Here is a 57,671-nt window from a genome sequence, read left to right as displayed (position 1 = left end):
AATTACGATAATGCTTTTTCAATCCCTCTTCAGAAAACAGGAAGCTGAGTCAGCTTCCTGTTTTTCGTGTTTGTTCTCTTATGTAATTATGGTAAAATACGGCTAAGGATATTTGAAAGGATGAGATCAATGAATCATACAGCAGACAATTGTATTTTTTGTAAAATCATTGACGGGCAAATCCCTTGCTCAAAAGTATACGAAGATGAACATGTGCTTGCATTTTTAGATATTAGTCAAGTAACAAAAGGACATACTCTTGTTATTCCGAAAGTTCACAAACAAGACATTTTTGCGTTAACGCCAGAAATCGCATCACACATTTTTTCTGTCGTTCCAAAAATCGCAAATGCGATTAAAGCAGAGTTTAATCCAGTTGGCTTTAACCTACTTAACAATAACGGTGAAAAAGCTGGACAAACTGTGTTCCACTTCCACCTTCATTTAATTCCACGCTACGGTGAAAAAGATGGTTTCGGTGCTGTTTGGAAATCACACCAAAATGAATACACTATGGAAAATTTACAAAACATCGCAAGTACAATTGCAAATAGTGTGAAATAATGACACTATAAGAAGGCGTAATACATAACAAGCCACTTCCCTGAAGTCATCAAATTCCGCATGGCTTGTTTCTTCACTTAAAATGCTCAGGGATGATTGTTTGTGCATAGCACATATAAGAAAGATATGCATATTGTTTTACATCATGAATACGAACAAAAAATAAGGAGGTCTCCTTTTATGTCAAAAGCTAAATCCTTTATTACAGGTGTTATTTGCGGGGGAGCAGTTGCTGGACTAGCCGTTCTTTTCTCAACTCCTTCTTCTGGTAAAGACATGCGCGGCAAGTTAAAAGAAAAAGGAAATGATATTAAAAAGACTTTAGCTGATATTACAGCTGATACGAAATTATTAAAGCGTCAAATTGTTGAAACTGCTTCAGAAGGTAAAGAAGTGTTTCAAGAACTAAAAGATGACATGCAAGACACGCTTTCTAACTGGAAACAAGATATTTCTCAAAACAAGCGCCATATTGAGAAAGAAATTTTGGACATCCAAAAGTCAATTGAGAAACTGCAAGAAGCTGTTCCAGAAAAAGCGTAAACAAATTCCTGCTTAGTTTTTTGCATATAACAAATATTTTTTATATAAATTGACCTTGACACGGCATATCGTATAGATATGCCGTGTTTTTATGCATTTACAATATATGTTATCAATTAACATGTAAGGACAACGCATGTATTCACGACTCATAAAACGCTTCCATAGTTATGCATGATTTGTATAGAATGTCATTTTGTTAAAAAATTTTCACAATTCTTACAAAAAGACTTTATTAATTTTTATTTTACTGGCATAATAGATAGTAATGAAAAAGAATGTTAAAGTGGGTGAGTAAATGAAAAGTGGAGAAAAAGATTACTCGGTAAAAGAAGCGATGATTTTCAGCCAACGCATTGCTCAATTATCGAAAGCGTTATGGAAATGTGTAGAGAAAGATTGGCAGCAGTGGATTAAACCTTACGATTTAAATATTAATGAACATCATATTTTAACAATCGCTTATCATTTAAAAGGGGCTTCTATTTCTGAGATTGCTAAGTTTGGAGTTATGCACGTATCAACAGCGTTTAACTTCTCGAAAAAGCTGGAAGAACGCGGCTATCTTGTATTCTCAAAAAAGGAAGATGATAAACGAAATACGTACATTGAAATTACAGACAAAGGGGAAGAATTACTACTTCGCTTAATGGAGGAGTATGATCCTGAAAATAATTCAGTGTTTAATGGGGCTCTTGCACTTCGTAATTTTTATGGGAAGTTCCCAGAAAATATCGAACTGATTGCAATCCTGCGTAATATTTACGGACAAGACTTTATCGATATTTTTGAGAAATCATTAGAAGATATTGAAGAGAACTTTACAGAATCCGATCAAAAGTTAGTTAAGAAATAATCTATTTATTTTTTCGCAATCATGCTTAAGAATTCATTCATAAGCGGCTTAAATAAACCTTGTTTTGCTAGCGCTTCCGCAGTTTCGTGTACTTCGAGCTGATGTGGAAGCGCTTTTTCAAATTGATCTAACAGCGCATCGAACAAAAGAAGCCCTTCTGCTTTCTCCACTACATATCGCTCGTTCAGTTTTTCACAAAGATTTAGTATACGTTCAATATCTTTTTTACGAGCTTTTTTCTTTATGATCAAAGAATAAAATGGACACTTCTCTTCATCAATCATTTTAAATAGTAGGTCTACGTAGTATTCAGCTTGTTCTAATCTTCTAACAACGTCCATTTTCTCCCTCACTTTCTAACACAAAGTCTTCTATTTCTGAATTTTGTAACACGAACAAAATATCGTGTGATACAATATATGTATATGTATTTTAGCCAAAAGGAGGTCTCGCCTCATGACACTTATAACAGTTGTTTTTGTCGCATTCGCACTTCTTGTTATATTTTACACGAATTTCATGACACATACACTGTGTGAACGAAAACAAATAGCTGCGAGCCGCCAGCCCGGTGTCTTTCGGGTTATTAATGTATGTATAACAATTTTATTAATTTCTAGTTATATAGAAATTATATTTCATGGAAAGTGAGGAAGGAAAGCCCCTTCCTCACTTTTTTCCTCTATAAGCAAATTATACCTACAATAACCAATAAAATAAACAGTACAAGTAATAAAATAAGTTGAGAATTCATCCCCATCCCCTCCTCTATTCTGTATATGCGGCATACGCCCAATATGGCACACTTTCAAAATCTGACACGTACTGGTTAATTTTTCTTTATCAATATGAAAACGCGTCGAAATATGATATATTAAATTTTGTACATATTGCTTATACTATAAAACAAAACATTCATCAAAACTTTATCCTCAGCCACGGTAAGCCCTGTTAAGCGCGCTTTACCAATATAAAAAGCAAAAGTATCAGTGAGACTTAATCGGGCTCTTATGAATTTAAAATTCATCGGTGTAGGATAAATTAAAAATACATAATAGTAGGAGTGTTTATCGAATGAAGAAAGCTATGCTTGCCTTAGCCGCAACAAGTGTAATCGCATTATCAGCATGTGGAACATCATCATCAGACAAAATCGTTACATCTAAAGCTGGTGACATTACAAAAGAAGAGTTCTATGAACAAATGAAAAATTCACCAACTGGTAAACAAACACTAAATAACATGGTTATGGAAAAAGTACTTATTAAAAACTACAAAGTAGATGAAAAAGAAGTAGACAAAAAGTTTGATGAAACGAAAAAACAAGTTGGTGATCAATTCGATACACTATTAAAACAACAAGGCATGAAAGAAGAAACATTTAAAAATACTATCCGTGCCTCATTAGCTCAAGAAAAAGCGATTGAACAAGCAATTACCGATAAAGATGTAAAAGCAAAATTCGAGGATTATAAAAAAGAAATTAAAGCAAGTCATATCCTTGTAAAAGATGAAGAAACTGCTAAAAAAGTGAAAGATGAACTTGCTCAAGGTAAATCTTTCGAAGAATTAGCAAAACAATACTCTGAAGATACAGGTTCAAAAGAAAAAGGTGGCGACTTAGGATTCTTCGGACCAGGGAAAATGGTAAAAGAATTTGAAGAAGCAGCTCAAAAGTTGAAAAAAGGTGAAGTAAGCGAACCTGTAAAAACACAATTTGGTTACCATATTATTAAAGTAACTGATAATCACGCAGATGCAACTTTCGATAAAGCAAAAGCTGATATTAAAAAATCACTAGCTCAAGAAAAAGTACAAGATGGACAATTCATGAACGACCTTATGATGAAAGAAATCAAAAAAGCTGACGTAAAAGTTGACGATAAAGATTTAAAAGATCTTTTCAAAGAGCCAAAAGCTGACGATAAAAAAGACGAAAAGAAATAATGAAAAGCTCGGGCTAAGCCCGAGCTTTTTTATATCCCCTCTTCCAGGGGGAAATTGTATACAGATTGGGTAAATGAAATTACATGATTGACTCTTCGATTCTATAGAAAGGATAATGTCTTTTTCATTTTATGGATAGTGTAAAATCTTAGTTAGTTTTACCCTATCTTCGTTACCGAAAGTTTATTTTGTCATTCGTTTAACTAAAACCATCTTTTATGCATTTCACTTAAAAACATTTCTGTGATTCTAAATCCTGAACTTTCCCCTATAATAGAGTCAATCCCACAATGCGGACAAACTGCTGTGTTATCATCATCCCACCACTCTGTAATTTTTTCTGGATGGAAAATTTCTAAACAATAGAAACAACCACATATAACATCCTTTTCTAAGTGCTTTCTATTACGAGAACAAAAACGATGTGCTTCCTCAAAATATTTTTCCATCAGTATCCCCCTATTCCTGATTGTTTCTATACTTTACTTAGATCATCCTCGATAAAATCGCAACTCTTTCTTACAGAAAAACAAAAAATCCCTTGATTCACAACGCGTGGAACCAAGGGTTTATCTCATCATTATTGATTAAATTAAGAAACTATGTTAAATTAGTACAGAAACACGTTTCCTAAAATACACAGAACGTATTTATCCGTATCTTAATTGTACAACAAAACCTTTCTTCAGTCAACCTCTATTTTTCACTTTTAAAGGAGTGCTTACGTATGAACAAAAAACTTGATCTAGAGCAAAAACGATTGGATACCGTAATCGAAACGATTACGCAGCAAATTGATAAGCTGGAAAACGAAACTGGCAGACGCCGGGCAGAAGTAATCAACATCCGTAAACACTTCTGGGATGACGTTAAAGTGAATACAGATACTTTTGATGATTACCTTGAAACAGTTATCAACTTAAGACAACAAGCTCAGTCACTAGCTGTTACACAAATCACCCATAAACACACCTTTAATCGACTTGCCGCGCTGCGACGTATGCAAAAAGCACCTTACTTCGGACGCATCGATTTTACTGAAGAAGGCGAACCTGCCGCAGAACAAATCTATATCGGTGTTTCTACCCTTACTGATGCAAGCGGAGAAAACTTTCTTATTTATGACTGGCGCGCCCCAATTTCAAGTGTTTATTACGACTATCCACCAGGACCGGCTGAATACAACACACCAGGCGGCGTAATTCGCGGTAATGTGGAGAAAAAATTACAATACATTATTCAAAATGGCGAGATTGATTCCATGTTCGATACGAGCCTCACAATCGGTGATGAAATTCTGCAACAAGCGCTCGGAAAAGGTACAAACAAACATATGCAGAGCATTGTCGCTACGATTCAGCGTGAGCAAAATGAAATTATCCGTCACGATGAAGGCCGACTCCTTATCGTTCAAGGAGCTGCTGGTAGTGGTAAAACATCAGCTGCCCTACAGCGAATCGCCTACTTACTATATAAATATCGCGAATGGCTAAAAGCGGATCAAATTATTCTCTTTTCCCCTAACTCTATGTTCAATAGCTACGTATCTAACGTACTACCTGAACTCGGTGAAGAAAATATGCAGCAAGTAACATTCCAAGAATATTTAAACCATAGACTAAGTAAGTCATTTGATGTGGAAGATCCTTACGAACAATTAGAATATATGCTAACTGAAACAAATAGCGCAAATTACAAAATTAGAAATACGAGCATCCGATTTAAAGCATCCACTCAATTTTTCGAAATGATTAGAGCGTACAGACAATCTCTTGAAACTTCAGGCATGCTATTTAGAGGAATGAAATTTAGAGGGAAACTAATCGCCTCAGCTAAAGAAATTACAGAGCAATTTTACAATACTGACTCCTCCCTCCGCTTCCATAGTCGAATTGAGAAGTTAACGGATTGGCTAAATAAACAAATAGATGCACTTGAAAAAGCAGAACTGAAAAAGCCTTGGGTAGAAGAAGAAATTGAATTACTTAGTAAAGATGAATATCAAAAGGCTTATAAATACTTGCAGAAAAAAGGCGAGTTTGACGACAACTCTTTTAATGACTATGAGAAAGAAACGAAAGTCCTGGGACGTATGATTGTCCGCAAAAAATTGAAGCCGCTTCGTAAAGGCGTTCAAACACTGCGCTTCATCAATTTCACAGGAATCTATAAACAACTCTTCACAGACGCATCATGGGTTACTGGAGAAAAACCAAAAGAATGGGATGACATTTGCTCTCTAACGGTGAACATGCTTGATGAAGGAAAGCTATATTACGAGGATGCGACTCCATTTTTACTTTTAAAAGAATTAATTGAAGGCTTCCAAACGAACAGATCGATTAAACACGTACTCGTAGATGAAGCGCAAGATTATTCTCCGTTTCAGTTCGAGTTCTTAAAACGTCTCTTCCCTGCTGCAAGAATGACGGTACTCGGAGACTTTAACCAAGCGATATTTGCCCATGCAAGTGAAACAGTTAATTTCAATACACTTACTAACTTATACGGACCAGATGAAACGAACGGTATTAACTTAACTCGTAGCTATCGCTCAACAAAACCGATTATTGAATTTACACGAAATCTCGTACCAGAAGGAAAAGACATTCACGCCTTTGAACGTGACGGCGAGAAACCTATAGTGACGAAAGTAGCTGATTACAGCGAACTTCATGAGCATATTACTGCTAAAGTTGCTGAACTACAAAAACAAAATCACAACACGATCGCAATTATATGTAAATCCGCAACTGAAAGCGCCGCTGCATACGAAGCACTCCGTCATATCGAGAATATTAAACTCGTGAAGAGTAACTCAGCCGAGTATGAGCAAGGTATTGTCGTGATCCCTGCTTATTTAGCGAAGGGTATTGAATTTGACGCTGTTATTATTTATGATGCTTCTGAAGATGTATACAATGATGAGAGCGTACGTAGATTGTTCTACACCGCTTGTACGCGTGCGATGCATGAGTTACAACTTTATAGCGTCGGCGAAATTAGTCCTTTTATACTTGGGGCTGATTCAGAGAGTTTTGAGCTTATTACAACACCTTGATATGAATCAAGGTGTTTCTTTTTTATGCAGGATTTACACCTTAAAAATAGAATATATCAGTTTAGAAAAAGTTAAGGAGTGAAAAAATGAACCATTATTTTATCGCTATTTATGACGGTGAATTTCCTACCGAAAAATTACATACCATTGTACAATCTAATCCCACTTTGATCGACCTAAACATCCGCACCATTTCAATCCCATCACCAAGACCTTTCACCATACTAGTTGGCGAAGAACACGATGCACTCACAACTGGACTTACAGACAAATACCACTTATTAACGAAAGAGTTGCAAGCGCTTGAGCAGCAAGAGAAATACTATTACGTATACGATTATAAAATTAGAAAAACCATCGAGAATCCCAACCAAAAATGCTTTCCATTAGCGAAAATCAATATAAGTGTTACGAAATTCCATCAGATGATTCAAAAAGTAAAAGACTTAAAACGACCTGTATTTGCAGGTTATAACATCATTTCTCATGATGCAGACATACTTACCGTTGATGTACTGCTATCTTCACCATTATTAGATCCGAACACTTCCGAAAAAGATGCGGAAGAATACGCTTATTTAAAGCAATTAGCTGAATCAATTTCTCATTCTAAATTATGTACTTCTATTAAAGGAAGTTCACTTATTTAAATAGAAAAAGAGGGTTATTTATCATAACCCTCTTCCTACTATCTATTTACGTTTTTGAAACAAAACGATTAAGACTGGTAATATTGTTAAAGCACAGAATAAAGAAAGTGTCGTATCAATAACAGTTGTAATACCAAATTCACGTAAAACCGGGAAGTTAACAAAAATTAACGTTGAAAACCCAACAATTACTGTTAATCCTGAAGCGGTAATGGCTTGCCCTACTTTTGAAAGAGAAACACGAATTGCTTCTTGAGGAGACAGTCCCTTTTCCTCTTCTTCACGGAATCTTTCCATAATAAGAATCGTAAACTCTGTTCCAATACCAAGTACAAGGCAGCTAAGCGCCGTCGTTAGCGGATTATACGAAATATCAAGAAGTTTTAACGCACCCGGAGAGAACCCTAGTACTAAAACAATTGGTATTAATGGATATAACGCATGTTTTACGCGGCGATACACAAGGAATAAAGATAGGAAAATAATGAGCAGCCCTGCGCCAATCATTAGTCCACTATTCGCACCGATGTTATCAATACCATACAGCATCATAACTTGCGCGCCCGCTGGCTTGATTTTCACACCATCTATCGGCTTCATGTCCTTTGATATGTTATGCATTAATTTTAATTGATCAGCAGAAGAAAGATCTGGATTCACTTGGAACTTAACTGTGGCGTACTTTTTGTTCTTACTTATAACAGTTTCTTTCAGAGAATTTGGTACGTTTTTAAGTTCATTTTCTACTTGCGAAGCGGATTCTGATAGTATATCTTTCCCATTGATTTGTAGAATAACGCTAGGCAGTGATATAACATCACTCACATCTTTATATTTGTTTTCTACCTTTTCACTTTCGCGTTTCATCCAAGACATCACTTTCGGTTCCGTGACGTCCTCTGCTTCTACTAAGTACGTAATATACGTTGTAGAGCCAACTATCTTTTGTAATTGTTTCGTATTTTTTAATGTCTCCATATTTTGCGGAATCATTTTTGTTAAGTCTGTTTCAGTCGGGATAGACTTCTCTGCCATAAATCCAAGACCAGATAAAATAACAGAAACGATTAAAATAGGAATTGCGAGTTTCATAGCTAGATTAGCATATTGATTTAAGAAGCGTGATAGCATTGTGTTTTTATCTGCATCACTTTTTAGTTTAGGCGCTTCCTTTTTACGATCTAATAAGTAGAATGTTGAGAACATCAATAATAATTCAACAACGTAACAGAATAAAACACCAATCGCTAATGTTAAACCAAATTGCTGCATCATCGGCGCTTTCGATAAATACATTGTCAGGAAGCTTAAACTCATAATCACAACTGCAATCCCTACGCCAGGTCCAATGTGACGAACGGCATTTCGTGTTGCGCGTTTCGCATCAAATCCACTCGTTTTAAATTCCTCTTCATATCTGTTATGAAATTGAACACCAAAGTCAGTGCCAAGGCCTATAATGATTGGTAATGTCGCCATAGTTGCGAGCGTAATCGGGATTCCAGCCCCCCCCATGAAACCAAATGTCCATATTAATCCGATTAGCACAAAAGCTAATGAAATAACGCGACGTCTTACAGGGAATACGAAGAATAGTACGACAATCATTAATATAACCGCTAAACCGAGCATAATTCCTAATGTCGTTATAACCTCTTCTTGTATATCACCTAAAATAGCAGGCATTCCAGCCATTTTCACTGTTACACCCTGACTGAAATTCGTATTTTCAATAAGTTCGTTTAGCTCTTTATTTATCCGTACATACGTCGTCATTTCTGTATTATTCGATGTGTGCAGCTGAATCACAACGTGTTTTCCATTCTCAGGAATGAGTTGTTTCAGTTGGTCTGGCACTTTCCCTTTATTAGAAAAGACGATTTCATGAAGTAAATCATTATTCATATTTTGAACGTTTGGTAGAGCTTTCATCATATCTCGTTGCACGTTATCTTTTTGTTGCTCTGTTAACATGCTTTGCGTATACTTTGTGATTTCATCGTTTTGCTTTTCTGTTAAAACCGATTGTGTTATTTTCTCTTGCTCATCAACCGTAGGTTCATGGCCGAGCGCGATTAATTGTTTTTGTATTTCTTGCATTTGTTCAGCTGTAAGTTGTTGCTGAATAAATACTCTCATTTTTTCACGTTGCTCATCCGTTAAGCTATTTTTTACACTACTATTCATTTCGTTCATTTTTTCGCTTGAAATAGAATTTTTCAAAGCTGTTTCTAGTTTCGGATTTGTTGCTCCTGTATCAAATGCCGAAAAAGAAGGAGACGGAGCAGCTAACATTTCATTTAATAAACCTACATAATGCGTCGATCCTGTAATATCTTTTATACCTTCTGCTTTTGTAGTGAACTCTACAATCGCTTTGTTTGTTTCTTGCGAAAGCAATTTATTACTATCTCCACTAAGTAATACGTATATACCATCTCCACCAAAATGTTTTTGGTACGTTTCCGTATCTTTATAAACATCAGATGTATTACTTAGAAATACATCATTCCCCATCTTCATCTCAAGTTTTGTTATACCAAATGCGAAAAATATCGTTAAACATAATATAAGTGCAATATTCATCTTTGCGTACTTGATGATGAAACGTCCAATTGTATCAAAAACCTTATTCATATTTTTCTTTCCTCCTCTGCTATGCTCAATAATTTATCATAGGCTTTGGAGGAAAACGATGAATAAAAATGAATATACGTCTCAAAATGAGACATATGTCTTATTTTGGTTCATTTATTAGAAAACTATTAACGATCTGGATGAGTTCTTCTTTTGAATATGGATATTCATTATTTACCCATTTTTTTACGATTTCACAAAATCCGCTACAATAAAAATCACATAGCACATTTGGATAATCTGAATTTCGGATTTGCTTTGAAAGGGGGTCGTTATATCGCATTGCATTTTCACATAAAACCTCTGCGCCAAATTGGATCAATTTATCATATAATTCACGGCTACTATTTTTAGTCGTAACGTTAAAAAACAACGTACGATTCACATCTATGTAGTCAATTACTGCTTCAAAAAATGTACGTTCTAAATTTAAATCTTGCTTAGCTTGTTCAAATAACTCTATGACGACAGCATTTACCGTGGCACTAAAGAGCTCATACTTATCTACGTAATAACGATAAAACGTACTTCTATGTATCATTGCTTTTTCGCAAATATGATTAATCGTAATCGCTGAGAATGGTTTTTCTCTTAATAGTTCCATGAAAGTGTTCGTTATTAAAATTTGTGTGCGTAAACGAGTGAGGTTACTCAATTTATTTGTCCTCCCTATAAATTTTTCTGTTCTTTTAGTATGCCGTAGTTGATTATAATAGTGAATTCTTTTTACATATAACAAAAACACCTTGATCATCATCAAGGTGTCCTCTTCATTCTAAATGACATATCTTTACGCCTATATACACTTAACACGATTCCCATTAAAAGTGCATGAAATACAGTTGGTGTTAATCCATAACTAATAAAAGGTAATGATATAGAAGCACGCGGTAATAATCCTAAAATCATGCCAACGTTACAAATAAAATGGATTACAAAAAGAGTCACTCCGCCAACGAGCAGCAATTTACCATAACCGTCATTTATTTTATAAGCTATGTTCATTATTCTTACTGCAAAAAGAGAAAGAATAATGACAAGAACTAGCGCAAGCACATATCCATAATAGTAAGTCAAACTTGCAAATACAAAATCAGTATGCGCAGCAGGGATAGACTTTATATTTCCATATGTACCAAACCAACCTGCCGACGACATCGCCTCTTTTAAACGTAAATACCATAGATCATGCTCTGGGTTTAAAAACCCTAAAACTCTAGCTATCCGGTATTCTTTTACAGCAGGCCAGGAAAATAAATCCCTAATAATGAAGAGAAAAATTGGTAAAATAGTAATGAGCCATGCTGTTTTCTTTCCTAGCTTACTCCACCAAAGCATAACGAATACCATCGTAATATAAATATAAATCGGCACCATAATTGATGTAGTTAAAAATAGATATAAAGAAAATACGTACAGCATGAAAAGATGTATAAACTTTAATCTACTGTTATTAAAAAATGAAGCCCAGGCTAGAAAAAAGAATGGTATTGTCATTAAACAGTCAATTTTGATGGGACCAATTTTTATTAACGCTTCCCCATTCACAGAAATAGTCGGAAAACATTTTATAGCTAACAAGATAAGTACACCAATTGTATAAAACAGCCACCCGAGTCTCTCTAACTTCCGATAATCAAATAGCATCATCCCAATCGCTGTTGTAACACCAAGAATTACAAATATCACCTTATTCATTAATAAGTCAGCATGTCCAAGAGCTAAAACTGGCAAAAATCCTAGCCCCATCGCAGCCACTAATAAACCAATTAAGAACCAATCAACCTTTGGCTTATGTAGTTTATTAAGTTCCTGGCCAAGCTTGATTGGACTTCCCATTTGTTCAACGGCCTTATCTTCCGCAACTTCCTCACTTAACCCTTTTTCTACCCACATATTCTTGGCCTGTTTCAAGTGAAAGTCTAGTTCTGTTGCCACCAAGTCCTTCGCTTCTTTTGATTTTATATGGTTCGTAACTTCTTTTAAAAAATGCTCCCCTTTTTTATTCAATTTTTTCTCACTCCTGTACTAATCCTTTTAATATAAATCGCGCCTTCATAGCATTTTTCTCTACCTTTCGCAACATCTTGTTTCCTTTATCATTTAATTGATAATATTTAGCTCCTGCGTGATCCCAGCTAGATTGGATAAAGCGGTTCTGTTCTAAACGATGTAATAAAGTGTATAGAGACCCTTCATCACCTTCGAATTTTTGAATCCCTCTCCCTCTTAGCAACTGCATCAATTCATAACCTGTTTTTTCATTCATAAGAAGTTGTAACACCGCTAAAAGGATATCTTCTTCCTTTTCGGATGATTGCTTGATTTTTTCGCGCACCCGCTTTCGATGTTGATTAGAAAAACTCAAATGTTTAAACGTTGTGTTCTCCATTGATTTTCGCAAGCCTTTTAATCGATCTTCCATTTGATTATTCCTCCAATCCTTCCTTCAAAAGCTCCTTCGCTTTTTTCAATCTCGTTTTTATCGTGTTTTCTTTCACGTCTATTACCGTAGCAATCTCTTTAATTGATAACTCTTCATAATAAAATAGATAAATGACTTCTCGATATTTTATCGGTAAACTCATTACTGCCAAAGCCAACCTACTATCCTCCGCATTTTGAATGACAGTTTGTTCGACACTATCATTTTGAACCCCAATATACACAGATTCATCCTCTGTAACGATTACCTTTTTGTTATACCAACTTTTTATATAGTCCTTACAATGATTAATCGCAATTCTCCATAGCCATGTTTTTAAGTTTGAATTCCCTTTATATGTATGAAGAGATTTATAGCATTTCACAAATATATCTTGCGTTAAATCCTCCGCAATTTCTTTATTATTCACATACGAATACACAAGCTGTAAGACTTCTTGTCCATACTTGTTCATTATTTCGTCGATAAGGTCCTCCTTATCTTCTATTTCAAACGCTTCTATCGTTAATTCATCCACCACATCATTTCCTCCTTCCCATATATTAGACGACGCACTGTATGGAAAAGTTTTATAAATACATAAAAAAATATGGATGGTAATGTCCATACCGTTTTTTTATGTATATTTATTTGCTTCTTGTCCCTTGATACTTATGCTCTGCTTAAAGATAGGAATTTTTATCCATATGTCTTGTTCCCTATTTTAAAACATAATACAATGGAAATGTAACTTAATAAGCTATAACTAGTAGGTGTGGTAATCATCTCTTCCATTTTGAAAAAAGGGGGGAGGTGATAAAATGATCGCGATGTTTGTAATTAAATTAGTGTACGGTATCCTAACCGCAACTGGCGTTATCATCGGTAGAAGATACGTCGGTCCGTGGCTAATTTCTGTATACAAAAAAGCGAGAACCACCCTACTTCGTGGAAAAGGTAAGGGCGGTTCTCGGCTAAAACGTTAATGTAATTGTCTTATAACCGCACCTACTACCACCACAATAGCAAGTTAGGTTACACAAGGCAGAAGTTTCTCAGGCTTCTGTCTTTTTTATTTTATGCAAAATTCATACTATATACTCTATCATCATTGTAACACATTTTATTTATTTTTAGTCAAGAGAAAAACCACCTAAAGGCTCTCCTTCAGGTGGTTCTCTATTTTATGCTAACGCAGCTGCTTGCTCTTGTTGATCTAGACTTTTTCTAGTTCAGCTGTGCCGCTCTCATCATTTATAGCACCAATAAAGACGGATTATGGACCCGCTTCATAACAGTAGGATTAAACAAGGAACAACACCTATTACGAATATAAAAAATCCTCTCACTACATAGTACCTATGTTTTCAGCGATACTCTATTACCATCAAATTAAATTTGTATAATTTAAACTACAGAATAGCGAGCTAATTTTCAAATATCTTCTTTCGCATAACCCTAAATTTATTATCCAGTTGCATTATGCTTATAAATAAAAGATATCCTACCGACGCACCGAGCATATTTATAGCAATCCGCCACACATCAAAAACATCAGACAAAGTTAGTAAATGTAATATCTCCCAAACAAGAAAGGTTATAACATACCACTTACGAGCTTTCTTATAGTTAGTCACTTTATTAATCAGCACTGGAACGAAAAATCCGAATGGAACTACTAATATTATATGTTGTAAAACGCTTAACCAATAAGTTGAGTTTCCCCAAGGACCTGGATGTGCAATAAAATCTTTAACTTGCCAAAGTGTTATTCCAAAAAGTTGTAATAACGTTTCTAAATCAGATATATGTAAAAATTGCTGCCAAAATTCAATGGGATGATAGACAGTCCCACCACCTGTCAAACTGCGAACAGAGTCAAATGTAGAAGTTGAAATAAACGTTCCTAAAAAGACAATAAAACAAATGATTATATAAGGAATACATAAAATTTTTGATAATACCTTTAATGGCCTAGGAACTTCGTATACCGATTTATTAATCTCTACGCCAATAACTTTTGATTCTCCAAAACTTTGAATCGCTTTATAAATCGCTTCTTTTTCATTCATACCTTGCTCCATATATTCTTCTTTCAAGCTGTTCAAGTGATCATACATTTCTAGAAATAACTCATCCTGTTCAATATCACTAAGTTCTGAATAGGCTAAAATAGACTTAATATACTCATCAAATTCACTCATAAATAACTCCTTTCTGACAAGCTTGAATTAATGCTGTTACACTCTCCCAAGAGTTCACTTTCTTCTGCAATTCTTTTTTCCCTTTATCTGTAATAGTATAGAATTTCCTTTTCATCCCATTCTCAGATTCATTCCAATAAGATTCAAGAAACTCCTTTTTCTCTAATCGCTTTAAAGCAGGATACAAAGTTCCCTGTCCCATACTATACAAATCTTCACTTGCATCCTTTAAACTTTGAGCTATTTCGTAGCCGTATGTATCACGTTTTGCAATGATAGAAAGTAATAAAATATCTATACTTCCCTTCAAGATTTCTTTGTCCAACAATACCACCACCTTATATACATAGTATAACAACATATGTCGTTATACAACATAGTTAGAAAAATAACCCATAAAAAAACCACCTAAAGGCTCCCCTTCAGGTGGTTCTCTACTTTATGCTAACGCAGCTGCCTGTTCTTGTTGATCTACAGGAATTACAGCGTCTGTTAGTGCTTTTTCTAGTTCAGCTGTATATTTCATTTGTTCTTCTTTGCTCCAGCCTAGTTTCGCAGCCATGTAGTTGATTACTGCTTCTTTCCACTCGTATACCCAGTGGATGTTGAAGAATACAGCGCCTCTGCGGCGTACGAAGAAGTCAACTGGTTTTGCTGTCATTTCGTAATCCATTGCGTATACAAGTGGGATTAGAACTTCAAGCGGCATGTTGTATTCTTTCGCTTCTTCTTTATGTTTTTTCGCTAAGTCGAACAGTACATCAACGTTAGAGCCGTAGAATTTCGCGAACTCTTCTGCTTGTACTTTCGTTAAACCAGATTTCGTACCTTCGTCTGCTTTTTTCGCAACAAATGCTGGGAATCCGTGTGAACCATCTACATGTCCACCAGAGATTGGCATATGTTTCGTATCGCTCTTCGGATATGCGCTATGACCTTCTTTTTGTAGTAAGTTCGTTACGTAATCTACTACCATTTCAGCCATTTTACGGTATCCTGTTAATTTACCACCTGCGATTGTAATTAAACCAGATTCAGAAGTCCAAATTTCATCTTTACGAGAAATTTCAGATGCATTCTTACCTTCTTCATAAATTAACGGACGTACACCAGCCCAGCTTGATTCAATGTCTTTCTCTGTAATTTTCACGCTTGGGAACATGTAGTTAATCGCATTAATGATGTATGTGCGATCTTCTGTTGTCATTTGTGGTACAGCTGCGTCTTTATCATAGAACGTATCTGTTGTACCTACGTATGTTTTTCCTCCGCGAGGAATCGCGAACACCATACGTTTATCTGGTGTATCGAAGTAAATTGCTTGCCCGAGTGGGAAACGTTTTTGATCAATTACTAAGTGAACACCTTTTGATAACTGAAGTACTTTTCCTTTTTTCGAGTTATCTTTTTCACGAAGTGTATCTACCCAAGGACCAGCTGCGTTTACAATTTTCTTACCGTAAACTTCATATACTTCACCGTCTAGTAAATCGATTACACGTACACCGCATACTTTTCCATCTTTATATAAGAAACTGTCTACTTTTGCGTAGTTAACAGCTTTCGCACCATGCTCAATTGCTTCTTTCATTACTTCAATTGTAAGACGCGCATCGTCTGTACGATATTCTACGTAGTAACCGCCGCCTTTTAATCCTTCTTTTTTTACAAGAGGCTCTTTGTTTAGCGTTTCTTCACGGTTAAACATCTTTCTGCGCTCGCTTCGTTTTACACCTGCTAAGAAGTCGTATACACGAAGACCAATTGATGTACTAAATGATCCGAACGTACCGCCTGTATGGAACGGAAGTAACATCCACTCTGGTGTTGTTACATGGGGACCGTTCTCATATACGATCGCACGCTCTTTACCCACCTCTGCTACCATTTTCACTTCAAGTTGTTTTAAATAACGTAGACCACCGTGTACAAGCTTCGTTGAACGACTTGATGTACCTGCTGCAAAGTCCTGCATTTCAAACACAATTGTTGATAACCCGCGTGTTGCTCCATCTAATGCAATACCAGAACCAGTAATACCTCCACCAATTACGATCACATCTAACTCTTGTTTATTTACTCCGTTTAATACGTCTTTACGTTGTTTACTTGAAAATTTCATGGTAATTCCTCCCTTTGATAACGAAAAAAGAGACCACAAACTCCGCTATAGATTTCGCCTCTATAGCGCGTTGTGGTCTCTCCAAATCTCCTACCGAATTATTAACTTGTCACCATTATAACACTGTTTATGATTATTTGAAAGCTTTTGTTGCTTCAATTGCTTTTTTCCATCCAGCATATAGCTCTTCGCTTGTTTCCGCTTCCATCGTTGGTTCAAAGCGTTTGTCCATATGCCACTGTGATTTAATTTCATCTTGGTTTTTCCAATATCCAACCGCAAGACCCGCTAAGTATGCTGCACCTAAAGCTGTCGTTTCGTTGATCACCGGACGCTCTACAGGAACATCTAAAATATCACTTTGGAACTTCATTAAGAAGTTATTTTTAACCGCTCCGCCATCAACGCGTAATGTTTTCAGTTCAATACCTGAATCTGCTTCCATTGCGCATAATACATCTTTCGTTTGGTAAGCTAAAGATTCTAGCGTTGCACGAATGAAATGCTCTTTCGTCGTACCACGTGTTACACCAAACATAGCGCCGCGTACTTCACTATCCCAGTAAGGTGTTCCTAGTCCAACGAATGCTGGTACAACGTATACACCGTCAGTTGATTCAACGCGAGAAGCATATACTTCACTCTCACTTGCATCTTTAAACATGCGCATTCCGTCACGTAACCACTGAATTGCAGAACCTGCTACGAAAATACTTCCTTCTAATGCGTAGTTCACTTTACCATCTATTCCCCATGCAATTGTTGTTAATAGACCGTGCTCAGAAGCTACTGCTTTTTCACCTGTGTTCATTAACATAAAGCAACCAGTTCCGTAAGTGTTCTTCGCCATACCTTCACCGAAACAAGCTTGTCCAAATAAAGCTGCTTGTTGGTCACCAGCTACCCCTGCAATCGGTACATTTTGACCGAAGAAGTGGTAATCAATTGTTTCTCCATATATTTCAGATGATGGACGTACTTCTGGAAGCATACTCTTTGGTACTGTTAACATGTCTAGAAGCTCATCATCCCACTGTAAGTCGTGAATGTTAAACATTAACGTACGTGATGCGTTTGAGTAATCTGTTACGTGTGCTTTACCACCAGATAGTTTCCATACAAGCCATGAATCAATTGTTCCGAATAATAGATCGCCGTTTTCTGCTTTCTCTCTTGCACCTTCAACGTTATCTAAAATCCACTTTACTTTCGTTCCAGAGAAGTATGCATCAATTAAAAGACCTGTTTTTTCGCGAACCATTTCGCTATAACCTTTTTCTTTTAACTCATCACAAATTTCAGCTGTTTGGCGAGATTGCCATACGATTGCGTTGTAAATTGGTTTACTAGTTGTTTTATCCCATACAACCGTTGTTTCACGTTGGTTCGTAATACCGATACCAGCGATTTGTTCTGGTTTTACATCTGCTTCGCTTAAGCAAGTTGCGATAACTGCTAAAATAGATCCCCAAATTTCTTGTGCATTATGCTCTACCCAGCCCGGCTTTGGAAAATGTTGTGTAAACTCTTTTTGAGCTGAATGAACAATTTCACCTTTTTTATTGAATAAAATTGCACGTGAGCTTGTTGTTCCTTGGTCTAATGAAAGAATATATTTTTTCATATCGATTTCCCCCTTATGCTACTTTTCTACTATTTGTATTGCTTCCGCTTTTTTTACTTGTCATATAAGAGATTGCTAGTACAATCACAGTTGCGATAATCACATAAATAAGTGCTGAATTTTGTTTTCCTTCAAATACAACTTGATGGAATAAACCTGCAAGTGATCCACCTAAAATTGGACCAACTACTGGAATCCATGCATACTTCCAGTTTGAACCGCCTTTTCCTGCAATCGGAAGGAAGAAGTGTGCGATACGCGGGCCTAAATCACGTGCTGGGTTGATCGCGTATCCTGTCGTTCCACCTAATGATAAACCAATACTTACAATTAAGAAACCTACGATAAATGGATTTAATCCATCTGCAAATTTATTTGCACCAATTGCTAATATACCAAATACTAAAACGAATGTTCCAATCATTTCACTTAAAAGGTTTGCAAATGTGTTCGGAATTGCTGGACCTGTTGCAAATACGCCTAACTTTGTTCCTGGATCTTCTGTTTCTTTCCAGTGTGGTAAGTAATGTAAATATACGATAACTGCCCCGATAATTGCCCCAATCATTTGTGCTACGATATAACCTGGTACGTCACTCCATGGGAACGCTCCCTTAAATGCTAGTCCTATCGTTAAAGCTGGATTCAAATGTGCCCCACTAATTGATCCAACCGCATACGCTGCAACCGCTACTGCTAAGCCCCAGCCCATTGTAATAACAATCCAACCTGAATCTTTCGCAAACGATTTCTTTAAACTTACACCAGCACAAACGCCGCCACCAAGTACGATTAACAACGCAGTCCCTATTAACTCTCCTAAAAATGCTGACATAGTATCCCTCCACAATCAATTTAAACGCTTCCAAATGTGATAGAGGTAAAATGAATGGCCATTCGTTTTTGTCAAAAGAAAAAGACCCACAGCTTTGCACGCTTCTACATAAATTTATATAGAAACAATGAAATGTGGATCTCTTCTTTTCTCCGTCACGTTTATTAACTTGTCTATAATGTTAACCTCTTATGAAAGCGGTGTCAACAGAATTTTTTCACATTTTCGTCACTTTTTTTGGTAATGTTTCCATAGTTCGCGTTTTGACGTCGTAATCGCTGTCGCACCAGCGTTTAAAGCTCTTTCCACATCTTCTACAGTACGAATAAAACCACCTGCTAAAATCGGTACACCAGTACGCTCTTTCACTTCAGCGATAATATCCGTCATTGCTCCTGGAAGCACCTCAATATAATCCGGTTTTGTCTTATCTAAAAGATTGCAGCTCTTCTCCATCGCACTCGAATCGATTAAAAAGATGCGTTGTATTGCCACAACACCTTTTTGCTTCGCCTTCATAATAACGCTCGCCTTTGTCGAAAGTAACCCGTACGGTCTAAACTCCTGACATAAATATTCCGTCGCATGCCCATCACTCTGCAAGCCATGAATTAAATCCACATGTAAAAACACCTTTTTACAATATTGCTTCGCAAGTGATATAACACTCTTCAATTGGCCGACATGAATATCTAAAATAACGATATATTCATACGAACTATGTAATAGCTTTTCCAAATCTTTAATTTGCCTCACTGCCGGCAAAATTTTCTGTTCATGAAATTCCATTCTAAATGTCCCCTTCTTTATGTCATCCTATCCTTTATAGTACACAATTTAAGTGAAAAGAACAGCCAGTGTTGGGGATTTCTTTCAAACCTTTCCTCTATTTATATATTTTCTTCAACTTATCGGAACCTATACCACCTATAATCATGAATACAAGGGGCAAAAGATTCATTACATATGGCGCATCTGCTACAATTGTAATACTTGCTCCAGCAAACTTATTTAGCATCCATACAACGATTTTTGCAATAAACAAAAATACTCCTATCATAAATAGACTATCAAAAAACACCTTCCATTTTGGATACGCCAATTGCTTACTATCTTCAATTATTTTCTGCGTCAATTCTTCATCACTCCTTAGCAGTTCATTAATTGTAATACCGAACAGATCACTTAAATGAATAATAATTTCAATGCTCGGATAGTTCTTTCCCGTCTCCCATTTCGAAACAGATTGCCTGCTCACATGAAGTTTTTCAGCCAAATCATTTTGCGACCAATTTCTTTTTTCCCTTTCTTCTTTTAAACGCTCACTAAAAATCATACTGTGTTTATCACCTCTCTATGCCCATTATGTTCAAATAAATGATGAAGAGTAAAGCGAGTTATTGTTGCATTTCCTACACAACTTATACGTTACAGCTTATAATGGCGCTCTTTTATATGTATCTTCCCTATACTATGCTCCAATAATAATTTCCCGAACAATAATACAAAGAACGGATACTAATAAAGACTAGATTAGGCATAAAAAATACGCCATCCCTTCTTATCAGTCTCCAGAAAGAATAACGCAAATTTTCATTTTTACTCATCATTTTTCGGACTATATGAAAACCCCGGGTATTTCACAACAGGCCACTTCTCCTTACGCAGAGAATCCATTACTTGCGGGCCAACATGTATATTACTCTCCACTATTTCTTTAGGAGTCAGTGCCATCCATTGATTTAACGATACATCTTCAAAACGATTGCTTCTGAACATCTCTAAAAACCATAATGTTTCGGTACCTGTATTTTGAATATAATGCCCCGTCGCAAACGGTACATATCCGACATCGCCAGCTCTATAATCAAATGTACGAGCGGTACCATTTCCAAGAAACACAGTCATTCTCGCTTCCCCTGTCAAATAATATTGCCATTCATCATTATTCGGGTGCCAATGAAGTTCTCTCATTCCACCAGGCTCAACCTCAACGAGCGCTGCTGCGATCGTTTTTGAAATAGGGAAATTTGTAGAATCTACAATTCGAACGCTACCACCAGGAGTCTTAATTGGCTTTTGTTTTAACAGTTCATGTTTAAATGTTAAAGGAACTTCCCCTTTCGGTGATTGAACTTCCTGACTTTCAAGCGAACCTGGCACCTCTCCTTGATAAATATAAACTTGACCTGAAGGGATAGAATGAAAAGCACTCTCAGGTACTCCAAAATTAGCCGACAACACTTCTTTTGGCGTATGCGCAAACCAATCAGAAATAGCTAAAGTAGATAAATCAGAAAAATGTCCATCATCGAAAACAAGTAGAAATTCACAATGTTCCAATCCTTGAATGGAATGCGGAATACCAGGCGGAAAATACCAAAGATCACCTGGTCCAACATCAGCAATAAAATTCCGTCCATTTTGATCAACAGCCGTTATGCGTGCCCGTCCTAAAAGCATATACGCCCATTCCGCTTCTTTATGCCAATGAAGTTCTCGTATTCCACCGGCCGTTAAGCTCATATTTACCCCAGCAATCGTCGTCGAAACTGGTAGTTCCCGAGCAGTAATCTCCCGAGACCATCCGCCGTGTTTCAAAATCATAGAAGTGTCCGAGAATGAAAATTTCAAGTTAGGAACTAATCCTGCATCCGTTATAGGCGGAACAAGCATATTCGGATTTTGAATATCTCGCATAACATTACGAGGTCCAGAATCAATTGCACCTGCTCCGTCGCTGCGGATTGGTTGTGGCACATTCCCTCCCGCTTCATTAACAGTACGTTTCTTCATGATTACACCCCTTTTTCATCCGGTTATTAGGTGAAAATCCTCCACCATAGTGTATGAATTGGGCTTTAGATGGTTACAGTTACTTTGGAGTTACATCAACTGCCTATCATTATCGTTTTGTTCATTTCTCAACTTATACTAGCATGGACAGCGTCTGGAAAGATAATGAAGAAATTAAATTAAAACTAATAAAAAACCCTGTAAAATTTATTACAGAGTTTTTCACCAATTATTTATTGTTTTACATATCGAATACGAATATTATCGTCCATATGATAAATTTGTAATGTGTTTCCATCATAGTTTTGCAATTTATACATGATACTATCATTTGTTAACTTTACTTCTTGACCGTCTTTAACTGCTTTTGTTACTTTTAAAGATAACTGGAATGATGGGACATCCACCGTATATGTTCCTGTTAAATAGTTATCTTTATTCGGATAAGAACCATTCGCATAAGACTCAAATGTTTTATCACCTTTTAGTACTAGCGTAGTTTTTACGCCACTGCCGTAATCAATACCCCAATTACCAATAATCTCAGTACCATCTTTAATGTTCTTCTGCATGTTGCTATAACTAATTCCTAACTCTTCACTTGTACCAACTGTATCTACAAATACCCCAGTTTTTGCTTGACTTTTATCTGTTTGAGCCTGACTGCCAGTAGTTGGGTTTGCCTGTGTAGAACTACTTGTTGTACTAGTAGATTTTTCCGTGGTTGTATCACCTTTTACTTCAGCCCTTAACTTATCAAATGTAGGTTTCCAAATACGTTTTGCTTCCTCTAATTTTATATTTGCTTTATTTAAGATTTCCTTATCAGTCTCTAAGCTAAAACCTTTATCGTTGAATAACTTCTCTATTTCACCGAATGTTTCTCTTAGTTTACCTGCAGCTCTTTCAATCTCTTTTTGGTCTTCTTTATGTTTTGGCGGTGCAGAAATCTTCTCTATCTTATCAAATACTTTATAGATGTCTTTAACACTATCTAATACCTCAGCTTTTGATTTACTTCCGTTTCTCAAATCCTTTACAGATGCATCATAGTAATCAAATCGTCTTAACATATCCTGTTCAATGTCTAATAAATATTGTGCATAATCTTCATCTAAAACTCGAACCTTTTGAACATCTTTACTTTCTTCTTTCGAATTAGTTGATTTTTCTTTTGTTCCAGAAGACTTAGCTTTACTTGTTTCTTCTGTCTTTGCTTCTTTACTTGCCGAATCTTTTACTGTAACACAACCACTTAATAATAATGTAACTGGAACTACAGCAGCCATTAGTTTCTTCACTTTCATACCTCATACTCCTTAAAGTAATTTACTCTTAGTTTGTTTTGCTACCGATACTCTTCGCTGCTTCTTCAAACAGTTTTGAACCTTCTTGTGCTTTACTTAATGATTGATGCATTTTACTCTCGTCTTCTTGGTCTAATGCATCAAAGAGAAGTTGGAAACAATCCGCATACAGTTCCATCGATTGCTTTATCTTCACTTGTTCTCCCTGTAATTCAGGAGGTGCTTGTAGATTCTTCAGTTTCGTTGTGGTTGCCTTTGCTCCACCTAAACTCAGTTGTACTTCACTTTTCTTTTGTTTGTATGATTTTACGTCTGAATCTGCTATTCCTTCAATTAATTTCATTGTATTTTCAATTTGAGTAGCACTATTTATGATATCTGCCTTGTACCTTTCAACATCTGAACCAGTTACCTTACCAGTTGAAGAAGTTGAATTATTTGAAGAAGAACTTGGTTGACTACTTGATGAGCTACTATTTGTACCTTCACCTTTCGCTACAGATAAGCTATCCTCTTTCTTGCTATCAGTTGACTTACTCTCTTTTTCAGAAGTCTTATTCTCTTTCTCTACCTTTTGCGTCTCTTCTTTCTTTGTTTCAGCTTTCTTACCATCCGTTTCAATTGTAATACAACCACTCAATAACATAACTGGTAACGCTAAACTTACTAATTTCTTTGCTTTCATGATTACTAATACCCCTTTATTTGTAAAATGTAGTACAAACAAGTTAATATACTTAACTAATAAATTTCCCCCGAATAATTCATTAAAATCTATCGCCCATATATTACCTGTATATTCATAATCTTTCCATATATATATACCATTTTACAAAGAATTACATATTTGGTCAAAGGGATTTATGTAGTCCTTAAAAGGAAATTTACTAAACGAAAAGAAAAAGACTACCACCTAGATGTAAAATCCTACTAGGTGGTAGCCTTTCAAAATTTTTATTAAAGCAATACCGAATCTTTATCACTATCCTGATTACGTTTCTCGCGCTCTTCTTCTAAGCGCTTCATATACACTTCGCCTTCTTTTTCGATAAACTCATTATCCATATCTTGCTCTTTTTTCGAAGTATATAAAACCATGTAGCCACTTAGTACAATCCCGACAATTACAAGATACACCCACCATGGTAAAGTTTCCAAATCACTTCATTCCTTTCCTTAGACAAGCCTTATTAGTTTCACTTTATGAGGAAAGAAGTGGATTTATGCTTAAAATTTTTATTGTGGATGCTTCGCGAAAAATGCTTGTACATATTCCATAAACTCAATTGGTTCCTGACGAAACGGTGCGTGGTATCCTTTTTCAATAATATGAAACGTACTATTCGCAAATAGCCCATGATACAGTTCACCATTTTTCCAAGAAACACTCTTATCATGTCGTCCCCATATAATTAAAGTCGGTACCTTAATTTTATCAGCTTCCATCGCAATGCGGCGCTCTCTCATTTTCGTAAGCTGATCATAATGCTCTTTATCATCACGACTATTTTTCACTTCATTTTTATTATACTTCGCAATCTCAGTTACAGTTTGTAAGTCCGTCGATAGCGGTGGTACTTCATAACTTTCTTTTTGCTGGAAAGACTCTATCCCTGTAGCATCCGCCAAGATGAGATGCGTCACTGCGTCTGGATATAAATACGCTAAATTGAGGGACATCTCTCCGCCCATTGAATGGCCGAGCACCGCAAACTGATCGTATCCGAGCTTCTTCATTAACTTATAATATAAATTCACTTGCGCAGGAAACGAATACTGAAAATCAACTGGCTTAGAAGAACGCCCAAACCCTAAAATATCAACCGCAATAATCGTATGGTCTCGCACTAGTTCCGGATAAATATCACTAAACCCATCAGAAGAACCACCAAACCCATGCAACATAAGTAAAGGAGGTTTTCCCTCACCAATTTGTTTAAAATAAATCGTCTGTCCATCAATCTGCGCGATACTCTCTTTCGTATTCAGCTTCATCATAACAGTATCTTTCACTTCTCCAACCTTCGCAATCGGCTTCTCAACGAAGTTACAAACAATTAACAAAACGAGCACAATACCGCTAATCATATAAAACTTAAACCTTTTCAAAGTTCCCGTCTCCTTTCTCTTGTTGCTATTTAAAAGTTTTTACATTTTTTGGTTATTTTATAATTAATTTTAATTGTAACTACAACAGTTACAATTATATCAAAAAAATATTACTTACTGCTATTAATGATGGTTATTTTGTAACTATTATAGTTACATATTTTAAGTAAGTCAATTGTTTTACAACTAAAAAGAAAAAAGAGACCTCATTGTGAGATCCCTTTTTCTCTTTTAGCCACCATAATCACCATGTTCAGCTTTCATTAGTGTTGGACTTTTTTGATGATCTGTTGAACTATACACCCCTAAAGTCAGTGTAAATACTGTTACAATCCCTAATAATTTAATTACCACTTTTTTCATTTTAAAGCCCCCTTATCAAAAAGTTTTTCTCTTGCTTTTTTACTAAAATAAAAATACTTACTTGCCTCTTCCCAAAGGTTTTCTTCATAAAATTTTACTGCTAACTTTTCCTGATACTCCTGAGTATAATCATATAACTCTTCTCTTTCAAAATACGTAATTCCTCTAAGAATAATGTCCTCTAATTCTTCCGCTTTTACACCTTGATTTAATGCATTTAAAATTTCATAATGGTGTTGATATCCTTCAATTTTCGAATCTCTACAAATCTTCAATCCTTTTTCTATAAGCTTATTTGCAATCTCATGCTCTTTTAACTTGTAATGCTCTTTTGCTTTTACATAAAGAGCTTTATAATGTTGGGGAGATTTTTCTACTACTTCAGTAAGATAACGAATTGCCAATGCAGATAAATTTTGCGTAGAATACATCCATCCTAAATTATGACGAACCATAATAATAAATTTTTCTTCACCAATTTTTTGGAATTGATCCATAGCAGCTGTGAAATGCTCTTCAGCTAATTCCCATTCCTTTAAGTTCATACAGGCTAAGCCTAAAATATTATCACAAAAAGCTACATTTAATTCATATCCATCATGATTTAAATACATATCCTTTACCTTCGTTGCATGTTTAATAGATACCAAAGCTTGTTGTGTATCATAATGAAATGTAGCTAACTTATAATAAAATTCAGCCTTTTCTAATTGATCAGGAACATACTTCAAAAAACTTTCAGCCTTTTCGTAATGTTCTTTAGCGAGATGAAAATTTCCTAACTCACTAGCATGTATTGCTTTAAAAAAGTGATAATAATAAGTTAAAAAATTATCTGTTGGTTGATCAAACGAATCTATCTTGTTAAAACTCTCTTGAGATAAGCCTAGATTATCTATTAAATAGTTATATCGAAATTCTAGCAAATAATAATAAAGTAATAGATTTTGGTCCTGCAAACCTTCTCCAGTCTCTTTTTTTAGTTTAGTAAATTTAAAATCAATTTCTTGTTTTAGACGTTCTGCATTACTTATACGTCTAGATCTAATCTCTAGATACCATTCATTCAATAGCTGCGTCAGTTTTTCGTTTGTAGTAGATGTAATCATGAAACCCCTCCTAATCATTTGTTATGTACTCTTCTACAAATAATAACAGAAAATTCAAATATCTATTCCGATCATCCTACAAATAAATATTTCTCAATAATTAACTGACAATTCATTAATTATTTTATGAAGATTATCCACTTTGATAATTACCCAAATAAAAAAGCAAGCAATTCCAGCACTCCGCTAAAACTACTTGCTCTCCTACTTATTATCTCTATTTTTACTCTTTAATAAATTCCTTCGTACTTCTCACTGTATCAATTGGACGAACTAATTTTTCAATTTCTTCACGTTTTGGCTCTAGGAATGGAGGTAAAGATAATTTTTCGCCAAGCGTTTCGTATGGCTCATCTCCCATAAATCCTGGGCCATCTGTTGCGAATTCAAATAAAATTTGTGGTGCAACTCTTGCATATAATGATTCGAAGAAGTGACGGTTTACATATCCAGATGAAGGAAGTCCTACGCTACTGATTCTCTTAATCCATTCTTCTAATACAGCGCGATCTTCTACGCGGAATGCCGCATGATGCACTGTACCAAAACCTTGTTGTGCTTCAGGAAGAACTGTATTATGTTCTACAATAACAGATGCACCGTTTCCGCCTTTGTTCACTTCAAATAAATAGAATTCCCCTTCTTGCGCAACCTCTTTAAATAATAGAACTTTTTCTAACACTTCTTTGAAGAAGCTAAAGTTTGCAATACGGATAAATACAGGTCCTAAACCAGTGATTGCATATTCTAATGGTACTGGCCCGTTTTGCCACGGTGTACCTGATTCGATTCCTTTATCAAGTTCATCTGAGATTAATTGATATTGTTGGTCATCAAAGTCAACGAAAGAAAGAGTTTTCTTACCAAATTGCTCTTTAATTCCTGTATGTTCTACTTCAAGACGGTCAAAGCGTTTCACCCAATACTCTAATGCTGCATCAGTCGGAACACGGAATGAAGTTTTTGAAATTTCATTTGTACCGTGTACTCCTTTCGGAACACCTGGGAAATCAAAGAATGTCATATCTGTTCCTGCACTCCCTTTATCATCTGCAAAGAATAAATGATACGTTTGAATATCATCTTGGTTTACTGTTTTCTTAACTAAACGCATTCCTAAAACGTGAGTGAAAAACTCATAGTTCTTTTCTGCACTACTTGTAATCGCTGTAACGTGGTGAATTCCTTTTAATTGGTTCATTTTATATTCCTCCAATGTTTTTTAATTTATATTTTCTCTCCTATTACTTCTCTTCAATAGGTGCTAAATTCGCTTCAATCTCTGCACGCTGATCTTCTAAGAACGGTGGTAAATCAAGTTTTTCTCCTAAATGTTCCACATCTCCATCAACTGTAAATCCTGGTCCATCTGTCGCAATTTCAAAAAGGATTCCGTTTGATTCACGGAAATATAAGCTTTTAAAGTAGAAACGGTCGATGATTCCTGAAGACTGGAAGCCTCTTTGTTTCACCTGTTCTTCCCAATAGGCAAGCTCTGCATCGTTTTTCACGCGAATTGCTAAATGGTGAATGCTCCCTCGGCCCGGCTTTTCAGTAGGTCCATCTAAATATTTCACAACGATTTCTCCAAAAGCCTCTCCTTTAATGGATTGAAAAATTGCTTCCTCTTCGCTGCGGCTAACCTCTGTATAACCAAACATCTCTGTAAGTGTACTCGCCATTTTATCAAGTCTACGAACTGTCATTTCCACAGAACCCATTCCTTGAATTTGATGCTTTGCAGGAACTTCTGATTTCTCCCAAGTTTCCCAGTGCTCCACTTTTTCTCCTTTTGAAACGAGTAGTACTAAGCGAAGACCTTCAGCATCCTCAAATTGCAAAGCAGGACGATTTGCATATGTTGTCATTTCACTATGTTTCACATCAAATTCCTCAAATCGCGCTTTCCAGTAATGCAAACTTTCCTCTGAAGGAACAAGTAATCCAATTCGAGTAATCGCATTCGTACCGCGATATGTTCTTCCTACTAATGGAATTTCAAAAAATGATAATTCCGTACCTGGACTTCCTGTTTTATCTCCATAAAATAAGTGGTACATTGACGGATCATCTTGGTTTACTGTCATTTTCACACGACGTAAGCCAAGCACGTTTTTATAAAAGTGATTATTTTCATTTGCATTTTTCGTAACCATTGAAATGTGATGATGCCCTTTAATTTCATACATTGGTTATTCCTCCGTTTCGTTTTACTAGTCAAGTGACAACTAAAAAAATAACATTTCCCACAACTAATATGGTTTTTAGCTTTTCAATTTATTCTTAATTATGTTTTTGTAAATTCATCTTAGTTTTTACTGTAGAAGTTACTTTGTTTTTTAATCGAAAACAACTGAGTGTATGTTTTTCATATGACTCAATCGCTTTCGGTACTATCACTTTACACCTCAAGTGATTGAAAAGCAAGTGAAAAGTCTCGAATTCAAGATTTTTTTGTTAAATAACATTTAGGGTGTAAAATCATTAATTTCTGGATAGCGTCACATCACTATCAAGCTAAAGACTCAAAGCTCTCCATGCACATCAAGCTAACAAGAATACACTACCCCAAAACGATAAAAATGAACTTCGTTGCTATAAAAGACAACTTTTTTGTTCCGAGGGAATTATAGAATTTTATATCTTTACAATTATTTATGGGGAGTTAATTCATTTTTTTCAAGAATAAGTAATTTCTTAAATAGAAGTTCACGTACCTCTTCCTTATGATAATTAATTTTTGTTGATTGATAAGAAATTTAATGAATGATTATTCGAATATGCTTTCGTAAATGTTAAATGTAGTTTTTGGATAATGTTTGGTCAAGTTGATACTAATACCCTCGATAAACGAAAGAAAATTAAGAGTGTTCCGAGAAAAAGTAATTAAAAAACGCTCTTAATTTATTTAATTGAGTTATCATTTTATTCAAAAATCTGATTATTTATATAATTGACATTCTATTAAAACGCTCATTTACAGAAGAACATTATTCAAGTGAAGCCCTCTATAATTCAATTACAACTCCTTGAAAGTTTATGATACTATCCTGATCACACTTTTTATATTTAATGTTTTAAGGAAAAAAGCTATACTATAAGCGAAACTAAAAATCAGAAAGGAAATACCAGAACATGGAAAATTATATGCTATTTATCCTTACAGCACTCCTTATTATAATGATGCCTGGTCCCGGTTTTGCTTTAGTTACAAAAAACACTATCTCTCATGGTAGAAATGGTGGGATAAAGACCGTCTTAGGAACGGTATCTGGAATGATGATTCATACAATAATGGCTACACTAGGGCTCTCTGCTATCTTAATGAAATTTGCTATGCTATTTACATTAATAAAATATGCTGGGGCATTTTATTTAATTTATTTAGCTGTAAAGTCAATTAAAAGTGCCTTTTCTAAAAAAGAAGATATGTCAGGTTCAGTGGAAATAAACTCTAAGGATATTGGAACGGTTAAAAGTTTTAGACAAGGATTTACCACGGCAATCTTAAACCCAAAAACGGCTGTATTTTTCCTTAGTTTTCTACCCCAATTTATTGTGAGTAATCAAAGTCATTTCTTCCAATTTCTTTTGTTGGGATTCACATTTACGACTTTGACAGCAATATGGTATTTACTTTATATCTCTCTAATACGTCAATTAAGAACTTTTTTAAGAAAAGAAAAGGTGAACCGTACAATAGAGGGTATTACTGGCACAGTATTATTAGTATTTGGAGTTAGGCTATTTTTCCAAAAATAAATATGTAATAGAGAGAGTTTAAAACTTTCTGTTTTTCCAATAAATGAATCAATATAAAAAGTATGGCTTTCAAACAGTAAAAAAGTGAACAAACGGGTGTGTTTGTGGAATAAGCTTCAATAAAATAACCAAACTTTTTATAAAGAAGTGAATCGATTATATTAAAATTGATATAAAGGCGTTATCCTTTCCTATGATTTCTCAGAAAGAATAACGCCTTGCTCTTTTTAGAGGGTATTTTGTCTAGTTAGCTTGATAGCGATGTGGTTCTATCCCTTATAAAGTGAAACTTTAATCAGTGGGGGTTTTGTTCATCCCCCACTGATTATTAGTTGAACCAATCGGGCTTTTACGGACAGTTGATCCCCCACCTAACTTCTTTGCTTCCGCTGAATTTTGAGGTCGGGGTCTTACTGCCCGTTAATGCGGGATAAATGTTACAAAAACATTTATAATAGCTCTAACTTGCACAATGCTTCCCGTTAATATAATACGCTGATTCTGTGAAAACCGTAAATACAACCTCTACTTCTGGAAGTCCAAAATCCATTACATATGTAGTAATGGCCTTGGCAAATCGATTACGAATTTCCTGTCCACGCTCGAACCATTTCACTTCAATAAGAGGAAACGCTTCTATTTCTTCTCCATTGAATACAAACGTAGAACTTGGTAGTTCCAACGTAAAATTATCCGTACCACACTCACAAATCTCTGCGAGCTCTTCTACTAATGGCTTGCTTATGTGTTTTAATTGTTCAGTAGTAATTCCACGAAACACAATATGCGGCATGTAAATCCCTCCTTTAGATAGTTTTATATTTGCCCACATCATAGCACAATTCTCCCACCTTTTAACAAAAATAGATGCTAAACAAGTTTCAACTCTTATTTTTAGGCCTGTTATACAGGCTGAAGCGATTCTAAGTATCTGCCATATTAAAGTTGATATGCTCCCATTCTAGTGGTGAGATATGTTTTAATCGTTCTTCGTTAACCCCATGCGTACTTCTTAACTATTTCATTTAATTTTTAATAAAGAAAACAGCCTCACTAAGCTTTTAAAACTTAATGAGGCCACTTTATTCACACTTTTAATTATGGAACGTCGGTTTATAGAACGAACGATTATCAAGAGCAAAGACACGCTCTGTGTATTCGCCTGGTTTTGTGCGTCCTAATGCGCGGTCCATCATGTTCATTTTTGCATCTAAGTTATCGATGTAGTGCAGAATTTCTGCTTCTTTTACTAATGGTGGTTTTGGGCTACCCCATTCTGCTTTTCCGTGGTGCGAAAGGACGATGTGTTGAAGAATTAATACTTCTTCTGCATCGATTTGCAATTCGTCTGCTGCTTTACCGATTTCGTTTACCATGATAGAAATGTGGCCTAGTAAGTTTCCTTCTAACGTATACGTTGTAGAAATTGGACCAGATAGTTCAATTACTTTACCAAGGTCATGTAAAATAACGCCTGCATATAGTAAGTCTTTATCTAATGATGGGTATAGATTTGAAATAGCTTTCGCTAAATCTAGCATCGATACGACGTGATAAGCTAGTCCAGATACGAACTCGTGATGGTTCTTTGTCGCTGCTGGATATTCTAAAAATTCGTTTTGATGCTTATTTAACAAATGTCTTGTTAGACGTTGAATGTTCGGATTTCTCATTTCAAATATGTATTGTGTAATTTTCTCAACCATATCTTCTTTTTTCACTGGTGCTTTTTCTACGAAATCCGAGATATCTGTTACTTCATTTTCATTCGCAACACGGATTTGTTTCACACGTAATTGAATACGTCCTTTGTAGTTTAAAATATCACCAGCTACTTTAACGATTGTTTCTGCTACATATTGTTTCTCAACTTCTGGTGATACGTCCCATAGCTTCGCTTCAATATCTCCACTTGGATCTTGTAAGATTACTGTTAAAAATGGCTTTCCATTACTTGCTAGACCTTTTGTCGCTGTTTTAATTAACAAGAAAACATCGACTTGTTCACCAACTTCATATTCTGCAATTTTCTTTTTCATTCGAATTCCTCCACCAAATCAGTTACTTTTAGTATAGCATATCACAACTCATTTTCTTTACGCTTATGTGTTAATTTTACAATCTGTTTTTCTGTAAAATACGCGAGTAAATGCGCATGACATGTAAAGAAGATGACTTGTCTATCTTTTGCGATTTCCTTTATTAGTTCAATCGTTCGGTCCGTTCTTACCGCATCAAAGTGCACGAAACTATCATCAATAATAAATGGGTAATCATGTTCAAATGTTTTCGCAAGTGCAAATCTCAGCGATAAATATAACTGCTCCGCTGTCGCTTGGCTTAGTTCATGACTGTAAAAACGTATACCGTCGTTACGTTCAACAACGAACGGCTCCGCCTCTGACGGTGAAAAGATTTTACTATAGCGTCCGCCCGTTAAATAGACGAAATACTCTTCTGATTTTTGTAAAATACGAGGCAGATGCACTTCATGATAATATTGCTTCGTTTTCGTTAACACCGTTTTTGCGGCCGCATAAGCAGCCCACTTCTTTACTTGTTCACGTACTTGCGCTTTTTTCATTTCCCACTCATGCATTAAATCGCCGTACGTACTACCTTCTTCTAAATTCACAATTTCCATACGATGTTTCGCAATGCGCTCTGTCAGTTCTTTCTCTTGCGCCAGACAGTTTTGCACGACTGTAATTTCTCTCTTTAATTTCTCTTCATAACCGTCAGCTTCGTAATGTTCAGCTAATGATAAACTCTTTAAACGCTGTTCTAACAGATCAATTTGCGGTAATAAACGCACTACTTGTTTCTCAGCATCTTCACGTTTTTCCGCCAGTTTACCCGCTTCTAAAAACATCTCTTCATCTGTAGTCTCTGCAATATTCCATAATGCATTTCGTTCTACTAACAGTTGTTTCAATTGTTCTTGCATAAACTCATATTCTTCTTGCCATTCCGCCAGTTTTTCTTTTAACTGCTTACAAGTTTGGCGCTTCTCTTTCTCATTTTGCATACGACTTTGTGCCCCGTGTAGCTTACTATACTCCGCACTACCAATAACAGCTTCTAGTTTCTGTTCAAAATGCGAAATCATTTCATATAATGAAGATTTTCGCGTACCTTGCTTATCTAATTCACGATATAATTGCTGCATTTTTTCAATACGCTCAAACGCTGGCAATATGTGTGCATACGTATAAAATTCTGGGAACATATAGCGCGTTTTATATGCATCTACTTGTTCTCCCGCCTGGAACGTTTCTCTCTCCCATTCCTCATACGATGAAACGACTTTATCATAAGCTCGCTCCATTTGCTGCAATTTATAAGACTCACGCTCAAATAGCTTCCGAACCTCTTCATCTTTTTCTAACTGATAGCGCACAGACAGCGCTTCTTCACTTTGTCTCCCGCCAGCACTTTGCTGAAGAGTAAGAAGCTCTTCTTGTAATCCACTTGACGGATCTTTATATAAAACAAGGGCAAGAACAATCCCTACAAAAACAATAACACTAATAAATAAGAGCGGGCGGTTATCAATAAATAAACTCGTGAATAAAACAAGCGTGTTAATAAGAAGTAACAGAAGACAAACTCTTTGCCACTGCTTTTTCTTTTGCATAGCTGCTCCTGCTTTTTCCTCATACTTGCGCTTCATTCTCTCTGCGCCCATACCGATAAACGCCGCATCTTGGAACGATTTCTCTTTCTCAACTAACGTATTTCGCTCTTCATCCACTAACATTTGTTTCTGAATCTGTCTTATATTTTCTTCTTGTTCTTCTAATTGCTCTTGCGCTACTTTAAAACGATCATCAAGCTGTGCTTTTTTCGTTTCTAATTCGCGCGCCTTTTGCACTGTTTGCGTAATCAGCTCTTTCGTTGCCAAACTCATATCAAACGAAAGGACTGTTTCTTTTTCAAAAGTAGCACCGATTTGTTGCTCTAGCTCTGCGATTTCTTCTTTTATATTCGCAATACTTCCTGTCATATCACGCATTTCTTGGCGTGCATTTTCATACGACAAATGCTGCATACGAAGTTCTTCTACATAACTTTCTTTTTGTAAAAACTCTTCATCTATTTGAATCGAGTCAATTTCCGATTGCACCGTCTCTATTTTCTTATGGAGCGAATCAACTTGTAACCTAAGCGGCTCCATCTTCGCCTTAATTGCTTCATAGCGCGCCGTTCCTTTTACAGGAAACTGCCCTTTTTCATTTTCTAACACTTTCTCATGCGCACGCTTTTCAATAACGAGTGGCTCAAGCGCTGCTAATATTTCATAATCTTGCTTTCGCTTTTCTGCATTCTCTTTTTCCACGCGAACAGAAGCAAGCTTCTCTTCACTTTCTTTTAACTGCTCCACTTGTTTTTCATACGTGCCAATTTTTCCTTGCCACTCTTTCATCTTCTCTTCAAGCTTCTTCATCTCTTGCAGTGACACGTTAATTTCCGGTTTACGCCCACTCGGTTTAAAGCGTTGATCCATTTCTTTTTCTAGCTTTTTATCTAACTGTAATAGCGCATCGCTTCCGACTGCACTTGCCGAAAATAAATAATTGCCAATATCCGCTTCGCCGAGCTGATGAATATTTTGAAGACCATGCATATCAAATGAAAAGACCGATTCAAATAAACTTTCATTCACCCCGCTTAATATATCGTTTAAAATCTCCTCGCCGCCCGTTTTCCCGTCTTCAAAATAAACGGTTACCTCGCCAGCTGCCGTCTTTGGCAATCGTTCAATTTTCAAACGGCCGTACTGCTCTGTTTGCACAGTCAGCGCACCGCCATACTTCCCGCCTTCTTTCGGCTCATAACGGCGCTGTCCTCTCGTCGGAAAACCGAACAAAATACTTTTCATAAACGAGCGAATTGTCGATTTCCCCGCTTCGTTTTCACCGTATAGTACCGTCAGCAAGGAAAGATCCATTTCCACATTTTCTAATTTTCCGTACCCATAAATATGGAGTTTTTCAATTCTCATTTTTTATCCCTCTCTTGCTGGAATAATTGTTCTAAAATAATATTTTCTGCTTCCTTTTGAATCTCTTTCTTCTCGTCTTCTGTAAAAGATTCAATACTATTACGCGCTACAGGAGATGTCCAAATGGTGCGCAACACGCCGTCCATATTTGTGAAAGCTTCTAGCTCCTTTAGCACACTACCGACGAAATGATTTTCCGCTTTCAAACGTTCGATTTCCGCAAAAGAAACCGTCTCATTTTTCCACTTCATTGCATATACGAAATCTTTTCGCTCTTCGCCAGATGCTAAAATGTGAAAAATCTCTTCCACACGCTTTTCGTCACGCACATAAGGAGAAAGTGGGCCCTGCCCTGTGAATACGACAGTTAAAAGCGTCCCTTCCTCTTCTCTTCGGCACTCATTCATCGCAGTTGACATGCTCGTCATAAGTTCATCAACAGTTTCAAGTCCATCAATACAAACTTCGATCTCATCCCATACAACATCTGCCGTATGGAAAAATGAGCAATGCGTTCCTTGTTTCGTAAGTTCAATAAGGTACGCACCCTTCTCACCTGTTTCCTTACGATGACGACCTTGTATGTTCCCTGGATAAATAATGTATGGCTCTTCTGATAAAATTTCACGTTTATGTATATGGCCAAGAGCCCAATAATCAAACTGTTTTTCTTTCAACTCACGAATTTGAAACGGTGCATAGCGATTATGCTCTGCATCTCCTTCCACACTTCCGTGAAGCATGCCAATATGAAAAGGCGCATCACTCATTTTCGTATACTGCGCTGTCATATTATCCGTTACCGCTTGCTGCAAATAACTAAACCCATAAATAGAAGCTAATAGCTCACCATTTTTATAAAATGATTTCTCTTCTACATAAGGATCGGTAAACACATGAACATTTTCCGGAAACTCAATTGCTGCCCAGCTTCCCCCTAAATGATCATGGTTACCGTGAATAATAAAAACAGGGATATCGTACTGCGAAAGTCTCTTCATTTGCTCACGCACAAACACTTGCGCCCTCAAACTTCTCGTCTCCGCATCATACAAATCCCCAGCTAGTAATACGAAATCAACGCGCTCTTGAATCGCTTTATCAACAATACGCTCAAATGATTCAAACGTACTTTGCTTCATTCTCTCCCAAACAGACTGCGCAACATTCATCTCCATTCCTTTAAACGGACTATCCAAATGCAAATCAGCCGCATGTATAAACTTTACTTGTTTCACAAATAACGATCCTTTCTATCTTTCAAAAGTTTCATTTTATTAAAATTAACATCGCTGAAAACTAATCATCATCGAGAATGAAAATATTCTCGATGATTAAAGTTTCATTCTATTTTACCACGCAATGTCATATATTTCTTTGCATATTGTAGCGTTTTATGTCAAAATAATTATAAGATTCTGATTTTAATTATTGGAGGGAATTTTCATGGGAGTATACGTTCTAACAGTCTTTGAAAAAGATGGTTCAAAAGCATTAGACGAATCATTCGAGGCGGCAACTGAAAAAGAAGCAAAAGCAAAAGGTGAATCTATTTTACAAGAAAAAGGATTGCATGAAAAAACACATCGTTGTACATCTTCTGCAGGTAAGCTCGTTTTATTCCAGCGCTAAAAAAAAGAAGCGTCATCCGCTTCTTTTTCACTCTACTATATCTTCGTCACACCACGTAAACACCACATCTAGAATGCGATTACCAATACGTACGCGTTTATTCCATTTACCTGTTTGGATCTGATGTTGCAATTCAGCTTTCATCTTTTCCGTCCAGTCGTGAATCGTTTCACTACCGTCGTACGGATATACGCCTGGAAACTCTTCCTGCAGTAGATGCAAGCTCTCTGCATCAAAATGAAAATGGAAGAAGTAGTTTGCTGTAAGCGATGGTTCTTGCAATCGTAAAAAATGATCATCAATTTGCTTTCTATTTCTATAGAAAGTAAAGATATTCACTTTACCGCTAGTAATTTGGTCAATTTGAATTTCGTGCTTCTCTATAATCACGTCTTGTCCACCTCGTTGTATACTATCTTTAGTATATATGTCTTTTGCAACAAAGTTAACCATTTTCGCGCGAAATTCATTTCCTTCATTATATTACCTGTACCTCCATATGCAATCAGAACAAATAAAAACAAAGTTGAAGGGGAGCGATCACATGTATTTCGGAAGCAAAGGTTGGTATGTAAAAGAACTTAAAAAATTAGGTATCCGTACTTATGAAGGTAAAAAACTAGAATCGTATCGTACGCATGTGTTATCTAGTTTACTTGAGAGAATGAAGAAAGCTTCGGCTTAATAGAAAAACACCTCCCGAATTCGCATACTAAGTATGCAAATTCAATGGAGGTGTTTTTATCAGTTTTCATAAAAGATTTTTTGCTTCCGCTGGAACGGATACGTTTTAATCTCAGCTGTATCTAAATCTTCATTGAATAAATGAATGGCTATAATTTGTCTACAATCGTAAGTATGGTAATAATATGTTCCAGACTCCATACACATTGCACTTGTATAGATCGTATTATCTAATATACCGTCTTCTGTTATTACTGCCCCCTTAGGAACCTCACAATTTGATAAGATATGAAAAATAGCCGATATCCCCTCTTCTTCGTTCTCTATACCTTGAATGTTTTGTTTGCCATATGCTGCCCGTACAAATCTTGATGGCGGGGTGAAATCTCCAGGAAGCCCCATCGTTCCTGAACCTTGGCCAAAAGCACTTAATGGTACATCTCCCCACTCAATTGGCGCAAATGGCTGCGATTTAAGTCCAATATATTGTCTTAAATTTTGTAAATGCCAATTAAACTCGGGACTATTAGTCATCACTCCTATTGGATTGTCATACACCTTTATTCCATCAGCTGTCGGCTCAAGTACAATACACGCTCCCGATTTGTCTGCTAAAATCCAATGTAGCGGTGGCGTAATTCCTAAAACTGGTAATGGCACATCTATAAAGGCAATGTTATCAATATATTTTCTTAATTCTTCAACAGAATTGAACTGCGTGAGGCTCCAAGTCACAAAATCAAATGGCGCTACATTCGTTTTATTGCTATCTATATGATTACTATAAGTAGCGAATCCTGGGAAATAGAGAGTTGCACATGTCATACCAGCTTCATTTACTCCGTCCGCCATCATGACCCTTCCTCCAAAATTAATTCCCATTCCGACAACAGCCTTTTTCGCTCGGATCGTTTCACCAGTTATATTGTTCCACTGATAACGCCGAGGAATGATTATTACTTCTTGATTCATATCTAATGTGAAATCCATTGTTCTCCCAAAAAGATGCTGGAAATTTTTTGTTTGTAACGTCAAACTAGTACACATGAAGAAATCCCCCATTTTATAGTTCTATACACATTTTATAAAATTCTGATAAATACGTAAATTAAAAACCTATTTATCACTAACAAAATAACCACCCAAACCAAAAATGCTATAATAAACCCAATCAAACTAAGGGGGCAAATTACTTTGCTTGGAACATGCATTCAATTTCATAAGTTTGGCAATCCAAAAGACGTATTACAAGTTGAATATAAAAATATAGAACCACTGAAAGATAATGAAGTTTTCGTCCGTATGCTAGTTAGACCGATTAATCCATCTGACTTAATTCCCATCACTGGAGCATACGCACATAGAATCCCTTTGCCTAACATACCTGGTTATGAAGGTGTTGGTATTGTAGAAGATGTAGGCGCTTTTGTTTCTCGAGACCTTATTGGTAAACGTGTGTTACCTTTACGCGGGGAAGGTACTTGGCAAGAATATGTGAAGACATTAGCTGATTTTGTAGTCCCTATTCCTGATTCCATTGATGATTTTACAGCGGCACAAATGTATATTAATCCTCTTACTGCGTGGGTTACATGTACGGAAACGCTAAACTTAAAACGGAATGACGTTTTATTAGTAAATGCTTGCGGATCCGCTATTGGCCATCTATTTGCACAGTTATCTCAAATTTTAAACTTCCGATTCATTGCGGTGACAAGAAATAATAAACATACAGAGGAATTACTTCAGCTTGGCGCTCATCATGTAATAGATACTTCCACTGCCCCGCTTTATGAAACAGTTATGGAGTTAACAAACGGGATCGGTGCGGATGCTGCAATTGATTCTATCGGGGGACCGGATGGAAATGAATTAGCTTTTTCCTTAAGGCCAAACGGACACTTTTTAACGATAGGTCTTCTATCGGGCGTACAAGTAAACTGGGCAGAGATTGTCACGAAAGCAAAAGTGCACGCGAACATATTTCATTTACGACATTGGAATAAAGATGTGTCCGCATATAAATGGCAGGAGACGTTTCGTCACTTAATTCGCTTAGTGGAAAATAAGCAATTACGTTTTATGACAGTACATTCTACATATGACTTAGCGGATGTGAAAAAAGCAGTTGATGTTGTGCAATCTGCGGAGAAAACGAAAGGGAAAGTGTTTTTGACGAGTTATTAAATTGAGTACATTCAACTATCAATCCATTTAGTAGCATAGAATTTTAAGTAGCTTATGTAATTTAATTAAAAAAGCAAAAGGAGATTCTAATATGTGGTTACTCACAGCAATTACGCCTGTTGTAATAGCCGGAGGAATTGTAGTATATGTGATTAGAAGTCTTAAACATAAATATAACAACGGTAACTTAGGTAAGAAAAAATCAAAAAACGCTCAAGTTTTATTAGATAGTTTAATACCAATAGGAATGCTTTTAGGGTGTTTGATCGGTATTATTGTTGGCATATTTTCTCCTGATTCATTACTACTTTCAGTTAGTTTAGGATCTGGAATAGGCTATTTATTTGGATTTTTTGCTTATGAAATTTATAGCAAGACAGGAAACAATTTTTCCTAATTCAAAAGGAATAAGCGGGACAGTACATAGTAATCATATGAAATATGTAACTGTCCTTTATTTTTGCATCAATGTTATCACCTTACCTTTCGCCTACTATACACCTCTTTTATTGATTTTTCTCTCCTCCCCTTTTTGCATATCCGCTTTTTTATTTTCATTGGATCTATATCCAAAGTAAAGTAGCGCACATGTAATAACAGAACCTACAATGTATCCTAAAAAACATCCTAACCAAAACATAGTTTAACCGCCTCCATTCATAATAAATTTTATGTAATATAACTCTTTACATACTCCATCGTTTATTTCTATTAACTATACACTTTCTAAAATTATTCATACCACTAATTCTCTTCGTACCTCAAATAGCAATTTTATTATTTGTCATAAAGTTAACACCTTCTTTAAATACAAAAAATTCCATTTTGTTGCTTTTTCTTAAGAAATAATATACTACATTTGAAATAAGCGAGCTAGTACGTCGGCCCTTCTCTATTTTAACTTTAGTCATGAACAAAAGAAAAACAAAAAACCCCCTCAAAGCATAAACTTCAAGGGGTGAGCCTGTTTTTTATTTACTTATATACGTACAGCTGTACCACTTACAGCAACCATTAACATTCCATCACGAACAACTTCGTAATCTACGTCAATACCAACGATAGCGTTCGCACCTTTTTGTTTTGCAAGTTCTTTCATTTCATCCATTGCGATATCACGAGCTTCTTTTAGCTTGCTTTCGTAAGAACCAGCACGACCACCGACAACATCACGAACGGAAGCGAATAAATCGCGGACAATATTTGCACCCATAATAGCTTCACCATTTACAATATCGATATACTCAATAATTTCTTTACCTTGAATTCCAGACGTTGTTGTTACAATCATGACTGACACTCTCCTAATAAGTTGTAGTTTTGATAAGCTTTCTTATGTCTTTATTATGACATGGAAAAAGTATCTAATCCATTGAATTACCTTACAGGAATGTGACAGTTTTGTAATAATAAAGCGCGCATTATGTTTAATTTTAATAAAGAGCTTTATTATTGGGATACATAAACGATTCTCTATTTTCTTTCCAATCCTTTTCTACTTCTTTAAAAGTTGGTCGCCCTAATTCTTTGTTATTTTCATGTTTGCTAAACCATTTTTTCACATACTGGTCTCCATTTTTATTTTGAACTGTACAAAAGAAACTATTACTGCTATCCTTTAATATTTTTACAATCACGAAAAGGCACCTCTTCCCTTTTAAATAACATGATAGAACTTGATCTTTTACTATAAGCCCTTCCTCTCTTATAGTCATACGACTCCTCGGCCGCGCCAAAGTTGTAAGATCAAAAAACGATATTCACTTTGTTTACATTTTTCATCATTTTATTTAAAGAAATCAGAGTTATAGGCATTATGCTTATCAAATATTTTATAGATTTCTAACTTATCGTCTAATTTTGCATCTACTAAAATTAATATATTGCCATCGTAAATATATTCTTCATACTTTTTAGCATGTTCTTCTGGAATTCCTAACCCTATAAATGCTCCTATTAAACTTCCAGCTCCTCCGCCAATACCGGCTCCTCCAATAGCTGCTGCGATCGGTCCTGCTGCTACGATTGGACCCATTCCAGAAACGGCAAGTATACCAAGACCTGTTAATAAACCACCGAGTCCGCCTGCTACACCTCCTGCTACAAGCCCTGTCGCTGAAAAAATATCCGCTTTATGTGCAGTTTCATGATTTACTTTTTCACCCGATTTTTCTTCAAGGTGTTCAATTTCCTTTTGATCTTTCGCAATAGCTGAAATGTTATCTGCTGAGTATCCTTTATCATTTAATTCATTAATAACGAGTGCCGCATCATCAATTGTTCTAAAAACACCTACTATTTTTCTATCTAAATTCATAACTATTAACCTCCTAAAGTTTTATGTAATGTATCTTTATTTTTCTTCATTTCTGTATACACTAATCTTCTTATTAACATAACCATTTACGAAGAACGCGAATAGTAAAAGCACTACAAGTGAACTACTTAACAAGTAAATTAAATCAAATGTAATATCAATCATCATTTCATTCATGTATACCAGGCTCCTTTTTATTTAAAGTAAAAGTATATTTTGATAGACTAATCTACTAAACATAGACATCTTACAATTCATCTTCAGTCAATCTCTTTGTAGTATATGTATACCCTTCCTAACCTTTTCTAAACGTAAAAAAACTATACTTATATTTTTTCTTATTTATATGTTTAACATTTTTTAAAACGGGTATGTTTATATTGTTATGCTTACTATATGGAAAGGAATATTACGATGAACGCCATTCACTCTACTACTATTTCTTATAATGAAACACCTACAATAACTCAGATTCATCATTTTTATGCTTTAATGACAACATTTCAAGCTAATTTGTTTATAAGTAAACATGGAACAATGACATCAATCAAAAATTTAAGCACTCTAGTATCCTTTTTCCTTACTGTAAAAAAGAAAGATCTTATATTATTTATTTTTGAAGGAATAGATGCAAAAAGAGCTTTAAGAACACTCTTCCCTTCTTAGAATTTTTCTTACCCTCTATTCCCTCGTTTACTACCTTTCATATATGTTTTTATATTTCAACATGATTTCCTCTATTAAAAAAGAACCCCCTAATACAATAGGGGGATTTCTAGTTTGGCCTTATGAAAACTGATATAATATATATTACGTTTTTCATTCTTTAAAATAGAAAAGTTTTAATAACCTTGAAGGTAGGAATTTTTAATGAACTCGAAAGCAAAATTTAGTATTCGTTACAAAATTATGGCTGGTTATTTAGTTATCATTTTGTTCTTACTTGTTTCTTTCATTATGTTAAACAATGAGATTTCCAACTTACAAAAATCTCGTAATTTTATTATTGATCATGATTTTAAAGTTCTCAATTTAACGAATCAAGTGGAGAAAGAGTTACTCACAATTGAAAATAAAGCGAAAGGGTTTATCATTTCTAATAACCCTAATTACGTGCAATCCCTTAACTCTGCGGAAAAGGATTACGAAAAACATTATCAAGATCTTTTGGCTTTATTAGAGGATAACCCCTCTCAGCAAGAAAAATTAAAACAGATTAACGAAAACATTACTAGTTGGATTAATAAAGAGATTCACCCACTCATTACAAATAATAATAGTAATAATGTACAAACAATTGACACGACTCAAATTCAGTCATTACAGTCGCAGCTAACTAACTTTCGGAGCACTGAGGAGCAACTAACGAAAAAAAGAGCTGCACAATTAGATATTGAAAATAATAAATTAGAGATTTGGTTATACAGTTTATTATTCTTACTTTCTTTTATTTCCATTATCGTTTCACTCTATATTTCGAATTCCATTACAAAAACGATTAAAAATGTAATTCAAGCTATTAAATCAATTTCTTCTAAAGAAAAAATTACGGAAAGAATTCATGTAAATACACATGATGAAATAAAAGATCTTGCTCATACAACGAACCACTTACTAGACGAAATATCGAAAAGAGAGTGGTTACAAACTGAGCTTGCAGAATTAATTTTAATGTATCAAGGTGTATCTTCTATTGAGATGTTAGGTAAAAAAATTCTTAGTGGAATTATACAAAAAACGCAAACTTCTTGCGGTGCATTTTATGTACGTGAAGAATATGAAGAAACTGTCTACTATGTGAAAAAAGCTTCTTTCGCCGATCAAGGTGCTGATATTGGAAAACAATCCATTAGAATGGGTGAAGGTTTCATTGGACAGTCTGCCTTAGAAAAGAAAAGTTTTATTCTCAGGGATATACCCGAAGAGTTTCGTTATGTCACTAGCGGAGTATTAGAAATACGTCCTAAAAATCTACTAGTCATCCCTATCTTATTTGAGGATGAGGTGATTGCAGTAATGGAGTTAGTAAGTGTAACTGAGATTTCAGACTTACATCAAGATTTAATTCAACAAACTATTGATAATCTAGGTTTAACAATCCATAGCATTATAGGACGTATGCGAATTCAAACTCTTTTACATGAATCACAAGCAATGACAGAAGAGTTACAAGTTCAATCAGAAGAATTACAAACGCAAGCTGAAGAACTACAAATGCAAGCTGAAGAATTACGAACAACGAATGAACAATTAGAGTCTAGAACTGAAGAAGCTGAACAAAAGACAGCTGACTTACAAATTACCAAATCAGAATTAGAAGAAAAAGCAAGCGAGTTGTTACGCAGCTCAAAATACAAATCTGAGTTCCTAGCAAATATGTCACATGAATTACGCACACCGTTAAATAGTATTTTACTATTATCTGAAATGTTAAGAGAAAATCATGATAATCATTTATCGGATGATGAAATTGAACTAGCAACTGTCATTCATTCATCAGGAAAAGACTTACTTACTTTAATTAATGACATACTAGATTTATCTAAAGTAGAAGCAGGCAAACTAGACATCATTTTTGAAGCAACGAACATAAGTGACATGGCAGCCAATATGCATCAAAACTTTTTACATATAGCTGCACAAAAAAATGTCGAATTTACGATTGAAGACAGTGATACGATTCCTGATCTGTTTTATACAGATGCAAAACGGATTGAGCAAATTATTAAAAACTTATTATCCAATGCATTTAAATTCACGGAAAAAGGATCCGTTTCTTTACATTTCGATTCAATAGAAACAACCAATTTAAGTCATGATATGCAGTCTATAAGTAAAGATTGGATTACAATTTCAGTAAAAGATACTGGTATTGGTATCGCTAAAGAACAGCATCAACTTATTTTCGAAGCCTTTCAACAGGCAGATGGAGCAACGATTCGAAAGTATGGTGGTACAGGATTAGGTTTATCTATTTGTAAAGAGTTTGCTAGATTGTTAGGTGGTTGGATTACGTTAGAGAGTAATGTAGGAGAAGGTAGTACTTTCACGGTATATATTCCTAACCTTCCAAATGGATTACATGATATACAGTTATCCAATTTAGAAGTCGCAGCAACGATAGAAGATGTTATTCCTGCTGAAGTTGTTGAAGAAACTATCCTTACTACCGAAACAAATAACGTCTTCCAAGAGAAAACCATTTTAATTGTCGATGATGATCATCGAAATATATTTGCGTTACAAAATGCATTAAAAAAACAAAACGCCAACATTATTACTGCCCAAAACGGCATAGAGTGTTTAGAAATACTAAAAAGCAATACAAATATTGACCTTATTTTAATGGATATTATGATGCCTAATATGGACGGTTATGAAACGATGGAAAATATCCGAATGAACTTAGGGTTACATGAAATACCTATTATCGCATTAACTGCTAAAGCAATGCCAAATGATAAGGAAAAATGTTTATCTGCTGGCGCTTCAGATTATATAAGTAAACCATTAAATCTACATCAACTCTATTCGGTAATGAGTGTATGGTTAATAAAATAAGTGAGGTTTAGTTGGAGTGGAAAATAAGTATTATAATTTTGATCCATCAGTAGATACGGATGAGCGCACGAACTTAGAAATTGAATTACTATTGGAAGCGGTATTTAAACTATCAGGATTTGATTTTCGCCAATATGCTCGCACATCTATTTATAGAAGGATTTGTAATCGAATGCAGCTCTCTAATATCCCAACCATTTCAAAATTAATTGAAAAAGTAATTCACGAGGAAGGGGTTTTAGAACAGTTATTAAATGATTTCTCGATTAATGTAACTGAGATGTTCCGTAACCCTGCCTTTTTTAAAGCGCTAAGAGAGCATGTTATTCCTGAATTGAAAAAGCAACCTGAAATTAGAATTTGGCATGCTGGATGCGCAACTGGTGAAGAAGTATTATCGATGTCCATCTTACTTCACGAAGAAGGATTAAGTGAAAAGTCGGTTATTTACGCAACAGATATGAATACAAATGTGTTAGAAAAAGCAAAACAAGGCATCCTCCCGTTAAATAAAATGCAAACTTATACGAAAAACTATTTACAAGCTGGCGGTACACAAGCATTTTCTAACTATTATTCAACAGATAATCGTTTTGCTTATTTTAATCCTTCACTGTTACAAAACATTATTTTTGCACAGCATAATTTAGTAACCGATCAATCTTTTAACGAGTTTCATATTATACTTTGTCGTAACGTTTTAATTTACTTTACAAGTAAACTTCAAAATCAAGTGCAGCAACTATTTTATGAAAGCTTAAGTCACAATGGATTTCTATGTTTAGGAAATAAAGAAACTCTTCGTTTTTCAAATATAATGCCGCATTATACCCAATTTAATCCTAGTGAACAAATCTATCAAAAAATACAATAAAAAGCGTATGAAATCCTCTGTTTGGATTTCATACGCTTTTTATTTCGCATTCGTTTGTATCATAATTAGACACATATCATCTGATTGCGCTTTCTTTTGTTCTTCCTTGTAAAACCCTTCTATCTCGCCTTCTAAATCTCCCCATTTTCTTTCTGTAAAAGTACGTAATTTCTCTTCAGACTCAAATTCATCATTTGCAATTGCTTCAAGAACACCATCTGTAAACAATAATATTTGAGCGTTCTTCTCAAAAGGTATAACTGTCTTTTTAACTTTTATTTCATCAAAAAATCCTACGGCACAACTCCCGCGATTTAGTTCAACCATATTTGTTTCATCAACTAAAACGTATCCAGAAGGATGCCCTGCGTTTACATATTCAATCGTTCTCTTTTCTGTATCTACTACTAAATATATCGCTGTAAAATAATATGGAATATCGTCATTCTCATTATGTAAAAGAGTCATATATTTATTTAAGTCTTTAATGACAAGTTCTGGATCGATTAAAGATTTAATCGTTTCACGTAATACAGACGAAATAAACATACAAACTAATGAAGCAGATATACCATGTCCCATCACGTCTAATAATATAATACCGTAGCGGTTTTCATCGATTTTATACCAATAATACATATCTCCAGCTAATTTAAATGAAGGTAAGTAACTTGCTTCAATTTTTATATAATCTTCTCTTAATGGGCTACTTAATAAGTTTCTTTGTACTTGCGTAGCTAAATCTAGTTCATTCCGAAGATTTTCTTCTTGTTCTTTATGCCAATTTAATTCCGATTTCAAGCGTAACGCTACACGCATACGTGCTAATAGTTCAACTTTATTTATAGGTTTCGTAATATAATCCATTGCCCCCATATCAAGAGCTTCGGCCAACTTATTGGCATCCTCTAAAGCTGTAACAAAAATAATAGGAATATCTTTAAACTTCTCCTCTTTTTGTAATCGCCTACAAACTTCAAGTCCATCAATTTCAGGCATCATAATATCTAATAGTATTAAATCAATTTCATTATGCCTGGAAGAATCTTTTCCAAACTGTATGTATTCGAAGAGCTCTTGTGCAGAATTGAGCGATACAAGATCATGATATCCGGCTTGTTTTAAAATCTTCTCAATTACAAAGATGTTAACCGGATTATCATCGACAATTAAAATGGACACAAGTTATTTCCCCTTTTCTTATTTAAAATGTAAATCTATTATCATTTTCTATTTTTCTAGTATTACATACTCAGTTACAAAATGAAAATTTCTTACTCAAACATATTTATACAACAAAAGAACAAACCCCTAGAAATAGGAATTTGTTCTTTCACTCTATAAATTTCTACTTTTAATTTAACACCATTGCTTTATCATTTAAAAGACGATCTAATTCTTCCATATGATTAGTTTCATCTGCAATCATATCTTCTAACTTTACAACTAACTCTGTCATATTTAATTTCGCTGCCTGTTCTTTTCTCGTTTCATAACGCTTAATTGTTTCATATTCTGATTGTCTAGCGGATTCTAACATTTCTCTAACATCTTCTACTTGTTTCACTGGTAAAGGGATCGTAGTAGGTGTACCACCTAGCGTCTTAATTTTCTCCGCTAAATATAGGGCATGTCCTTGTTCATCACTAATTTCAGATTCAAAGAAAGGTTTTAACACTTGTCTATATATACCAGAAACTGTAGCTGCATTATGGTTATACATAATAATTGCTGAGTATTCTCCTGCTAAATCTTCATTCAATCCTTCGATTAGTTCTTTCACATCGTGTGACATTTTCATATCTCCTCCTATACTTAATAAGTACCCCTTTTCTCATGTTTTAAACATAATTATTTTAAATTTTTATGTATCTAAAAATGCGGCTTGCTTCAATTTACTTATCGCTTGTCTTTTAATACGAGAAACGTGCATTTGCGAAATACCTAACCGTTCTCCTGTATCTTTTTGATTTAAATTTTCTCCAAATATATAATGAATAACACTCTTTTCCGTATCATTTAATACGTTAAAAATATCCTTTAAAACGAGACGCCTTTCTGTCTCTTCATATCCTTGCTCTACTTCACCTACAGATTCAATTCTCGCTACCGAACTACCATCAGATGAATTTTCAACTACATCATCTAAGGAAGATACTCGATAATTATTTTTTGCATCCATAATCTCTAGAACTTCCTCTTCGGATAGTCCTAAATGATTTGCGATTTCTATAATCTTCGGCGAACGTTGCAGGTGATCTGTTAACTCCTCTATCGCAAGTTTAATTTTCCCGCCCAAATCTTTAATTCGTCTTGGAACGTGAATGCCCCAAGTTTTATCGCGTAAATACTTCTTTATTTCCCCTACTATCGTAGGTATTGCAAAAGGCTCAAAAGCATTCCCTATCGAATAATCATACCTTCTTATTGCGCCTAAGAGCCCTAACATCCCTACTTGTATAATATCCTCATGCATCGGCCCGCCTTTTGAATAGCGATATGCAATGGAATATACGAGATTTTTATAATGATCAACTAACCTTTCCTGCGCTTCATTACATTGGTTTTGTTGGAATTCTGCAATTAGCTTAATAACATCTTCTTTAGTAAGATTTGTAGGTTGAGATTGGATTTCCATCATTCTCCACCTGCTCTCTTTGTATATATTTTGTCATTAAAACTGTCATGCCCTCATCATGCATAATTTGTATATCATCCATTAACGTATTGATTAAATATAAACCTAAACCATTTTCCGGCAAATGTTCTACTGGTTTACTAATATCATACGGACCAACTTTCCTTTTTAAGTTATTAAAATCAAAGCTAACCCCATTATCCGCAACTATAATTTCTAATCGATCTTCATATAAGCCAAAGACAATTGTAATTTCTCCAACGTCTTCTTTGTATGCATGTTGTACAATGTTTGTACATGCTTCACTAATAGCAATTTTCATATCTTCTATATCGTCATAAGCAAAGCCCATTCGATTCGCAACACCAGCCATTGTTAAACGAATAATAGCCACATATTCTGCCTTTGCAGGAATTTTCATTTCTATCTTTTCAAATCTCTCCATCATCCCTAGTCACCTTCTTTCTACTTTTTCAAAATCGGAATTCAAATTTAATATTTCTGTTAACCCTGTAATATCGAATAATCTTTTTAATCTTTTAGATACACCGATAAACTCTAGTTTTCCATCATTTTTCTTAACTGCTTTTAATAGCGCTATAAAAACACCTAAACCAGTACTATCCATATAATCTACGTTATGAAAATCTACTACAATCTGAACCTCTTTTTCGCTTGCAATAGGCATAATCTTATTTTTTAAATCTGATGCCGTATATGCATCAATTTCACCATTAAGTTGTACCGTATAACCTACATCATTTTGCAAAATATTTATTGCCAAATTCATCATTTCCGCCCCCTTATCTCGAACTTTTACTATTTAATTACCCATAAAAATTAGTTTTAAACATATTTTTTTATTTTCATTATAAATAAATTTTCTACACCTTTCTCGGCTTAACACTTAAAAAATACTACCGAATGTTTAAACCTTATAATTTTGTGTATGTATAATGTATAAACATTATTTTTAGGGGGATCTATCTATGGAAGAGCACAACTTTAAAAAGGGAGATTTTGTTCAATTTTCTTATCGACACGATCATGCTACAACGTTAGTTGGTTCCATTATTAACATACTAACAAATACAATTGTAGTTGATATAGGTAATAGCGAGGACCTATATCATATAGAACCGAGGCAAGTCGTAAGAATAAATAATTGTGAAAAAGTAACGATGGTTTAATACATGATAGAAAGTGTAATTTTAATAAGCGGGGGCCTTCATCCCCCGCTCATTTCTATGTAGATTACATTAAAAAAGCATCCAAATTAGTTTAATTGGATGCTTTTTTATGTATATTTATCAGTTCATTCACTTTATAGTTATATATAATAAACTTAAGATTACTATTCATTATCATACTTACGCTTTCCGTAGCATTCTAGAGAAGAATGTAACGATTAAAATAAAGACGATTGCACCTAATAACGCTGGAAGAACAAAAATGCCTCCCCATTCAGGACCCCAATGACCAAATAACGCACTACCTACCCAAGATCCAATCAAACCAGCAATCACATTACCAACTATACCTAAAGGAAAGTCTTTTCCCGTAATCATTCCAGCTAACGCACCAATAAGTCCACCTACAATACACGTAATAATAAGTCCCACAATTAGACCCCCTATATATTTTTATAATGGATTTATCAAGCTTTGGTGTTTAACCAAAGCTTGATAAACATGTATTATTCTTTATTATCCAATCCATCACTTATCTTTTGTTTCACTTTTCCGACTTTTTCTTTTATAGTTCCCTTCGTCTTCTCCCACTTCCCTTCATTTTTCAACTCTCTATCTTCTGTAACTTCACCAATTCCTTCTTTTAATTGCCCTTTTTTCTTTTCAACTTTACCAGTAATTTGTTCTTTCAGCCCGCTCTCACTCATATTTCCCATCTCCTTTTCGTAATAGATTTATAGATGTAAAGGGTACAAAATTAAATAGAATACATGCATCTTCTTTCGTGTAACCATTCACCGACTCTTTCTAAATCCTTAACGAATAACAAGATTTTCCCTTCATCTAGCTTTTCTTCGTAGAAGTTTGCTTCTTCCTCATTAAGCCCTAACTCCTGCATCTTATTTCTTAACTGATCTCCCGTTTTTTGAAAGACGTTAATAATGCTTGTCCCAAGTCCTTCCTCTTTTATTCCAATCGTGTTCACGTCTGCATTATCTGCGATTCTATCTGTCCTCTCTTTCTCATGTGTTAACACGTAAATATCTTTTTGTTCTATTCCTTTCTTCACTAGATCATTCGCCGCATTCATGACCTCTTTCTCCGTAATAAATTCATATACAAAAGGTTTACTATACTTCGTTTCCATCTTTAACTTCCTCCTTTAAAATGAATTATTTGTTATATTATATGTAGTACACCTATTTTCGAAATGTTAAACATAAAATATGAAAAAAATTATGTGAATTTTAATTTTAATAGAAAATGAACAACATCATTTACCACTTTAAAACATCTTCCCCTTACAATAACTACCTAAATTAACAGAAAATTGTTATAATTAAATTCAAGGAGGGATACTATGAAAAAAATCATATCTATATGCGCTCTAACCGCTCTATCTTTCACTTTAATAGGTTGTACAAGCACCTCGGCTACAGATAAAGCTTCACAAGTTAAGCAAGAACACACACAACATACCTTTCAATTAAACTCCGCAAATATTTCAGACATTGAAATACTAAAAACAACAAATCATACTACTTCCAAATCTCAAACAGATAACGAAGAAATGATAAAATCTATCGTTTCAGCAGTTCAAAATGGAACACCTAAAACAATCACTTTAGATCAAAAAAAGAGAGAATCTGCACATTCTACTATTACCGTTACATATAAAGATGACTCAAAAGAAGAATTTCTTGTATGGGTTGATAATAAGGAACAAATTACAATCGCTAAAAATGAGAAGAAAGATAAGGTAGAAGGTGTGATAGTGAATATTAAAGATGCTAAAATGATGAAGGATTTCTTTTAAAATTCTAGTTAACGTTAAAAAAAGAGTAGGATTACATCCTACTCTTTTTTTAATCATGCTCAATAAATAGACTTTTATAAAAGCTATTTAAGGTCTAATTTTGCTAAATCATGTTGTAAAACATTATTTCCTTCTTGTGGGTTAAATACGATTGCACTAAGACCAAAAACATTCGTAACAACATCTCTATCTTTCGGACGAATGATTCTTACTTCATAAGCAAAAAGTGCTGAAGGAAGAGCTGCTGAACGAAAAGTAACATATCGATTAGGTGGCAATGTTTGCGTTGAAGGGTCTATTAATGGTAACAATACCGGAGAACCAGATGACCAATCAAACATTTCAACAGTTACTCTACGAGTATCGTCGGGATCAACATTCATAGCATCCACAGTAAGAAATAACGTAGCGGAATGTCTACGTAATATACCCGTTGATAAAGTTTCATTATGATGTTCACAGCATTTTTTTGGAGGGTGACCATAGCCATAACTCATACCAATCCCCCCCTTTCATTTACAATTAAGGACAAGTATTCCTTATAATATATAATGCTAGTATTCTTTTATTGAAAGGTATAAAAGCGGATTTCTATCTATATTTTTGGATATTTTATTTTTCATTTATTCGCTTTTAAAGAATGATATAGACTCTCCTATTTTGCCTTTGAATTCCTTCTAAGAATATATTCTACCCTCATCAATCGAGGTCTTACTCCCCGACAAATAGCGGGATAAATCTATTTTGAAAAGGACCTGCTCCATTCATTCGTAAAAGCATACAGTAAATGGAATCCGTTAAAACACATGAGTGACCCCTTGGTTTTCCCTTCCTATTAAAAGGAGGAACTGTTATGGGCTTTGGTGGTAGTTGTGGTGGCTGTGGCTTCGCTGGAGGATTTGCTTTATTAGTTGTATTGTTCATTTTATTAATCATCGTTGGAGCTGCTTGCTTCTGCTAAAAAACTATCGGAAAAGACACTTTTATATGAGTGTCTTTTCTTCATAAAAAATACGCAATGTGCAGTTTAAGTGTAAGATGTAGTATTACATCCCCCTCCAAAATGAACTTCGATACTATAAATTTCGTTTAGGTGCAATCTTAAAATTTCAGTTTAATAGCAATATGGTGAAACTCTATTCCATATAATATTGCTATTGCAGAAAAGTAAAACAAACTGGACAACCTAGATTTCAAACTGTAAGATTAGATGTTGGTGAAATTGGGCAGCAAAGCATATATAGAAAATAGGTGTTAATTTTGAAAATCAATAAAAAATTCGAACCAATAATTTTTAATATCTTTATGATTTTAGGTATATCTAGTATTATCTCTTTCGTCATGGTTTCAATGAATGTTGGATATACAGCTTTATTTCTCAAATCATGGATGAAAACATGGGGAATTGCTTTCGTACTTGCATTTTTAGCTTCTAAATTATTACCCTTTGTAGTTAAAAAGATAATGAAAATCTTCACTTTTGTTGAGAATGATGCTTAAGAATAAAGTGATGTACTGCGTAGGTTCATTCCATTTAAAAGAATTTATTATCACAAAAACTTAACCTAGTAAATTTTTTTAAATCGAAGGAAGACATCTTACAGGTTGTCTTTTCTTTATAAGTAAAAAAAGCCCACCTATTTCCGTAGGCGGGCTTTATCTTTATTACACAATACGAAAGTATACTCTCTTTTTCACTGAAATTTTATGTAATTTTACATATTCATGAACATACATGTCTTAATGGACTTTATCTATATACTCATGGCAGTAATCCATTGAAAATGTATCTTCTTGAAAGCAAAACTCTCTTTTAGAAAAAAAAGACACCCTAAAGTTCATTCCTCCGACTTGAACCTCTTTAATTTTAATAATATGTATTGGACTCCCATCCAACTATTATTTTACTATGTTAAGTTATTTTTGTTTATTGAGAAATACAATAATTTATTTATGTTGGTCGTCTGTATGGTCCATGCAGCGATTAACAAGAGGGCAATAGCAGTGATTACTCAGTTCCTCTACCTTTTGCATAATTAAATAACCATGTGCTGGCTCTAATAAAGCTAAAAGAACGTAATACGTTGTTTCCGTTAATGGTAAATTTTTATCTCTATTCATAAAGACCTCCAATGTAACGATAACTATATAGTTAAACTGTATATGTCAAATGCAGAAATAACTTTATAACCCATAATAAAAACGCTACCTTATAAAAAGGTAACGTTTTTATTATTATCCTTGCTTATTCTTCGCTTTCATTTGCTCTTCATAAACAAACTTCGCGGTCATAAAGTCGTTAGAAAAATCTTTCAATGCATTCTTCATTACATTTAATTCTTCTTGTGATTTAATTTCAATACTGTTTAAGAAATCAAATGCTTTTGATTGTTCCTCCGCAACAAAGTTTTGTGTCATATAATCATCTTGGAAGTCTTTCTTCGCCTTTTCTTTTACTTTATTCATTGCCTCTGTTTTGTTTATGCTTTTCATTGGATTTTCGAATGCTCCAGTAGGTTGTTCTGGTTTTGGCTCTTCTTTCTTTTCCGGCTGCTGCGCTGGTGCTGGTTGTTGTGGCTCTTGCTTTGGTTGTTCTTGTTGAACCGGCTGCTGCGCTACTTGTTGCTCTTTTTTCGCTAACTCATCTTTTAACTTCTTCACTTGCTCATCAAGAGATTTTTTTTCAGTTTCTAACACACTCATATCACTTTTCAACTTTTGCGTTTCTTCAAAATGTTCATCTACTAATTTATTATATTCTTTCTCAGAGTACATTTTTTCACTGGTTGATGTCGTTTTCTCTTTCGTAACAACTACATTAATAATTACAAATAAGGCTACAATTCCTATTAACGCAGCAAAAATCTTCTTTTTGTTCATGATTAATCCTCCAAAATGTAAAATTTCAAAAATTATCATAACAGACCAATTCGTTTTCAACTGTCATATTTTGTCGAATCAATATAATAAAAAAAGCATCTGAAACAGATGCTTTTTCTCATTCTTAATACGTAAACGTAATCGTCACTAAAGAATACCCTTCTTTCGCATTGTAAGGCTCCGCTTTATAAGAAACTCGATTTGCCCCTTGCGGATAATCGATTTCGCCAATTGCCTTTTTCACATCTTGCAGTGCACCATTCATTGATTGCTTGTACAGTACTTCAATTTTTTCTGGTTTCGCACTATAGCGCTGCTGCATTTTATTTTTTAATTCGGTATAGTTGTTTGCGATATATTCAGTTCCTAAATAGTTTAACTTTGTATCTTTTAATATTTGCTGATATGCAGGCGTTTTCGTACTACCTGCCGCAATTTTGTTTGTCAGTGTACTATAATAATTTGTTGTAGCTTGCGGATAGTCTCCGCGGTTCCACTCATGATTTCTTGCGATTTGTTCATCTGATAAATTGAAATACGAATACGTTACGCGGCCCTGTTCATCTGGAACCGGATCATCGAATGTTGTATCAAGGTGATACCATTTATTTTCGATTTTCACTAAATTCCAAGCATGAGGTTGTCCGTCCCCAGTTCCTGTCACGAAATGATTTTCAATTCCTGCTTCTTTTAATAATTGATACGTTAATAGTGCGTAACCTTGGCAAACCGCAGAACGATTTACTAGTGCTTCATATGCTGTGTAAGCTTTATAAGACGTATCATAAGAAACATGTTTTACTACGTAATCATGAATCGCCTTCACTTTTTCGTGATCATCCATTCCAACTTGAGTAATAGAAGAAACGATTGCTTTCGCTTGTTTCATGACATATTCCGTCTGTTCTTTCGTTTCACGATATGTAATCTTAAGCGTAAATGTATAATTTCCAGGTGATCCAGAAAGTCCATATGAAACATTCGATCTATTATTATTTGTATACTCATTTTTACTTGCAACTTCTTTATATGCGTTAAAAAGTGTATTCATCACTTCGTTTGTATTATTGTTTTTCGTTTTATATGGAAGTGTAATATTTGTCTCGTATGTATTAATACGCTTTTGTACTTCCCCTTTAAACGCTGTTAATAATGCCGCATCTCCTGTATCTTTCACATCGGCATTTTTATACTTTAAAGTTTTATATAAAAACTGCGCATACTGTTCACGTGTTACTGTGCCATACGGTTCAAAATTCCCGTTCCCTGTGCCATCTGCGATTCCATTTGACTGCACTGCACTAATTGCGTTTTCTGCCCAAAATGGATTTGGAACATCCTTAAAGGTATGTTTTTGTTTTGCCGCAAGATGGAAAGCATTTGTAAGAATTTGTGCCATTTCCGCACGACTCACAGAAGCTTTCGGTCTAAATTGGCCATTTTCATCACCTTTAAAAACTCCTAAATTCGTTAAAGTTAATACCTCTTCTGGAAACATTGTAGAACTTTGATTAATATCACCGTAAGGATTTTTAAACGTAGACCCATCCTTTAATACGTAACGAGTTCCATCATTACTAAACGAACCGCCTTGTTTATTAGGTACTAACACTCGATAAATTAAAGCCGCAACTTGCTCCCTTGTCGCAACATCTCCAAAACCAAATATCCCATTCCCATAACCGGAAATAATATTTTTACTCGCTAAATCTTTAATCGCTGGATATGACCAATGTGATGTCGGCACATCAGAAAAAACACCCACTTCAGCAGCTTTTACATCGCTGCCATTTGTATATAACAACGCACCACCAATCAGTGATAATGATGTAATTGATTTTAATAGTTTTGTATACATAATGTCTTCTCCCAATACGCTCTCTATTTTTGTTGGTTTATGTCGAAAAATCTAAAAATATGACAAAATATATTATACAATTAAAAGTTTTTGAGGGATATATTGAATTTTAAAA

General features: G+C 35.0%; 65 protein-coding genes and 1 pseudogene. 20 read left to right on the top strand and 46 right to left on the bottom strand.

Annotated elements, in window-relative coordinates; all coding sequences use genetic code 11:
* Positions 1-129: 129 nt before the first annotated feature.
* The 3 genes from ACW0JX_RS05410 (at position 130) to ACW0JX_RS05400 (ending at position 1,963) form a co-directional block, all read left to right on the top strand.
* A complete protein-coding gene (locus ACW0JX_RS05410; RefSeq protein WP_001016835.1) occupies positions 130-564 on the top strand; it encodes an HIT family protein in 435 nt (144 codons plus the stop codon).
* A 180-nt stretch (positions 565-744) separates the two neighbouring features.
* Positions 745-1,107, top strand: a complete 363-nt coding sequence (locus ACW0JX_RS05405; RefSeq protein WP_000030302.1) for a YtxH domain-containing protein — start codon at positions 745-747, stop codon at positions 1,105-1,107.
* A 298-nt stretch (positions 1,108-1,405) separates the two neighbouring features.
* Positions 1,406-1,963, top strand: coding sequence for an HTH-type transcriptional regulator Hpr (locus ACW0JX_RS05400; RefSeq protein ID WP_000834924.1), 558 nt, complete (start codon positions 1,406-1,408; stop codon positions 1,961-1,963).
* A gap of 5 nt (positions 1,964-1,968) precedes the next feature.
* Here the strand turns inward: ACW0JX_RS05400 and ACW0JX_RS05395 are convergent, their stop codons facing one another.
* Positions 1,969-2,304, bottom strand: coding sequence for a DUF1878 family protein (locus ACW0JX_RS05395; RefSeq protein WP_459245467.1), 336 nt, complete (start codon positions 2,302-2,304; stop codon positions 1,969-1,971).
* A gap of 115 nt (positions 2,305-2,419) precedes the next feature.
* Between ACW0JX_RS05395 and ACW0JX_RS05390 the strand changes: the two genes are divergently transcribed.
* Together ACW0JX_RS05390 and prsA are read left to right on the top strand one after the other, a co-directional pair.
* Positions 2,420-2,614 carry a hypothetical protein gene (locus ACW0JX_RS05390; RefSeq protein ID WP_000172690.1) on the top strand — a complete coding sequence of 65 codons (195 nt, stop codon included), beginning with the start codon at positions 2,420-2,422 and terminating at the stop codon, positions 2,612-2,614.
* 423 nt (positions 2,615-3,037) lie between these two features.
* Positions 3,038-3,910: a peptidylprolyl isomerase PrsA gene (gene prsA / locus ACW0JX_RS05385; protein WP_016124241.1), complete on the top strand. Its 873-nt coding sequence runs from the start codon at positions 3,038-3,040 to the stop codon at positions 3,908-3,910.
* A gap of 203 nt (positions 3,911-4,113) precedes the next feature.
* On the opposite strand, the gene ACW0JX_RS05380 is transcribed toward prsA, so the two are convergent.
* Positions 4,114-4,359 carry a hypothetical protein gene (locus tag ACW0JX_RS05380; RefSeq protein WP_000417115.1) on the bottom strand — a complete coding sequence of 82 codons (246 nt, stop codon included), beginning with the start codon at positions 4,357-4,359 and terminating at the stop codon, positions 4,114-4,116.
* A gap of 278 nt (positions 4,360-4,637) precedes the next feature.
* On the opposite strand from ACW0JX_RS05380, the gene helD reads away from it, so the two are divergent.
* Positions 4,638-6,971, top strand: coding sequence for an RNA polymerase recycling motor HelD (helD, locus tag ACW0JX_RS05375; protein ID WP_459245466.1), 2,334 nt, complete (start codon positions 4,638-4,640; stop codon positions 6,969-6,971).
* A gap of 86 nt (positions 6,972-7,057) precedes the next feature.
* On the top strand, positions 7,058-7,621 hold the full coding sequence (locus ACW0JX_RS05370; RefSeq protein WP_340719643.1) for a hypothetical protein: 564 nt from the start codon (positions 7,058-7,060) through the stop codon (positions 7,619-7,621).
* Between the two features lie 42 nt (positions 7,622-7,663).
* Here ACW0JX_RS05370 and ACW0JX_RS05365 read toward each other — a convergent pair whose 3' ends face one another.
* The 5 genes from ACW0JX_RS05365 to ACW0JX_RS05345 form a co-directional block, all read right to left on the bottom strand.
* Entirely contained in the window at positions 7,664-10,258 is a 2,595-nt protein-coding gene (locus ACW0JX_RS05365; RefSeq protein ID WP_459245465.1) for an efflux RND transporter permease subunit, read from the bottom strand.
* Between the two features lie 100 nt (positions 10,259-10,358).
* Complete coding sequence (locus tag ACW0JX_RS05360; RefSeq protein WP_340719641.1) at positions 10,359-10,913, bottom strand: TetR/AcrR family transcriptional regulator; 555 nt, start codon at positions 10,911-10,913, stop codon at positions 10,359-10,361.
* Positions 10,914-11,014: 101 nt separating this feature from the next.
* Complete coding sequence (locus ACW0JX_RS05355; RefSeq protein ID WP_459245464.1) at positions 11,015-12,268, bottom strand: FtsW/RodA/SpoVE family cell cycle protein; 1,254 nt, start codon at positions 12,266-12,268, stop codon at positions 11,015-11,017.
* A gap of 7 nt (positions 12,269-12,275) precedes the next feature.
* Positions 12,276-12,683 (bottom strand): PadR family transcriptional regulator, encoded by a 408-nt coding sequence (locus tag ACW0JX_RS05350; protein ID WP_459245463.1) that lies wholly within the window; start codon positions 12,681-12,683, stop codon positions 12,276-12,278.
* A gap of 4 nt (positions 12,684-12,687) precedes the next feature.
* Positions 12,688-13,221, bottom strand: a complete 534-nt coding sequence (locus tag ACW0JX_RS05345; RefSeq protein ID WP_029442066.1) for a sigma-70 family RNA polymerase sigma factor — start codon at positions 13,219-13,221, stop codon at positions 12,688-12,690.
* A gap of 283 nt (positions 13,222-13,504) precedes the next feature.
* On the opposite strand from ACW0JX_RS05345, the gene ACW0JX_RS05340 reads away from it, so the two are divergent.
* On the top strand, positions 13,505-13,669 hold the full coding sequence (locus ACW0JX_RS05340) for a hypothetical protein (RefSeq protein WP_459245462.1): 165 nt from the start codon (positions 13,505-13,507) through the stop codon (positions 13,667-13,669).
* 441 nt (positions 13,670-14,110) lie between these two features.
* Here the strand turns inward: ACW0JX_RS05340 and ACW0JX_RS05335 are convergent, their stop codons facing one another.
* The 16 genes from ACW0JX_RS05335 to ACW0JX_RS05260 all read right to left on the bottom strand — a co-directional run bounded on the left by ACW0JX_RS05335 (position 14,111) and on the right by ACW0JX_RS05260 (position 29,341).
* A complete protein-coding gene (locus ACW0JX_RS05335; protein ID WP_459245461.1) occupies positions 14,111-14,887 on the bottom strand; it encodes a VanZ family protein in 777 nt (258 codons plus the stop codon).
* Entirely contained in the window at positions 14,880-15,212 is a 333-nt protein-coding gene (locus ACW0JX_RS05330) for a PadR family transcriptional regulator (RefSeq protein WP_000356630.1), read from the bottom strand. The genes ACW0JX_RS05335 and ACW0JX_RS05330 overlap by 8 nt, the downstream gene beginning before the upstream one ends.
* A 114-nt stretch (positions 15,213-15,326) precedes the next feature.
* Complete coding sequence (glpD, locus tag ACW0JX_RS05325; protein WP_000672829.1) at positions 15,327-17,009, bottom strand: aerobic glycerol-3-phosphate dehydrogenase; 1,683 nt, start codon at positions 17,007-17,009, stop codon at positions 15,327-15,329.
* Between the two features lie 133 nt (positions 17,010-17,142).
* On the bottom strand, positions 17,143-18,633 hold the full coding sequence (gene glpK / locus ACW0JX_RS05320) for a glycerol kinase GlpK (RefSeq protein ID WP_000760007.1): 1,491 nt from the start codon (positions 18,631-18,633) through the stop codon (positions 17,143-17,145).
* Between the two features lie 13 nt (positions 18,634-18,646).
* Positions 18,647-19,468, bottom strand: a complete 822-nt coding sequence (gene glpF / locus ACW0JX_RS05315; RefSeq protein WP_001272200.1) for a glycerol uptake facilitator protein GlpF — start codon at positions 19,466-19,468, stop codon at positions 18,647-18,649.
* 228 nt (positions 19,469-19,696) lie between these two features.
* A complete protein-coding gene (gene glpP, locus ACW0JX_RS05310; protein WP_000394286.1) occupies positions 19,697-20,257 on the bottom strand; it encodes a glycerol uptake operon antiterminator GlpP in 561 nt (186 codons plus the stop codon).
* Positions 20,258-20,354: 97 nt separating this feature from the next.
* The gene (locus ACW0JX_RS05305) at positions 20,355-20,804 is read right to left on the bottom strand and encodes a helix-turn-helix domain-containing protein (protein WP_459245460.1); all 450 of its coding nucleotides are present in this window, start codon (positions 20,802-20,804) and stop codon (positions 20,355-20,357) included.
* Between the two features lie 263 nt (positions 20,805-21,067).
* Entirely contained in the window at positions 21,068-22,264 is a 1,197-nt protein-coding gene (locus tag ACW0JX_RS05300; RefSeq protein WP_089170550.1) for an oxalate decarboxylase family bicupin, read from the bottom strand.
* A gap of 233 nt (positions 22,265-22,497) precedes the next feature.
* Positions 22,498-23,571: a DUF3994 domain-containing protein gene (locus ACW0JX_RS05295; protein WP_168411098.1), complete on the bottom strand. Its 1,074-nt coding sequence runs from the start codon at positions 23,569-23,571 to the stop codon at positions 22,498-22,500.
* Between the two features lie 28 nt (positions 23,572-23,599).
* The gene (locus ACW0JX_RS05290; RefSeq protein WP_000644844.1) at positions 23,600-24,256 is read right to left on the bottom strand and encodes a DUF7018 domain-containing (lipo)protein; all 657 of its coding nucleotides are present in this window, start codon (positions 24,254-24,256) and stop codon (positions 23,600-23,602) included.
* Positions 24,257-24,528: 272 nt separating this feature from the next.
* A complete protein-coding gene (locus ACW0JX_RS05285; protein WP_000449223.1) occupies positions 24,529-24,729 on the bottom strand; it encodes a sporulation YhaL family protein in 201 nt (66 codons plus the stop codon).
* A gap of 78 nt (positions 24,730-24,807) precedes the next feature.
* Positions 24,808-25,680 (bottom strand): alpha/beta fold hydrolase, encoded by an 873-nt coding sequence (locus ACW0JX_RS05280; RefSeq protein WP_459245459.1) that lies wholly within the window; start codon positions 25,678-25,680, stop codon positions 24,808-24,810.
* Positions 25,681-25,911: 231 nt separating this feature from the next.
* On the bottom strand, positions 25,912-26,043 hold the full coding sequence (locus tag ACW0JX_RS05275) for a hypothetical protein (protein WP_000758182.1): 132 nt from the start codon (positions 26,041-26,043) through the stop codon (positions 25,912-25,914).
* On the bottom strand, positions 26,040-27,152 hold the full coding sequence (locus ACW0JX_RS05270) for a response regulator aspartate phosphatase (protein WP_000633311.1): 1,113 nt from the start codon (positions 27,150-27,152) through the stop codon (positions 26,040-26,042). Before ACW0JX_RS05270 ends, ACW0JX_RS05275 begins: the two co-directional genes overlap by 4 nt.
* A 223-nt stretch (positions 27,153-27,375) precedes the next feature.
* Positions 27,376-28,353, bottom strand: coding sequence for a ring-cleaving dioxygenase (locus ACW0JX_RS05265; protein WP_459245458.1), 978 nt, complete (start codon positions 28,351-28,353; stop codon positions 27,376-27,378).
* Positions 28,354-28,396: 43 nt separating this feature from the next.
* Positions 28,397-29,341, bottom strand: a complete 945-nt coding sequence (locus ACW0JX_RS05260) for a ring-cleaving dioxygenase (RefSeq protein WP_459245457.1) — start codon at positions 29,339-29,341, stop codon at positions 28,397-28,399.
* Positions 29,342-30,287: 946 nt separating this feature from the next.
* Here ACW0JX_RS05260 and ACW0JX_RS05255 point away from each other — a divergent pair.
* Complete coding sequence (locus tag ACW0JX_RS05255; protein WP_000433006.1) at positions 30,288-30,914, top strand: LysE family translocator; 627 nt, start codon at positions 30,288-30,290, stop codon at positions 30,912-30,914.
* A gap of 460 nt (positions 30,915-31,374) precedes the next feature.
* Here the strand turns inward: ACW0JX_RS05255 and ACW0JX_RS05250 are convergent, their stop codons facing one another.
* The 4 genes from ACW0JX_RS05250 to ACW0JX_RS05235 form a co-directional block, all read right to left on the bottom strand.
* A complete protein-coding gene (locus tag ACW0JX_RS05250) occupies positions 31,375-31,707 on the bottom strand; it encodes a DUF1904 family protein (protein WP_001120259.1) in 333 nt (110 codons plus the stop codon).
* 301 nt (positions 31,708-32,008) lie between these two features.
* Entirely contained in the window at positions 32,009-32,953 is a 945-nt protein-coding gene (gene yhaM / locus ACW0JX_RS05245) for a 3'-5' exoribonuclease YhaM (protein ID WP_000726652.1), read from the bottom strand.
* Between the two features lie 41 nt (positions 32,954-32,994).
* On the bottom strand, positions 32,995-35,919 hold the full coding sequence (locus tag ACW0JX_RS05240) for an ATP-binding protein (protein ID WP_459245456.1): 2,925 nt from the start codon (positions 35,917-35,919) through the stop codon (positions 32,995-32,997).
* Positions 35,916-37,157 carry a metallophosphoesterase family protein gene (locus tag ACW0JX_RS05235; RefSeq protein ID WP_459245455.1) on the bottom strand — a complete coding sequence of 414 codons (1,242 nt, stop codon included), beginning with the start codon at positions 37,155-37,157 and terminating at the stop codon, positions 35,916-35,918. The genes ACW0JX_RS05240 and ACW0JX_RS05235 overlap by 4 nt, the downstream gene beginning before the upstream one ends.
* A 208-nt stretch (positions 37,158-37,365) precedes the next feature.
* Here ACW0JX_RS05235 and ACW0JX_RS05230 point away from each other — a divergent pair, with 208 nt between their 5' ends.
* Entirely contained in the window at positions 37,366-37,551 is a 186-nt protein-coding gene (locus tag ACW0JX_RS05230) for a YhzD family protein (protein ID WP_000539550.1), read from the top strand.
* Positions 37,552-37,578: 27 nt separating this feature from the next.
* On the opposite strand, the gene ACW0JX_RS05225 is transcribed toward ACW0JX_RS05230, so the two are convergent.
* Positions 37,579-37,941, bottom strand: a complete 363-nt coding sequence (locus tag ACW0JX_RS05225; protein ID WP_000582776.1) for a hypothetical protein — start codon at positions 37,939-37,941, stop codon at positions 37,579-37,581.
* Between the two features lie 154 nt (positions 37,942-38,095).
* Here ACW0JX_RS05225 and ACW0JX_RS05220 point away from each other — a divergent pair, with 154 nt between their 5' ends.
* The gene (locus ACW0JX_RS05220) at positions 38,096-38,236 is read left to right on the top strand and encodes a YflJ family protein (RefSeq protein WP_000273536.1); all 141 of its coding nucleotides are present in this window, start codon (positions 38,096-38,098) and stop codon (positions 38,234-38,236) included.
* 59 nt (positions 38,237-38,295) lie between these two features.
* Here ACW0JX_RS05220 and bsh read toward each other — a convergent pair whose 3' ends face one another.
* Positions 38,296-39,282 (bottom strand): choloylglycine hydrolase, encoded by a 987-nt coding sequence (gene bsh / locus ACW0JX_RS05215; RefSeq protein ID WP_459245454.1) that lies wholly within the window; start codon positions 39,280-39,282, stop codon positions 38,296-38,298.
* 147 nt (positions 39,283-39,429) lie between these two features.
* On the opposite strand from bsh, the gene ACW0JX_RS05210 reads away from it, so the two are divergent.
* Both ACW0JX_RS05210 and ACW0JX_RS05205 read left to right on the top strand, forming a co-directional pair.
* The gene (locus ACW0JX_RS05210; RefSeq protein WP_459245453.1) at positions 39,430-40,422 is read left to right on the top strand and encodes a zinc-dependent alcohol dehydrogenase family protein; all 993 of its coding nucleotides are present in this window, start codon (positions 39,430-39,432) and stop codon (positions 40,420-40,422) included.
* 91 nt (positions 40,423-40,513) lie between these two features.
* Complete coding sequence (locus ACW0JX_RS05205; RefSeq protein WP_063546678.1) at positions 40,514-40,819, top strand: hypothetical protein; 306 nt, start codon at positions 40,514-40,516, stop codon at positions 40,817-40,819.
* Between the two features lie 96 nt (positions 40,820-40,915).
* Here ACW0JX_RS05205 and ACW0JX_RS05200 read toward each other — a convergent pair whose 3' ends face one another.
* The 5 genes from ACW0JX_RS05200 to ACW0JX_RS05180 form a co-directional block, all read right to left on the bottom strand.
* The gene (locus ACW0JX_RS05200) at positions 40,916-41,062 is read right to left on the bottom strand and encodes a hypothetical protein (RefSeq protein WP_000498632.1); all 147 of its coding nucleotides are present in this window, start codon (positions 41,060-41,062) and stop codon (positions 40,916-40,918) included.
* A gap of 339 nt (positions 41,063-41,401) precedes the next feature.
* The gene (locus ACW0JX_RS05195; RefSeq protein WP_000637510.1) at positions 41,402-41,713 is read right to left on the bottom strand and encodes a YbjQ family protein; all 312 of its coding nucleotides are present in this window, start codon (positions 41,711-41,713) and stop codon (positions 41,402-41,404) included.
* A 142-nt stretch (positions 41,714-41,855) separates the two neighbouring features.
* A complete protein-coding gene (locus ACW0JX_RS05190; RefSeq protein WP_459245452.1) occupies positions 41,856-42,059 on the bottom strand; it encodes a DUF4028 family protein in 204 nt (67 codons plus the stop codon).
* A gap of 149 nt (positions 42,060-42,208) precedes the next feature.
* The gene (locus ACW0JX_RS05185; RefSeq protein ID WP_023521336.1) at positions 42,209-42,739 is read right to left on the bottom strand and encodes a general stress protein; all 531 of its coding nucleotides are present in this window, start codon (positions 42,737-42,739) and stop codon (positions 42,209-42,211) included.
* A gap of 36 nt (positions 42,740-42,775) precedes the next feature.
* The gene (locus ACW0JX_RS05180; protein ID WP_001004567.1) at positions 42,776-42,916 is read right to left on the bottom strand and encodes a hypothetical protein; all 141 of its coding nucleotides are present in this window, start codon (positions 42,914-42,916) and stop codon (positions 42,776-42,778) included.
* 237 nt (positions 42,917-43,153) lie between these two features.
* On the opposite strand from ACW0JX_RS05180, the gene ACW0JX_RS05175 reads away from it, so the two are divergent.
* The 3 genes from ACW0JX_RS05175 to ACW0JX_RS05165 all read left to right on the top strand — a co-directional run bounded on the left by ACW0JX_RS05175 (position 43,154) and on the right by ACW0JX_RS05165 (position 47,174).
* Positions 43,154-43,405, top strand: coding sequence for a hypothetical protein (locus ACW0JX_RS05175; RefSeq protein WP_000991350.1), 252 nt, complete (start codon positions 43,154-43,156; stop codon positions 43,403-43,405).
* A gap of 204 nt (positions 43,406-43,609) precedes the next feature.
* Entirely contained in the window at positions 43,610-46,300 is a 2,691-nt protein-coding gene (locus ACW0JX_RS05170) for an ATP-binding protein (protein WP_459245451.1), read from the top strand.
* Positions 46,301-46,316: 16 nt separating this feature from the next.
* Positions 46,317-47,174 (top strand): CheR family methyltransferase, encoded by an 858-nt coding sequence (locus ACW0JX_RS05165; RefSeq protein WP_000429046.1) that lies wholly within the window; start codon positions 46,317-46,319, stop codon positions 47,172-47,174.
* A 39-nt stretch (positions 47,175-47,213) separates the two neighbouring features.
* Here ACW0JX_RS05165 and ACW0JX_RS05160 read toward each other — a convergent pair whose 3' ends face one another.
* From ACW0JX_RS05160 to rsbV, 5 genes are all read right to left on the bottom strand, one after another.
* Entirely contained in the window at positions 47,214-48,356 is a 1,143-nt protein-coding gene (locus tag ACW0JX_RS05160; RefSeq protein WP_053565101.1) for a fused response regulator/phosphatase, read from the bottom strand.
* Between the two features lie 172 nt (positions 48,357-48,528).
* Positions 48,529-48,969, bottom strand: coding sequence for a ferritin-like domain-containing protein (locus tag ACW0JX_RS05155; RefSeq protein WP_000017755.1), 441 nt, complete (start codon positions 48,967-48,969; stop codon positions 48,529-48,531).
* A gap of 69 nt (positions 48,970-49,038) precedes the next feature.
* Positions 49,039-49,815 carry an RNA polymerase sigma factor SigB gene (sigB, locus tag ACW0JX_RS05150; RefSeq protein WP_459245450.1) on the bottom strand — a complete coding sequence of 259 codons (777 nt, stop codon included), beginning with the start codon at positions 49,813-49,815 and terminating at the stop codon, positions 49,039-49,041.
* Complete coding sequence (gene rsbW, locus ACW0JX_RS05145) at positions 49,778-50,260, bottom strand: anti-sigma B factor RsbW (protein WP_459245449.1); 483 nt, start codon at positions 50,258-50,260, stop codon at positions 49,778-49,780. Before rsbW ends, sigB begins: the two co-directional genes overlap by 38 nt.
* 6 nt (positions 50,261-50,266) lie before the next feature.
* Positions 50,267-50,605, bottom strand: a complete 339-nt coding sequence (gene rsbV / locus ACW0JX_RS05140; protein WP_142419408.1) for an anti sigma b factor antagonist RsbV — start codon at positions 50,603-50,605, stop codon at positions 50,267-50,269.
* A 196-nt stretch (positions 50,606-50,801) separates the two neighbouring features.
* On the opposite strand from rsbV, the gene ACW0JX_RS05135 reads away from it, so the two are divergent.
* Entirely contained in the window at positions 50,802-51,002 is a 201-nt protein-coding gene (locus tag ACW0JX_RS05135) for a methyltransferase (RefSeq protein ID WP_197241378.1), read from the top strand.
* A gap of 180 nt (positions 51,003-51,182) precedes the next feature.
* On the opposite strand, the gene ACW0JX_RS05130 is transcribed toward ACW0JX_RS05135, so the two are convergent.
* The 3 genes from ACW0JX_RS05130 to ACW0JX_RS05120 form a co-directional block, all read right to left on the bottom strand.
* Entirely contained in the window at positions 51,183-51,434 is a 252-nt protein-coding gene (locus tag ACW0JX_RS05130; RefSeq protein ID WP_000522903.1) for a GlsB/YeaQ/YmgE family stress response membrane protein, read from the bottom strand.
* Positions 51,435-51,508: 74 nt separating this feature from the next.
* Positions 51,509-51,709: a CsbD family protein gene (locus ACW0JX_RS05125; RefSeq protein ID WP_053565102.1), complete on the bottom strand. Its 201-nt coding sequence runs from the start codon at positions 51,707-51,709 to the stop codon at positions 51,509-51,511.
* Positions 51,710-51,759: 50 nt separating this feature from the next.
* Positions 51,760-52,149 (bottom strand): YflT domain-containing protein, encoded by a 390-nt coding sequence (locus ACW0JX_RS05120; RefSeq protein ID WP_016125605.1) that lies wholly within the window; start codon positions 52,147-52,149, stop codon positions 51,760-51,762.
* 213 nt (positions 52,150-52,362) lie between these two features.
* On the opposite strand from ACW0JX_RS05120, the gene ACW0JX_RS05115 reads away from it, so the two are divergent.
* The gene (locus ACW0JX_RS05115; protein ID WP_053565104.1) at positions 52,363-52,818 is read left to right on the top strand and encodes a hypothetical protein; all 456 of its coding nucleotides are present in this window, start codon (positions 52,363-52,365) and stop codon (positions 52,816-52,818) included.
* An 83-nt stretch (positions 52,819-52,901) separates the two neighbouring features.
* Here the strand turns inward: ACW0JX_RS05115 and ACW0JX_RS05110 are convergent, their stop codons facing one another.
* A complete protein-coding gene (locus ACW0JX_RS05110; RefSeq protein ID WP_157418243.1) occupies positions 52,902-53,315 on the bottom strand; it encodes a hypothetical protein in 414 nt (137 codons plus the stop codon).
* A gap of 356 nt (positions 53,316-53,671) precedes the next feature.
* Here ACW0JX_RS05110 and ACW0JX_RS05105 point away from each other — a divergent pair, with 356 nt between their 5' ends.
* Together ACW0JX_RS05105 and ACW0JX_RS05100 are read left to right on the top strand one after the other, a co-directional pair.
* Positions 53,672-53,779, top strand: a complete 108-nt coding sequence (locus tag ACW0JX_RS05105; RefSeq protein WP_000505670.1) for a YjcZ family sporulation protein — start codon at positions 53,672-53,674, stop codon at positions 53,777-53,779.
* A 299-nt stretch (positions 53,780-54,078) separates the two neighbouring features.
* Positions 54,079-54,318 carry a DUF2798 domain-containing protein gene (locus tag ACW0JX_RS05100; protein WP_000700210.1) on the top strand — a complete coding sequence of 80 codons (240 nt, stop codon included), beginning with the start codon at positions 54,079-54,081 and terminating at the stop codon, positions 54,316-54,318.
* Positions 54,319-54,822: 504 nt separating this feature from the next.
* Here ACW0JX_RS05100 and ACW0JX_RS05095 read toward each other — a convergent pair.
* The 3 genes and pseudogenes from ACW0JX_RS05095 to ACW0JX_RS05085 form a co-directional block, all read right to left on the bottom strand.
* Positions 54,823-54,939: pseudogene (locus ACW0JX_RS05095) on the bottom strand (PadR family transcriptional regulator); the annotation flags it as partial.
* A gap of 114 nt (positions 54,940-55,053) precedes the next feature.
* Positions 55,054-55,698, bottom strand: coding sequence for a hypothetical protein (locus ACW0JX_RS05090; protein WP_459245448.1), 645 nt, complete (start codon positions 55,696-55,698; stop codon positions 55,054-55,056).
* 124 nt (positions 55,699-55,822) lie between these two features.
* Positions 55,823-57,556 (bottom strand): S-layer homology domain-containing protein, encoded by a 1,734-nt coding sequence (locus ACW0JX_RS05085; RefSeq protein ID WP_459245447.1) that lies wholly within the window; start codon positions 57,554-57,556, stop codon positions 55,823-55,825.
* Positions 57,557-57,671: the final 115 nt, after the last annotated feature.

This window comes from Bacillus sp. C-3-6, from assembly GCF_054509685.1.
The sequence above is the reverse complement of the archived record's forward strand: the minus strand, read 5'-3'. Positions and strand labels throughout refer to the sequence as shown.

Coding starts and splice junctions, on each gene's coding strand:
- ACW0JX_RS05410 (WP_001016835.1), top strand. CDS start 130: ATGAATCATACAGCAGACAATTGTATTTTTTGTAAAATCATTGACGGG.
- ACW0JX_RS05405 (WP_000030302.1), top strand. CDS start 745: ATGTCAAAAGCTAAATCCTTTATTACAGGTGTTATTTGCGGGGGAGCA.
- ACW0JX_RS05400 (WP_000834924.1), top strand. CDS start 1,406: ATGAAAAGTGGAGAAAAAGATTACTCGGTAAAAGAAGCGATGATTTTC.
- ACW0JX_RS05395 (WP_459245467.1), bottom strand. CDS start 2,304: ATGGACGTTGTTAGAAGATTAGAACAAGCTGAATACTACGTAGACCTA.
- ACW0JX_RS05390 (WP_000172690.1), top strand. CDS start 2,420: ATGACACTTATAACAGTTGTTTTTGTCGCATTCGCACTTCTTGTTATA.
- prsA (WP_016124241.1), top strand. CDS start 3,038: ATGAAGAAAGCTATGCTTGCCTTAGCCGCAACAAGTGTAATCGCATTA.
- ACW0JX_RS05380 (WP_000417115.1), bottom strand. CDS start 4,359: ATGGAAAAATATTTTGAGGAAGCACATCGTTTTTGTTCTCGTAATAGA.
- helD (WP_459245466.1), top strand. CDS start 4,638: ATGAACAAAAAACTTGATCTAGAGCAAAAACGATTGGATACCGTAATC.
- ACW0JX_RS05370 (WP_340719643.1), top strand. CDS start 7,058: ATGAACCATTATTTTATCGCTATTTATGACGGTGAATTTCCTACCGAA.
- ACW0JX_RS05365 (WP_459245465.1), bottom strand. CDS start 10,258: ATGAATAAGGTTTTTGATACAATTGGACGTTTCATCATCAAGTACGCA.
- ACW0JX_RS05350 (WP_459245463.1), bottom strand. CDS start 12,683: ATGGAAGATCGATTAAAAGGCTTGCGAAAATCAATGGAGAACACAACG.
- ACW0JX_RS05340 (WP_459245462.1), top strand. CDS start 13,505: ATGATCGCGATGTTTGTAATTAAATTAGTGTACGGTATCCTAACCGCA.
- ACW0JX_RS05335 (WP_459245461.1), bottom strand. CDS start 14,887: ATGAGTGAATTTGATGAGTATATTAAGTCTATTTTAGCCTATTCAGAA.
- glpD (WP_000672829.1), bottom strand. CDS start 17,009: ATGAAATTTTCAAGTAAACAACGTAAAGACGTATTAAACGGAGTAAAT.
- glpK (WP_000760007.1), bottom strand. CDS start 18,633: ATGAAAAAATATATTCTTTCATTAGACCAAGGAACAACAAGCTCACGT.
- glpF (WP_001272200.1), bottom strand. CDS start 19,468: ATGTCAGCATTTTTAGGAGAGTTAATAGGGACTGCGTTGTTAATCGTA.
- glpP (WP_000394286.1), bottom strand. CDS start 20,257: ATGGAATTTCATGAACAGAAAATTTTGCCGGCAGTGAGGCAAATTAAA.
- ACW0JX_RS05305 (WP_459245460.1), bottom strand. CDS start 20,804: ATGATTTTTAGTGAGCGTTTAAAAGAAGAAAGGGAAAAAAGAAATTGG.
- ACW0JX_RS05300 (WP_089170550.1), bottom strand. CDS start 22,264: ATGAAGAAACGTACTGTTAATGAAGCGGGAGGGAATGTGCCACAACCA.
- ACW0JX_RS05295 (WP_168411098.1), bottom strand. CDS start 23,571: ATGAAAGTGAAGAAACTAATGGCTGCTGTAGTTCCAGTTACATTATTA.
- ACW0JX_RS05290 (WP_000644844.1), bottom strand. CDS start 24,256: ATGAAAGCAAAGAAATTAGTAAGTTTAGCGTTACCAGTTATGTTATTG.
- ACW0JX_RS05275 (WP_000758182.1), bottom strand. CDS start 26,043: ATGAAAAAAGTGGTAATTAAATTATTAGGGATTGTAACAGTATTTACA.
- ACW0JX_RS05270 (WP_000633311.1), bottom strand. CDS start 27,152: ATGATTACATCTACTACAAACGAAAAACTGACGCAGCTATTGAATGAA.
- ACW0JX_RS05265 (WP_459245458.1), bottom strand. CDS start 28,353: ATGAACCAATTAAAAGGAATTCACCACGTTACAGCGATTACAAGTAGT.
- ACW0JX_RS05260 (WP_459245457.1), bottom strand. CDS start 29,341: ATGTATGAAATTAAAGGGCATCATCACATTTCAATGGTTACGAAAAAT.
- ACW0JX_RS05255 (WP_000433006.1), top strand. CDS start 30,288: ATGGAAAATTATATGCTATTTATCCTTACAGCACTCCTTATTATAATG.
- ACW0JX_RS05250 (WP_001120259.1), bottom strand. CDS start 31,707: ATGCCGCATATTGTGTTTCGTGGAATTACTACTGAACAATTAAAACAC.
- yhaM (WP_000726652.1), bottom strand. CDS start 32,953: ATGAAAAAGAAAATTGCAGAATATGAAGTTGGTGAACAAGTCGATGTT.
- ACW0JX_RS05240 (WP_459245456.1), bottom strand. CDS start 35,919: ATGAGAATTGAAAAACTCCATATTTATGGGTACGGAAAATTAGAAAAT.
- ACW0JX_RS05230 (WP_000539550.1), top strand. CDS start 37,366: ATGGGAGTATACGTTCTAACAGTCTTTGAAAAAGATGGTTCAAAAGCA.
- ACW0JX_RS05220 (WP_000273536.1), top strand. CDS start 38,096: ATGTATTTCGGAAGCAAAGGTTGGTATGTAAAAGAACTTAAAAAATTA.
- bsh (WP_459245454.1), bottom strand. CDS start 39,282: ATGTGTACTAGTTTGACGTTACAAACAAAAAATTTCCAGCATCTTTTT.
- ACW0JX_RS05205 (WP_063546678.1), top strand. CDS start 40,514: ATGTGGTTACTCACAGCAATTACGCCTGTTGTAATAGCCGGAGGAATT.
- ACW0JX_RS05200 (WP_000498632.1), bottom strand. CDS start 41,062: ATGTTTTGGTTAGGATGTTTTTTAGGATACATTGTAGGTTCTGTTATT.
- ACW0JX_RS05195 (WP_000637510.1), bottom strand. CDS start 41,713: ATGATTGTAACAACAACGTCTGGAATTCAAGGTAAAGAAATTATTGAG.
- ACW0JX_RS05185 (WP_023521336.1), bottom strand. CDS start 42,739: ATGAATTTAGATAGAAAAATAGTAGGTGTTTTTAGAACAATTGATGAT.
- ACW0JX_RS05180 (WP_001004567.1), bottom strand. CDS start 42,916: ATGAATGAAATGATGATTGATATTACATTTGATTTAATTTACTTGTTA.
- ACW0JX_RS05175 (WP_000991350.1), top strand. CDS start 43,154: ATGAACGCCATTCACTCTACTACTATTTCTTATAATGAAACACCTACA.
- ACW0JX_RS05170 (WP_459245451.1), top strand. CDS start 43,610: ATGAACTCGAAAGCAAAATTTAGTATTCGTTACAAAATTATGGCTGGT.
- ACW0JX_RS05155 (WP_000017755.1), bottom strand. CDS start 48,969: ATGTCACACGATGTGAAAGAACTAATCGAAGGATTGAATGAAGATTTA.
- sigB (WP_459245450.1), bottom strand. CDS start 49,815: ATGATGGAAATCCAATCTCAACCTACAAATCTTACTAAAGAAGATGTT.
- rsbW (WP_459245449.1), bottom strand. CDS start 50,260: ATGATGGAGAGATTTGAAAAGATAGAAATGAAAATTCCTGCAAAGGCA.
- rsbV (WP_142419408.1), bottom strand. CDS start 50,605: ATGATGAATTTGGCAATAAATATTTTGCAAAATGATGTAGGTTATACG.
- ACW0JX_RS05135 (WP_197241378.1), top strand. CDS start 50,802: ATGGAAGAGCACAACTTTAAAAAGGGAGATTTTGTTCAATTTTCTTAT.
- ACW0JX_RS05125 (WP_053565102.1), bottom strand. CDS start 51,709: ATGAGTGAGAGCGGGCTGAAAGAACAAATTACTGGTAAAGTTGAAAAG.
- ACW0JX_RS05120 (WP_016125605.1), bottom strand. CDS start 52,149: ATGGAAACGAAGTATAGTAAACCTTTTGTATATGAATTTATTACGGAG.
- ACW0JX_RS05115 (WP_053565104.1), top strand. CDS start 52,363: ATGAAAAAAATCATATCTATATGCGCTCTAACCGCTCTATCTTTCACT.
- ACW0JX_RS05110 (WP_157418243.1), bottom strand. CDS start 53,315: ATGAGTTATGGCTATGGTCACCCTCCAAAAAAATGCTGTGAACATCAT.
- ACW0JX_RS05105 (WP_000505670.1), top strand. CDS start 53,672: ATGGGCTTTGGTGGTAGTTGTGGTGGCTGTGGCTTCGCTGGAGGATTT.
- ACW0JX_RS05090 (WP_459245448.1), bottom strand. CDS start 55,698: ATGAACAAAAAGAAGATTTTTGCTGCGTTAATAGGAATTGTAGCCTTA.
- ACW0JX_RS05085 (WP_459245447.1), bottom strand. CDS start 57,556: ATGTATACAAAACTATTAAAATCAATTACATCATTATCACTGATTGGT.